At 40.5% G+C, this 57671-nt stretch carries 59 protein-coding genes and 1 tRNA gene (2 of these 60 cut by a window edge); 33 read left to right on the top strand and 27 right to left on the bottom strand.

The genetic code is table 11. From position 1 onward, the window contains the following. From ACTJKN_RS05255 to ACTJKN_RS05170, 18 genes are all read left to right on the top strand, one after another. Window positions 1-186, top strand: partial view of a hypothetical protein gene (locus tag ACTJKN_RS05255; protein WP_440823288.1) — the final stretch only. It extends 267 nt beyond the left edge of the window; 186 of the gene's 453 nt are visible here — the last part of the coding sequence; its start codon lies beyond the left edge, outside the window; the stop codon is at window positions 184-186. Between the two features lie 55 nt (window positions 187-241). Continuing rightward, on the top strand, window positions 242-1651 hold the full coding sequence (locus ACTJKN_RS05250) for a S49 family peptidase (protein WP_440823286.1): 1410 nt from the start codon (window positions 242-244) through the stop codon (window positions 1649-1651). Window positions 1652-1658: 7 nt separating this feature from the next. After that, entirely contained in the window at window positions 1659-2738 is a 1080-nt protein-coding gene (locus ACTJKN_RS05245; protein WP_440823284.1) for a hypothetical protein, read from the top strand. An 82-nt stretch (window positions 2739-2820) separates the two neighbouring features. Further along, on the top strand, window positions 2821-3183 hold the full coding sequence (locus tag ACTJKN_RS05240) for a hypothetical protein (protein ID WP_440823282.1): 363 nt from the start codon (window positions 2821-2823) through the stop codon (window positions 3181-3183). An 18-nt stretch (window positions 3184-3201) separates the two neighbouring features. Beyond that, complete coding sequence (locus tag ACTJKN_RS05235; RefSeq protein WP_440823280.1) at window positions 3202-3747, top strand: hypothetical protein; 546 nt, start codon at window positions 3202-3204, stop codon at window positions 3745-3747. An 11-nt stretch (window positions 3748-3758) separates the two neighbouring features. Next, window positions 3759-3959: a hypothetical protein gene (locus tag ACTJKN_RS05230; protein WP_440823278.1), complete on the top strand. Its 201-nt coding sequence runs from the start codon at window positions 3759-3761 to the stop codon at window positions 3957-3959. A gap of 73 nt (window positions 3960-4032) precedes the next feature. Continuing rightward, entirely contained in the window at window positions 4033-4272 is a 240-nt protein-coding gene (locus ACTJKN_RS05225) for a hypothetical protein (RefSeq protein ID WP_440823276.1), read from the top strand. A gap of 57 nt (window positions 4273-4329) precedes the next feature. Beyond that, window positions 4330-4773 (top strand): hypothetical protein, encoded by a 444-nt coding sequence (locus ACTJKN_RS05220; RefSeq protein ID WP_440823274.1) that lies wholly within the window; start codon window positions 4330-4332, stop codon window positions 4771-4773. A gap of 112 nt (window positions 4774-4885) precedes the next feature. Beyond that, window positions 4886-6697 (top strand): hypothetical protein, encoded by a 1812-nt coding sequence (locus tag ACTJKN_RS05215; protein ID WP_440823272.1) that lies wholly within the window; start codon window positions 4886-4888, stop codon window positions 6695-6697. Window positions 6698-6709: 12 nt separating this feature from the next. Then, complete coding sequence (locus ACTJKN_RS05210; RefSeq protein ID WP_440823270.1) at window positions 6710-7555, top strand: hypothetical protein; 846 nt, start codon at window positions 6710-6712, stop codon at window positions 7553-7555. A 64-nt stretch (window positions 7556-7619) separates the two neighbouring features. Then, window positions 7620-8414, top strand: coding sequence for a DNA adenine methylase (locus ACTJKN_RS05205; protein WP_440823268.1), 795 nt, complete (start codon window positions 7620-7622; stop codon window positions 8412-8414). Window positions 8415-8632: 218 nt separating this feature from the next. Next, window positions 8633-9325 (top strand): hypothetical protein, encoded by a 693-nt coding sequence (locus tag ACTJKN_RS05200; RefSeq protein ID WP_440823266.1) that lies wholly within the window; start codon window positions 8633-8635, stop codon window positions 9323-9325. Continuing rightward, a complete protein-coding gene (locus tag ACTJKN_RS05195) occupies window positions 9312-9953 on the top strand; it encodes a hypothetical protein (RefSeq protein ID WP_440823264.1) in 642 nt (213 codons plus the stop codon). The genes ACTJKN_RS05200 and ACTJKN_RS05195 overlap by 14 nt, the downstream gene beginning before the upstream one ends. Before the next feature lie 67 nt (window positions 9954-10020). Beyond that, window positions 10021-11610, top strand: a complete 1590-nt coding sequence (locus ACTJKN_RS05190; RefSeq protein ID WP_440823262.1) for a hypothetical protein — start codon at window positions 10021-10023, stop codon at window positions 11608-11610. 291 nt (window positions 11611-11901) lie between these two features. Continuing rightward, a complete protein-coding gene (locus ACTJKN_RS05185) occupies window positions 11902-12189 on the top strand; it encodes a hypothetical protein (protein WP_440823260.1) in 288 nt (95 codons plus the stop codon). Beyond that, window positions 12190-13554, top strand: a complete 1365-nt coding sequence (locus tag ACTJKN_RS05180) for a hypothetical protein (RefSeq protein ID WP_440823258.1) — start codon at window positions 12190-12192, stop codon at window positions 13552-13554. After that, window positions 13544-14524, top strand: coding sequence for a DUF6712 family protein (locus tag ACTJKN_RS05175; RefSeq protein WP_440823256.1), 981 nt, complete (start codon window positions 13544-13546; stop codon window positions 14522-14524). Before ACTJKN_RS05180 ends, ACTJKN_RS05175 begins: the two co-directional genes overlap by 11 nt. Before the next feature lie 18 nt (window positions 14525-14542). Next, the gene (locus tag ACTJKN_RS05170; protein WP_440823254.1) at window positions 14543-14800 is read left to right on the top strand and encodes a hypothetical protein; all 258 of its coding nucleotides are present in this window, start codon (window positions 14543-14545) and stop codon (window positions 14798-14800) included. On the opposite strand, the gene ACTJKN_RS05165 is transcribed toward ACTJKN_RS05170, so the two are convergent. Beyond that, entirely contained in the window at window positions 14787-15098 is a 312-nt protein-coding gene (locus ACTJKN_RS05165; RefSeq protein ID WP_440823252.1) for a hypothetical protein, read from the bottom strand. The genes ACTJKN_RS05170 and ACTJKN_RS05165 overlap by 14 nt on opposite strands. Window positions 15099-15127: 29 nt before the next feature. Here ACTJKN_RS05165 and ACTJKN_RS05160 point away from each other — a divergent pair, with 29 nt between their 5' ends. The 9 genes from ACTJKN_RS05160 to ACTJKN_RS05120 all read left to right on the top strand — a co-directional run bounded on the left by ACTJKN_RS05160 (window position 15128) and on the right by ACTJKN_RS05120 (window position 26437). After that, entirely contained in the window at window positions 15128-15658 is a 531-nt protein-coding gene (locus ACTJKN_RS05160) for a CHAP domain-containing protein (RefSeq protein ID WP_440823250.1), read from the top strand. Next, complete coding sequence (locus ACTJKN_RS05155; RefSeq protein ID WP_440823248.1) at window positions 15633-16166, top strand: hypothetical protein; 534 nt, start codon at window positions 15633-15635, stop codon at window positions 16164-16166. The genes ACTJKN_RS05160 and ACTJKN_RS05155 overlap by 26 nt, the downstream gene beginning before the upstream one ends. Next, window positions 16148-16936, top strand: coding sequence for a hypothetical protein (locus tag ACTJKN_RS05150; protein WP_440823246.1), 789 nt, complete (start codon window positions 16148-16150; stop codon window positions 16934-16936). Before ACTJKN_RS05155 ends, ACTJKN_RS05150 begins: the two co-directional genes overlap by 19 nt. Next, the gene (locus ACTJKN_RS05145) at window positions 16933-17460 is read left to right on the top strand and encodes a hypothetical protein (RefSeq protein ID WP_440823244.1); all 528 of its coding nucleotides are present in this window, start codon (window positions 16933-16935) and stop codon (window positions 17458-17460) included. Before ACTJKN_RS05150 ends, ACTJKN_RS05145 begins: the two co-directional genes overlap by 4 nt. Window positions 17461-17463: 3 nt before the next feature. Beyond that, window positions 17464-19692, top strand: a complete 2229-nt coding sequence (locus tag ACTJKN_RS05140; RefSeq protein ID WP_440823242.1) for a hypothetical protein — start codon at window positions 17464-17466, stop codon at window positions 19690-19692. Between the two features lies 1 nt (window position 19693). Beyond that, a complete protein-coding gene (locus ACTJKN_RS05135) occupies window positions 19694-21916 on the top strand; it encodes a hypothetical protein (RefSeq protein WP_440823241.1) in 2223 nt (740 codons plus the stop codon). Then, the gene (locus ACTJKN_RS05130) at window positions 21913-22368 is read left to right on the top strand and encodes a hypothetical protein (RefSeq protein WP_440823239.1); all 456 of its coding nucleotides are present in this window, start codon (window positions 21913-21915) and stop codon (window positions 22366-22368) included. Before ACTJKN_RS05135 ends, ACTJKN_RS05130 begins: the two co-directional genes overlap by 4 nt. 45 nt (window positions 22369-22413) lie before the next feature. Next, the gene (locus ACTJKN_RS05125; protein WP_440823238.1) at window positions 22414-25725 is read left to right on the top strand and encodes a hypothetical protein; all 3312 of its coding nucleotides are present in this window, start codon (window positions 22414-22416) and stop codon (window positions 25723-25725) included. 199 nt (window positions 25726-25924) lie between these two features. Continuing rightward, a complete protein-coding gene (locus ACTJKN_RS05120) occupies window positions 25925-26437 on the top strand; it encodes a DUF4468 domain-containing protein (protein WP_440823236.1) in 513 nt (170 codons plus the stop codon). Between the two features lie 37 nt (window positions 26438-26474). Here the strand turns inward: ACTJKN_RS05120 and ACTJKN_RS05115 are convergent, their stop codons facing one another. The 26 genes from ACTJKN_RS05115 to ACTJKN_RS04990 form a co-directional block, all read right to left on the bottom strand. Continuing rightward, a complete protein-coding gene (locus ACTJKN_RS05115) occupies window positions 26475-27686 on the bottom strand; it encodes a tyrosine-type recombinase/integrase (RefSeq protein WP_440823235.1) in 1212 nt (403 codons plus the stop codon). A gap of 294 nt (window positions 27687-27980) precedes the next feature. Next, window positions 27981-28060, bottom strand: a tRNA-Leu gene (locus ACTJKN_RS05110). Window positions 28061-28128: 68 nt separating this feature from the next. Further along, entirely contained in the window at window positions 28129-29328 is a 1200-nt protein-coding gene (locus tag ACTJKN_RS05105) for an aminotransferase class V-fold PLP-dependent enzyme (RefSeq protein ID WP_440823234.1), read from the bottom strand. Window positions 29329-29373: 45 nt separating this feature from the next. Next, entirely contained in the window at window positions 29374-29670 is a 297-nt protein-coding gene (locus ACTJKN_RS05100) for a DUF3817 domain-containing protein (protein ID WP_440823232.1), read from the bottom strand. 276 nt (window positions 29671-29946) lie between these two features. Further along, window positions 29947-30483 (bottom strand): Fe-S protein assembly co-chaperone HscB, encoded by a 537-nt coding sequence (gene hscB / locus ACTJKN_RS05095; protein WP_440823230.1) that lies wholly within the window; start codon window positions 30481-30483, stop codon window positions 29947-29949. Between the two features lie 82 nt (window positions 30484-30565). Continuing rightward, window positions 30566-31954, bottom strand: a complete 1389-nt coding sequence (gene rseP / locus ACTJKN_RS05090) for an RIP metalloprotease RseP (protein ID WP_440823228.1) — start codon at window positions 31952-31954, stop codon at window positions 30566-30568. Between the two features lie 28 nt (window positions 31955-31982). Continuing rightward, window positions 31983-33143: a 1-deoxy-D-xylulose-5-phosphate reductoisomerase gene (locus tag ACTJKN_RS05085; protein WP_440823226.1), complete on the bottom strand. Its 1161-nt coding sequence runs from the start codon at window positions 33141-33143 to the stop codon at window positions 31983-31985. Between the two features lie 412 nt (window positions 33144-33555). Beyond that, a complete protein-coding gene (locus ACTJKN_RS05080) occupies window positions 33556-35055 on the bottom strand; it encodes a GH3 auxin-responsive promoter family protein (RefSeq protein WP_440823225.1) in 1500 nt (499 codons plus the stop codon). 47 nt (window positions 35056-35102) lie between these two features. After that, window positions 35103-35891: a hypothetical protein gene (locus ACTJKN_RS05075; protein ID WP_215125730.1), complete on the bottom strand. Its 789-nt coding sequence runs from the start codon at window positions 35889-35891 to the stop codon at window positions 35103-35105. Then, window positions 35888-36856 (bottom strand): glycosyltransferase, encoded by a 969-nt coding sequence (locus ACTJKN_RS05070; RefSeq protein WP_086545300.1) that lies wholly within the window; start codon window positions 36854-36856, stop codon window positions 35888-35890. Before ACTJKN_RS05070 ends, ACTJKN_RS05075 begins: the two co-directional genes overlap by 4 nt. A 76-nt stretch (window positions 36857-36932) precedes the next feature. Beyond that, window positions 36933-37880, bottom strand: coding sequence for a glycosyltransferase family 2 protein (locus tag ACTJKN_RS05065; RefSeq protein WP_440823223.1), 948 nt, complete (start codon window positions 37878-37880; stop codon window positions 36933-36935). Between the two features lie 127 nt (window positions 37881-38007). Beyond that, complete coding sequence (locus ACTJKN_RS05060; RefSeq protein WP_440823221.1) at window positions 38008-38577, bottom strand: DUF4199 domain-containing protein; 570 nt, start codon at window positions 38575-38577, stop codon at window positions 38008-38010. A gap of 16 nt (window positions 38578-38593) precedes the next feature. After that, entirely contained in the window at window positions 38594-39262 is a 669-nt protein-coding gene (locus ACTJKN_RS05055; RefSeq protein WP_440823219.1) for a hypothetical protein, read from the bottom strand. Between the two features lie 169 nt (window positions 39263-39431). Next, a complete protein-coding gene (locus tag ACTJKN_RS05050) occupies window positions 39432-40688 on the bottom strand; it encodes a dihydroorotase (RefSeq protein WP_440823218.1) in 1257 nt (418 codons plus the stop codon). Beyond that, a complete protein-coding gene (locus ACTJKN_RS05045) occupies window positions 40685-42724 on the bottom strand; it encodes a BatA domain-containing protein (protein WP_440823216.1) in 2040 nt (679 codons plus the stop codon). The genes ACTJKN_RS05050 and ACTJKN_RS05045 overlap by 4 nt, the downstream gene beginning before the upstream one ends. A gap of 60 nt (window positions 42725-42784) precedes the next feature. After that, the gene (locus ACTJKN_RS05040) at window positions 42785-43201 is read right to left on the bottom strand and encodes a hypothetical protein (RefSeq protein ID WP_440823214.1); all 417 of its coding nucleotides are present in this window, start codon (window positions 43199-43201) and stop codon (window positions 42785-42787) included. Window positions 43202-43249: 48 nt separating this feature from the next. Beyond that, window positions 43250-44707: a nicotinate phosphoribosyltransferase gene (locus ACTJKN_RS05035; RefSeq protein WP_440823213.1), complete on the bottom strand. Its 1458-nt coding sequence runs from the start codon at window positions 44705-44707 to the stop codon at window positions 43250-43252. Between the two features lie 17 nt (window positions 44708-44724). After that, window positions 44725-45459, bottom strand: a complete 735-nt coding sequence (locus ACTJKN_RS05030) for a metallophosphoesterase family protein (RefSeq protein ID WP_440823212.1) — start codon at window positions 45457-45459, stop codon at window positions 44725-44727. A 1-nt stretch (window position 45460) separates the two neighbouring features. Then, the gene (locus ACTJKN_RS05025; protein WP_440823211.1) at window positions 45461-46003 is read right to left on the bottom strand and encodes an RNA 2'-phosphotransferase; all 543 of its coding nucleotides are present in this window, start codon (window positions 46001-46003) and stop codon (window positions 45461-45463) included. After that, window positions 45993-46649: a DUF4291 domain-containing protein gene (locus tag ACTJKN_RS05020; RefSeq protein WP_440823210.1), complete on the bottom strand. Its 657-nt coding sequence runs from the start codon at window positions 46647-46649 to the stop codon at window positions 45993-45995. The genes ACTJKN_RS05025 and ACTJKN_RS05020 overlap by 11 nt, the downstream gene beginning before the upstream one ends. 24 nt (window positions 46650-46673) lie before the next feature. Further along, on the bottom strand, window positions 46674-47189 hold the full coding sequence (locus ACTJKN_RS05015; RefSeq protein ID WP_440823209.1) for an O-acetyl-ADP-ribose deacetylase: 516 nt from the start codon (window positions 47187-47189) through the stop codon (window positions 46674-46676). Window positions 47190-47225: 36 nt separating this feature from the next. Continuing rightward, window positions 47226-47774, bottom strand: coding sequence for an NADAR family protein (locus ACTJKN_RS05010; protein WP_440823207.1), 549 nt, complete (start codon window positions 47772-47774; stop codon window positions 47226-47228). Between the two features lie 19 nt (window positions 47775-47793). After that, window positions 47794-48285: a nucleoside 2-deoxyribosyltransferase domain-containing protein gene (locus ACTJKN_RS05005; RefSeq protein WP_440823206.1), complete on the bottom strand. Its 492-nt coding sequence runs from the start codon at window positions 48283-48285 to the stop codon at window positions 47794-47796. A gap of 7 nt (window positions 48286-48292) precedes the next feature. Further along, window positions 48293-49126 (bottom strand): ribose-phosphate diphosphokinase, encoded by an 834-nt coding sequence (gene prs / locus ACTJKN_RS05000; protein ID WP_440823204.1) that lies wholly within the window; start codon window positions 49124-49126, stop codon window positions 48293-48295. Window positions 49127-49194: 68 nt separating this feature from the next. Then, window positions 49195-49887: an NUDIX hydrolase gene (locus ACTJKN_RS04995; RefSeq protein ID WP_440823203.1), complete on the bottom strand. Its 693-nt coding sequence runs from the start codon at window positions 49885-49887 to the stop codon at window positions 49195-49197. 71 nt (window positions 49888-49958) lie between these two features. Next, the gene (locus ACTJKN_RS04990; protein WP_440823201.1) at window positions 49959-51521 is read right to left on the bottom strand and encodes a L,D-transpeptidase family protein; all 1563 of its coding nucleotides are present in this window, start codon (window positions 51519-51521) and stop codon (window positions 49959-49961) included. A 275-nt stretch (window positions 51522-51796) separates the two neighbouring features. Here ACTJKN_RS04990 and hisG point away from each other — a divergent pair, with 275 nt between their 5' ends. From hisG to hisA, 6 genes are all read left to right on the top strand, one after another. Further along, window positions 51797-52648, top strand: a complete 852-nt coding sequence (gene hisG, locus ACTJKN_RS04985; protein ID WP_029278663.1) for an ATP phosphoribosyltransferase — start codon at window positions 51797-51799, stop codon at window positions 52646-52648. Between the two features lie 49 nt (window positions 52649-52697). After that, window positions 52698-54017, top strand: coding sequence for a histidinol dehydrogenase (gene hisD / locus ACTJKN_RS04980; protein ID WP_440823199.1), 1320 nt, complete (start codon window positions 52698-52700; stop codon window positions 54015-54017). Window positions 54018-54143: 126 nt separating this feature from the next. Further along, on the top strand, window positions 54144-55184 hold the full coding sequence (hisC, locus tag ACTJKN_RS04975; RefSeq protein WP_440824063.1) for a histidinol-phosphate transaminase: 1041 nt from the start codon (window positions 54144-54146) through the stop codon (window positions 55182-55184). A gap of 1 nt (window position 55185) precedes the next feature. Further along, on the top strand, window positions 55186-56319 hold the full coding sequence (gene hisB / locus ACTJKN_RS04970) for a bifunctional histidinol-phosphatase/imidazoleglycerol-phosphate dehydratase HisB (RefSeq protein WP_440823197.1): 1134 nt from the start codon (window positions 55186-55188) through the stop codon (window positions 56317-56319). Between the two features lie 190 nt (window positions 56320-56509). Beyond that, entirely contained in the window at window positions 56510-57142 is a 633-nt protein-coding gene (hisH, locus tag ACTJKN_RS04965; protein ID WP_440823195.1) for an imidazole glycerol phosphate synthase subunit HisH, read from the top strand. Window position 57143: 1 nt separating this feature from the next. Then, window positions 57144-57671, top strand: partial view of a 1-(5-phosphoribosyl)-5-[(5-phosphoribosylamino)methylideneamino]imidazole-4-carboxamide isomerase gene (gene hisA, locus ACTJKN_RS04960; protein ID WP_167293480.1) — the 5' portion only. The gene runs 222 nt beyond the window's last position; 528 of the gene's 750 nt are visible here — the first part of the coding sequence; its start codon is at window positions 57144-57146; the stop codon falls past the right edge of the window.

Here is a 57671-nt window from a genome sequence, read left to right as displayed (position 1 = left end):
ACCGGTCTTCCATGCGTCGTAAACCTTCATGATCAGAACAGCCGGGAGCGCCTGGCCGGTCACCATGCCGGTGAGCTGGTCCTTATGCATTCATCTACATCTGGGAAAGTTACTGCAGATGAGAATGGATATCAGATAAGCTTCAAAGGAAAACAGCAATATAAGGCTGATTTCATCACTCTTTAAGCCTATCCCTGTCCTTTAGAGGCTATCCAACTGCGTGTAAACTTGCTTCTGTTATATGAAAATAAACAGATTAGCATCGGTTATTATGCGTGGTACCCTTCTTATGGATCCACGCTTTGCTGTTGGCATGATGCCAATGGCAGCTCGTTTTCTTAATGGCGAAAAAGTTTCATTTTTCGATGACGACGTATCCGACGAAGCAAAGGATCCCATAGCAAATACATATTGCCTCAGTCCTGAGGGAAACCTGGTCGCTTCTAGAAAAAGTGAATCGGGCAATCTTTACCAGGATGCTCCAGTAGGATCTATCATGATCATCAATATTGAAGGTACAATCTTCAAGGATGATTATTGCGGTTCACCAGGCACTGATACAATGTCTCAATGGGTGAAGGAAGCTGTTTATTCTGATAACATTGCAGCTGTCATCCTAAAAATAAACTCTGGCGGTGGATCTGTGGAAGGTACTGGAGAGTTTGCTCAAACAGTAAAATGGGCCGACGCTATCAAACCGATGATCGCTTTTACCGATGGACTATGTGCATCAGCTGCTTATTGGATCGCTTCGGCCTGCCGGATGATCTTCGCTTCCTATCTAACCGTAGAAGTCGGAAGTATCGGCACAGCAATAAAATTTATCGACAACAGGGAAGCGATGAAGATGTATGGGTATAAAGAGATATACATCAACGCGGATCCTTCTGTAGACAAAAACCAGGACTACTACAAAGCCCTCGATGGAGACTATGGACCGATCAAGCTCCAGATACTAAATCCTACCAACGATGTATTCCTATTGGTAGTTAGGGAAAACCGCGAAGGTCGTTTGGTAGAAACATCGGTGAAGGAAGGTGACATCACCCGGATCGAACCACTTTCAGGTAAAGTTTACCTGGCTAAAAAAGCAATTGAAATAGGTCTGATAGACGAAATATCAGATTTCGACAGTGTATGCCAATACACTATGGACCTTGTTCAAGCCCCCTCAACAAGTAAATCACAAAAAACTATTAATATGATAAATGTTTTCGGAAAATTCTCAAAACTAAGTGCTTTAGCCGGTAAGGCAGCAGGTTCAATTACCTCTGCAGACGTGGAAGGCATCAATGAGCAGATCGCGGCAGCAAATGTGCCCGATGTTACGCTCGTTCTGGATTCAGAACTGCAGGCTTTACAAGATAAAGCTGCTAAGTCTGATGGATCCGTATCTGCAGCTGATCACAAGATCGCAACAGAAAAAATCACGCAATTGGAAGCAGATCTTAAAGCGGCAAAGACTGCAAAAGAAGCCGCTGAGAAAAAAGCTGCTGATTTAGCTGAAGAACCTGCAGATGTTCCTACAGGTGGCAAAAAGAACGGAACAGATGTAATCGAAGGTACAACTTCCGAAGCTGACGATTTCTATTCTGAAGCCGACGCTGAGTTTGAACAGATTTTAGCTAACCAAATACAACTCCCTAAATAATACTCTCATGGCAGAAACTGCAAAACCAACAAACGACGTTACCGCACTTGGTAACTACGCTGGCAAATACAGCAAGGCTTTAATCGGCCAGTTATTGAACACCCTGGATATCGCTTTAGATATCTTTGTAATGCGCAATATAGACGGACCAACCAAGCTTACAAAGCTTACCGTACAATCAGGTATCCGTCCACTTGATACCTCTATCGATGATGTAGATGATACAGGCCGCGTTTGGTCAGGACGTACCATCGACGTTTACGGAGGTATGAAGCTTTTCAAAGTTATCCCTGAAGAGCTGAGAAAAACCTGGATGAGCGATCAGATGGGACCGAATGCAAAAAAAGAACCATTTGCCCAGTTCACCTGGACAAAAGAATTCGAAAAAATTGCTGAGGAAATCAACGAATCGGTTTTCTATGCTGATTATAAAGCAGATGCTCCGTTATTTGATGCTACTGCAATTTATACTGCAGGCGTAAGTTTCGTGAAGTTCGAAAAGAACTATTACGCATGTATCACAACTACTACTGCTGGCCAGTCACCAACAACTCATGCATCGAAATGGGAAAAAATTAACGCTTCTGCGATCACTACCGGTTTAGGTACGATCATCAAGAATGAAATTATTGCAGGGAACCTGGTTCCTATTCCAACAGCAGTATTTACCGAAACCAATACTGTTGCTGAACTTCAGAAAGTATGGGAAGGTACCTCTAAAGCTTTCCGTAAGAAAAAATCGATCATGCACATCAGTGGTGATGTCATGACCAAGTATCTGAAGGACTACGATACCCGTTATGGAAAAGGTAATGGCATTGCCGACACCACTGAAGATGATCCTATTGTTTATTTAAAAGGATCAAGGAAAAAAGTCCTTTTAAAAGAGTGTACCTGGATGAACGATAGCCAAAGAGTGTTCTTGACATTGGATGGCAATGCTGTAATGGCAATCAACCAGGACAGCGATCTTAACTCTATCGGTAAAATGATCGAAACTTTACACGGTTACAAAGCGATCATCAAGTATTTGATGGGATTCCAATTCCAGGATCTGGAAATCCTTTACGTAAACGATAAACTTTAACAGAACCAGAAATAAATAACCAACCAAGGAACGCACCGGTAAACAGCCGGTGCGTATTTATTCAGTTTAGAAAATTACCATCATGGGAAAAGAAAATTTAACAGCAGCTGCACTTTCAGAGCAGCTTAAAACTATAACCGGCGAAGATTCATTGAAAACTTTTGCCGGAAAGGTCATTGCAGCATTAGCAGATGCAGAAAAACAGCTTGATTCGGCCGCAACAATGATTGTGCAGCATGAAGAAAAAGCAGCTGCAGAGCGAAAAACAAATCCGAATTACCGTCCTGAAGCTGTGATCGGTAAAAAGATTTATCGCATCAACCACAAGGTAAGGTCGTCAACAGGTCAGGTCCTTGAACTTGATGAGATTGCTGCAGATGTGAAGCTCATCCAGGAGCTGGTTAAGAACCAGTCAAGCGCCGTGACCGAAATAATTAAAGACTAACCTTTAAATCAATTTAAAATGGCAGATATATTAGAAGATGTTCAGTTCCCCGATGGAGCTAAGAACATGGCAGGAATCTCGAAAAACGCATACATTGCTTTTGAGTCTTCCTTTACAACTTTAGGCGAGCCGGTGGCAGAGCCTGGTACTTTGGATGCTGTAGTTGAAATTACAACCGCGCACGTTTTAAAACCTGGAGGAAAGGTGCATAAGCTTACTGTGATGTACGATAAGAGTACAATCGAATCGACAATGGTTGGTGCTACCCGTAAATCTCACAGCTGGAAACCAAAAGCCAAATTATTTTATGCAGGTACCGAAGCCAAAGTATTAGGTTTTGCGGCAATAATCCAGAACGCGGATCTGATTACCTTTCTTGAGCCATTAAATGGTGAAGGAATGATCCAGATCGGTTCGTCAAAACTTCCTGCTTATGTAGTGAGTGGATCGGTAAAATTAGGTGAAGGTCCTGAAGGAGAGAAAGGTGTTACTTTCGAAATCGAAGCTCCGTGTGATGCTCCTTATTTCTTATACACCGGCATCCTTCCAAAATTAGGCGCCTAATTTTAAATTGCATGGCCACTAAAAGTATTTTACCGGAACCGGTAAGCGCTCAGTTCAAACTGAAGAAAGATGCTCCGCTTAAGATCTATGATCCCAAAGTCGGAGACATCGACTTCAGGGTGATCACCATTGACCAGGCTGAAGCTTTGGTCAACGCAGGGAATCCATATATCGAAAAAACTAAAAATACAATCCCAGAACCTACTGTATAGGTTCTCTCCGCTTTTTCGTAAGTTGCATTTTTCCCCCGGACCGAAAGGCCGGGGTTTTTTATTATTTTTGATTATGGCAGAAATAATTTTTAAAGCCGCTTTCGGCAATGAAGAAAAAATAGTGGAACTCAGCACGCCAAATGGAGCAGGTGGAGTCTATTATTTTATCATTGATAATTTCTACCAAGGCAAAGTTCATGAAATGATGCACGGTTACCGCGTATCCCTACAGAACCCGGATCCAGATTATACACAAGCCGATTTCGATATTCTGATCGATATTGTTCTCGAGCATGAGCAGGGTGTCCTTTAATGGGCTGCTCCCTTTTTGATATTTGGGTTACATAAACAAATCACTAAATATCAAAAAATGAAAAGTTCTAAAATCCTGATTTTCGTCACTGCAATCGCAATGGTGTCTGTGACGGCAAGCAAAAGCTTTGGTTCTCCAGGAGAGCACAAGGAACCGGTTGCGACCGAGGTTACTGTAAAAAGTGGCCATCTAAATTTTAACCTGGTGACTCCAGAAGTATTTAATCCATTAATTTCAGTTGAAATGATTAAAATTTTTTCTGAGCGTAGCCTGGTAGCGCTAGATAAACTGGACCAGGAATCTAGTGATCGCTTAATTGCCAGGTTAACATCGAAAACCACCAATTTCGAAAAAGAAGTTCTCTGCAGTCCACATTTGGGTGATGCAATGGATGCGCTAATGATCAAAAAAGGAAACGAAGAGAAATTAAGAAAGCCGAGCTTATCAAGCAATCCCAGTCAGGCAAAAGCATTTCGAAAGTTGCGACAGAATATTTTTTGAGATAAATAGATAATTTGAATGGTCCGGTTAACGCCGGACCATTTTTGTTTATGTCCTTTAACGGATTGCCGCCTGCAGCTTTATTTGGGTATAAATTCAGAAAACCCAAATCATGTCTTCAACAGAAATAGCCAAAGGCTTTAAAAAACTTAACCCTGGTCCACTAGATGAATGGTATGGGCCTTACGCGAATACTGCAGCTGCATGTGCTGCAATTCCAAATACTGAAATCAGCGGCAGTAAATTTAGGCTGGGGAAAGTAGTTGGGGTGATTACTGATAGTATTATTGTCGACTATGCTTGGAAAGGAGGAGTTTTGGATGCAGATCTTCAGCCGGTTTTTAAAGGTTTGATAGATGAGGAGACTTTGGCGCCAATAGAAAAGAACATAAATACACTGAAGCAAACCGTAACCCAGGCTTCAGACAGTCCTTTTGAATGGTCTGACGAACTTGGCAATATAGTTTTACAGATATTGGCTGATGGTGGTGTTGAGGCATTAAAGCTATTGTCAAAATCTATTGAGATTGGCGGAAAAACGCTTATTAAAACAGAAAATGAGGATTATCTACTGTCGTACGAGGATACGTCCGGAAACATTGCATTTGGTGTCACCAAAGACAAAACACTGGTAGGTGTACGGCTTCCTGATGTTTCTGCTCTTGGCATAAACTCAACAATTTACCATATCATAGTCGGTGGCCAAAGTTTAAGCATCGGAGCGTATGGTTCGCCGCCGATAACCGTTAATCAAAAGTATAACAACATAATGTTTAAGGGAGGTGTTGTAACCTGGTTTTATGGATCGTCCCAAGAAAGCCTGTCTGCCTTTGTTGATCATACCGAAAGTCCTGCTTACAGAGATCCTGATGATGATACGGCAGACGGGTTTAGAAGAAGGGAAACTGTTGCATCTGGGATTGGTGAAATGTTTATCCAGTCGCTAAGCGAGGAAGAAAATCTTGAATTTGAAGATGATTTTCGCCTGATGTTTACATGCACCGGCGAAAGTAACCAGGATATCGATAAGTTATCAAAATACCCTTCGGATCCTGCTTATGCGTTCAACTACGAGAAAAACATTACAGCTATATCGAAAGCTTTTGAATTGTCCAAGGGGTTAGGATTGAGCTATAACGTTCCTGCAATTGTATTCATACACGGCGAAGCTGATCTCCAAAACAATGGTGACTATTATATTTCAAAACTTAAAAATTTAAAAAGGGATTTTTGTGCCGATGTTAGGGCAATTACAGGTCAGGATAACGATCCAATAATGATAATTAGCCAGGTAGCCTCACATAGGGTCCCGGATTTATATCCAAATATTGCGCTGGCGCAACTTAAAGCTTCATTAGGATCAGACGGCATCTATTTTGGTACCACATCCTACGACACCGCTTACTATGCGGATAATATACACAAAGTAAACACTGCGTATAAACAGATGGGAGCCAGTATCGGTTACGCACTAAAAAGGATAGTTGTGAACGGCGATAAATGGGAGGCTCTGCACGGAATAGCGTTTAGGGTTCAAAAAGATCTTGTTGAAATTGATTATAATGTCATCAAAGGAAAGTTGGAATTCGATACAACACTGGTTACAGAAGCCGCAGACAAAGGATTCGCTGTTTACAATCTTTTCGGTGGCAAAGTCCCGATTGAAAGCGTGACAATCAAACGCCTTAAAACTATATCAATTAGATTATCTGGAGGCGTATCATTCGAAAAGGGATGGAAAATTACATATGGAATGACGCTTGAAAGCAGCACTTCAGGCCCGATCGACGGTGCAAGAGGTAATTTACGAGACAACCTTTCTGAAGCCATGAATGTGATTTATAAAGGATCTACTGCGACGGGTACAGATAATTTTGTTTACCCTCTTTATCGATGGGCAGCAATACAGGAACATACAATTTAACTTATAACTATAATGAGATTTATATCTAAAACAGCTGATTTCAGCGCCGATAATATTGGCAATGCCAATCGGGCCGAGGCCTTTATACAGGTGGCAAATATTACAAGCATAGTTCAAAAAGCAGCAATAAGAAATATTGAAAATGCTCTCAGGGAAGCTGATCTTTGGAATGATTTCGATGTTATCCGGATTATGGGTTTTCAACAGTCGCTCGCCGACAGCCTAAATCTAAAGAATCCGCTCAACCTGGACTCTGCCAACCGGGCAACAATAAAAAACGATAATTCTGGCGCACATGTGATAGGTGGTTTTACAGGTGGAATAAACCATGTTCCTCCAGGGGTAAATGAACGTTTTTTGATATCAAACTATATTCTTCCAGAAGACCTAACAAACTTCCATGTGCATGCATACAATAATACACCAGAGGGGTTGACTGGAGAATCGAGAGGTTTTTTCGGAAACAAAGGTGAAAATGCCCTTGGAATAGGCAACTACGACTTGATTTTGGGCAGAAACTTCAATGGACAGACAGTTTTCGGGCTAGGAACCGCAGATAATGCATCGCCAATCTACCAAAACGGATACGACCGGACAAAAACAGGTCTTCTGAGCGGGGCAAAATTCTCTGGAGGACTGCACCTTTATGATGGCGGTGTACAGATCGCCACAGGAGATGCGCCCGCAGGAGTCACTGGGGCCGGGTCTAAATCACTTACAGAAGCATGTTACGGAAACTATTATTCATCTGAGTGCACTTTTCAATGTTTTATGTACGGGAAAACAGCCTGGAATAATGAAAAAGAAATTCAACTACTAAGCATTATTGAAAAATTTAAAACAGATCTAAACTCTTAGTAATTGCTAGGTAGCGGGTAGATATTCAATTGAGGGAACAATGCCAATAACCTTTAAATGAATCATGTCTAAAATTAAATTAAGAACGCCGATATCATACTACGGCGGTAAACAAAAGTTATGCAAAAGGATTATCGAACTGATCCCTGAACATGTTATGTACTGTGAGCCTTTCGTCGGAGGGGCCGCGGTATTTTTCGGAAAAGACCGGTCACCGGTGGAAGTGATCAACGACACCAACAGCGAACTAATCAACTTTTATAAAGTTGCACAGAACAACTTTTCGCTCCTGGAGAAAGAGGTTAAGGAAACCTTGCACAGCCGGGATTTGCACAAGGATGCCTCGGTTGTCTATAATTTCCCGCATCTTTTTTCCGAGGTAAAACGCGCCTGGTCAATTTGGGTGCTAAGTACTCAAAGTTTTGCGGCCCAATTGGACTCATCCTGGGGTTTTGATAAGATCAGCAATACCACAACTCAAAAGATATCGAACAAGAGGGCAGAATTTACCGGTGAGATCAAACAGCGCCTTCACAATGTTCAGATTGAATGTGCAGATGCGGTTTACATCATCCAGAGCCGGGACACCAACGGAACTTTCTTTTATTGCGATCCGCCTTACTTTAATTCCGACTGTGGGCACTATGACGGTTATTCGGAAAAGGATTTTGAAGAGCTGCTGATCACCTTATCGAAAATTAAAGGTAAATTTCTGTTGTCATCTTATCCATCCGATATCCTGAAGAAATACTCTACTGAGTTTGGATGGTCTACCAGGTCGATTGAACAGAATGTTTCGGTAAATGCCAAAAGTGGATATCAGAAAAGAAAAGTTGAAGTGTTTACTACCAATTATTGATAATAAAGCCCGGACGGCAAACGATTGTGGACCAACACTACCATTAGTACCAGGTGCAAAAAAAAGCACCCATGTCCGGGCTTATTCTATTGAGTGGAACAAGGCCCTTTTTTGGGTGGTACTGTGGGTAATGTTGGTCGGGTGCAAAGATATATAAATCATTGAAATTTACTAACGCTGTCCTTTATTAGTTTAAGGGCTGCCCCCTTTTTTGTAGCATGTCAAAAGATATCGCTACATGGCTCGAAAACGGATCAAATTATTCAGAAGGTGTCAGCCTGTATGAAAAATACGGATCCGACGATTTTTTAATACGAATTTTAAAAAAAGGTGAAAACGCCTTCAATAAGCAAAAGCTTGCGGAAGCTCTAGGAGGAGTCCTGATCGATGGGAAACCCGAACCACCAGCTCCAGAACCGCTACCGGTAGAACCACCAGCAGCTTCTGCTCCTGCCGAGCCTCGCATCTCTCCCCCTCCACCCGGAGAACTTCCAGAACTCTTAAAGGTCACAAATCAGATCGCGGCAAATTTCGCCGAACTCCGTGGGTTACACCCTTATTTATCGATTACGCCGGAAGGTGAACAGTTGCGCCAGGTAGCATTGCGGATCCAGCGTTTGGGAGTTAGAAATTCCGAACTGATGATGATGAAAAACAACATTATCGAAAACGGATACGAAACTCCGGAGCCTGAAGAAATCAAAGCACCGGTGATGATCGACTATAACCTGATCAGGGAAAAAGAAAGTATCCGGAAATCATTAAATAAAGCCGAAAACCGGTTAAAAAAACAGTCAAATCCTAAAGACTACACTTTGGCCTTGATTGCTCAGCGCAAAAAAGACCTCGCCGATATCAACGCCCGGATTGCTGAAGCTAAATTGAAAGGAGCAGCTGATGGCAAGGAATAACAGACCAGGGATCCGCTCATCTTTTGTGCAGCCTGAAGATCTTCTCGATCGGATTTATAAAGCCTGGCTTGCACACGCAATCGATAAACTTCCTGAAGTTGAACAGAAGGTGCTGGAGCGCATGGAATATGCGGACCGGAAACTGACTAAGGGTGGTGTTGGCTCGATGTATTTCAACCTGCTTGATGATATGGAGCAATATTTCAAGGAACACGGTGTATCGCGCCGGACACTGGAAAATGATATTTCCAGGGCGAAAAAGTTCTTTTTATCAGCCAGGCCTCGAGAGGATAAAGAGTATGCCCGGGGCAAATCAATTCAATGGCTGGAGCGCCTGATCTGGAAAGCTGAAGAAGAATGTGATTTTCGTGCTGCAGCTTTATTGATGAAGGAACTCGACGAGATCCAGGGCTTTAAACGTGAAGATCCAAATCTTCCGGATTACGAAAAATTCGAGATTCAACCGATTCTGGTTATAAGCGATCCAACACAATTGGGTGTGCCGCAAATTGAAAACCTGGAGGAGGAACTTGCAAAACTTCGTGGATCCAGGGCTCAGTTCCTTAGCCAGCTGGACATGGAAGACGCGCAATTAGAGGAGGAGGAGGATTCCGATGGTTCTATTTAGGAATACCTACTATAACGATCCCCAACAGCGGATCCTTACTACCAACCCAAATACCGGCACTTATGTTATGGGCCGGGCGACCGGCAAGTCAGAAGGTGTCGGGGCGCCGGCGCTGATCGATAAGATCCTGCACATGCCGCGCTCGGCAATCGGCGTCGTTTGCCGGACATTCATGCAGGCTGCTGACCGTACCCTGCCCCCTCTTTATGTTGGTTGGGAGCGTATGGGCTATATCCGTAATGTACATTATTGGGTTGGGATCTGCCCGCCCAGGGAGCTCAATATCCCCAGGCCATTATACGGTCCGGATAAAGAAGCGTCTAAACATTGCATCTTTTGGTTTAATGGTGCCTATATGTCCATCATCTCGCAGGATAGGCCAGGTTCCGCCAATGGTAAAACCCTGGATTTCCTTTATGGTGATGAGGCCAGGTTTATCAATAAAGCAAAATTCGACAATGAGATATCCAAGGCAAGTCGTGGTAACGTAAAAGAATTCTCACATTATGCCGGGCATGGTGGTCAGCTGTTCCTGACTGATATGCCGACTACTCCTGAAGCTAAATGGATATTGGCCAATCAATCGCACAATGACCTGAAGATAAAGAAAAACGGGAAGGTGTATAAGATGAGCGACCTGATGAAGTTGATCAGCTGTTACCAGATTGAAGTGAATAAAGCCAAATATCAGCTTTATACAGAGCAGAATTTAACCAGGAGAAACAACCTGATCAGGCTGATCAATTCTGATGAGAAGATCCTTAACTATTTGCGACAGGAAACCGCGATGTATATGGAGGCCTCCAGTCTGGAGAATGCACACTTCATTGGGCTTAAGACCCTGAAAAAGTGGAAGCGTGACGACCTTGATGTAATCTTTCGCACCCAGGTACTGAATGAGCGCCTTTATATTGCCGAACACGGATTCTATCCCGACCTGGACCTCAACATCCATGCATACGATAAGTATGACTATTCTGCTATTGAGGGTTTATGGTTGCCTAATGGTGTCGCACATGGCTCATTGAATGATGGTGATGTTGACCGCAAGCGACCTCTTGATGTAGCATTCGATGGTGGATCCACGTTGAACTGTATGGCCGTTGGCCAGGAGCATAGCGATGAATATCGGATCGTTAAGAGTTTATATGTTAAGGGTAATAAGCGTCTACCTGAGCTGGTGGATGACTTCTGTAAGTACTATGATAAACATGAGAAGAAAGAAGCAACCTTTTACTATGATCATACCTTCGTCGGTACGGATGCCACCACTATATTTTCAAATGCCGATACGATTAAGATGAGGTTTAATCACCACCATTGGAAGGTCAACATGGTATATATCGGACAGCAGCCCGGTCATAAGACCAGGTTCGAGCTGGCGGGAACTTTACTGAAGGAAGACGACCAGCTTGAGCGTATCAAGCCTTTACGTTTCAACCGGACCAATGCCGCCTCGCTCCTGGTATCCCTTCAGTGTGCCGGCGCCCTTCAGGGCAATGACGGGGTGAAGAAAGATAAACGTCCTGAGAAACGTAGTGATGTTCTCCAGGAGGAAGCCACCCACCTTACCGATGCCTTCGATACACTGATCATTGGTCATCACCAGTTCAAGGTCGGCTATCAACAGCCAACAACTACCGCGATCTTCTCTTAACCCCCCCCATATTTGCATTTAAATGCACTATTAATGTTAAAACCCCCTCTGGATTACTTCTGAGGGGGTTTTTCATATATCAGCGAAATACCCCCGGGGGCAGCCCCCTTTTTGGATAGTGCGTGTCCTGCATTACATTCTGAAAGTGCACATCTCATTTTTTTAAAAATGGGCTAAATAGTTTTTTGTCAATGATTTAGCGAATTTTTCATTTCGGTAGATTTTTTCCCTGGTAGCCTGGTATCTCCGCCTGTCCTTTTTGGGCTATCGGTCTGGATCCATCTTCGAATTATGGAAGGAATGATCAAGTTTACCGATATGCTCAGGGTAATGGCCACTGGTGATCCCTTTAGTTTCGAGGCGGTATCCCTGAACCTGAAGGAAGAAACCGGAGGCTTTCGCATCAGATATGAAAATGCAGTACTTCTGGCTGCAGGGAATTCGAGTAAGAGCTCCAGAAAGAACCCCCGAAATTTCATGAACGTGACCAGGACAATTAAGGTACCCACTAAAAGCAGGCCGATCACTGTTCACGCCCTTCTCATCACACAATTCAATGATGAAAAAACCTATATCTAAATGGACGAAATTTTAATCTCAACGGGTAACACCAAAATTGGGCTTTTAAAAAAACACCAGGTCGGTGTTTATATGCAGGCCGATGCTCCACCGGCAGACAAAGCGACAACCGGAACGACCGGTACTGTCAGCACCAAAGATAGTGCGCTGACCCCTGCATTCTGGGGAGATGACAATGATTTTCCCGGCGGGATCAAGAAGATCCTAGACGGTGATGCCGAGCTGAAGGAACTGATCAATACCCTTGTACTTTATTCAATGGGAAAAGGTGTTATCCCTTTTCAAGAAATCGGTATCGATGATGATGGCAATCCAATATTAAAAGCGATCCAGGATCCTGAGGTCCGGAAGTTTTATAAATCGCGGATGGTCCGCAAATACCTGCTCGAAGGATATCAGGATCTGTACACTTTTTTTAATGTGTTTCCAGAAATGATCCCGACAAAAGATCGGAGCAGGATCCACGGAATTTACATCAATGAAGCTTCGCATTGTCGCTGGGAACAGATGGATGATTCAGGAATATTAAAGCGGGTGATCCACAATAAGAACTGGCCAAATGCAAAGCTTAACGATCCGATTGAGACAACTGTAATTCCTGCTATTGATGTCTATGATCCGGATATCCTTAAAACCCTGAAGGAAGATAAGGCAAAAAAGAAATGGATCTTTCCCTGCAGCTATCCAACCATTGGCCAGACCTACTATCAGCTTGCCCATTGGGACGGTCTCCGTGTTTCCGGTTGGCTGGAAATTGCCGCCAAGATCCCGGCCTTTAAGAAAGCCCTGCTTTCAAACCAGATGACGATCAAATATTTGATTCAGATCCCGAACACTTACTGGCCATCAGCATATAAAGATTGGGAAGATTATGATGACAAGATGCGGAACCAAAAGAAAAAGGAAAAGCTGGAGGAAATCAACAAAGCCCTGACCGATGTTGAGAACACCGGTAAATCTATTCTGAACGAGGTCGGTATAGATCCGGTTAGCAAAGAAAAGCTGCCTGGTTGGAATATCATCGTAATTGATGACAAAACCAAAGCGGGTGCATTCCTTGAAGACAGCGAGGAGGCTTCAGCGCATAAAATGCGGGCGCTCGGCCTGGACAACGCGATTGTCGGAAACCTGATGACCGGCGGAATGGGAGCAGGATCCGGATCCGATAAGCGAATCGCTTGGAACCTGTTCATGGCCAAAATCGGACCGTACCGCGATATCATGATGGATCCGCTGATGTTCGCCGCTGAGTTCAATGGATGGACGGAAAAATATCCCGGCTTCACTCTCGCCTACCGCGATACGGTAATGGAAACTTTAGATAAATCACATCAGACTGCAAAGGAGGTAACAAATGCTGCTTAAAACAACCGCTGAAATAAAAAAATACTTTTCGAGTATCGATACCGATTATAATTTCAAATCGATCCAGTCCTTTATCCTAGACGCGGAAACCGACCTCGTGATCCCCGAGATCAGCCAGGAGCTTTACGATAGTTTGCGTATCAAATACACAAATAATGAGCTGGCAGGCAAAACGCTCCAGCTGTTCGAATACCTGCAGAAGGCGATTGTTCACCTGGCTTTGTACAACATGTCAGATTCAGGATCCTTCAGGATCAGCGATTCTGGTTTTTATGTAAGCGTAACTGGCGATACCAGACCGGTATCTGATAAAAAGATGGTGGCTTTCCGCAACGGCAGGTACGAAGCCGGCTATAAAGCTTTAGACCAAGCATTGGCCTACCTGGAGAAAAACATCAATGAGCCGGACTTCCTTGCATACAAGGACAGCGATGTAAAAGAGAGCGCTGCGCACTACTTCATAACCAATTCGAAAGACTTTACAAAATGGTTCAGTCCGCTGGCCAACTCATCAACAACCTACAGGGCGGCTTTAAGTTCTATTGGCATGGCCGAATCGAATTACATCCTTCCGGTACTTGGTGAAGGGTTTTTTGAGGATCTTAAAACGAAAACCCAGGAAGGAACGCTGTCTGCAGATGAAAAAAATTTGGTAACTAAAATCCAAAAGCCACTGGCTTCATTGTCCATCGCTGAGGCAATCCCGATCCTTAATTTCAATTACGACGGCAAAACCCTTTCGGTAAACTACCGGGCAGCAAACAATGACAACATCGAGGCGAGCATGAGCATGAGCGATGAGCGCCTGAGCATGCTGATGAACCAATGCCTGATAAACGGCGAGCTTGAGGTCAAGCGTCTAAAAAAATGGCTAAACACTAACGCCGGCAAGTTTAGCCTTTATACTGCCGACACCGCTTCAGATGATACGGATATCAATTCTGCAGGCAGTCACATCTATTTCGTTTAATATCAAATTTTATAAATAATGTTCTCAACACTTACACATAAGCCGGTTATCGGCATTTTATCTGGATTGGGATCCGGGGTAATCTTATCAGTTCAAAACTTCTTCACAGATGAAACAACCCTCAAGCTCGTGGGCGCTTTCGGTGTATGGGCCGGGGCAATCGTAGCCATCCTAACAGTTTGGCTGAAAGTGATCGAATACTTTGATAAACGGGCAATCAAAAAAGAACGCAAAAAACTTAGACAAATTAAATATGAAAATCTCAAACAAGATTAACGCAATTAAGGATTTCCTGTATTTCCTGGTGACCGGAATTTATTACTTTGTTTCCGTATGCTTCAGCTTTATTAAAATGAAAGCGCTGAAAGAATATGGTGCGCTCCTGGTCATGGTTACCCTTTTCTTTTGCTCCAGCTATGTGCTCAGGTGGATCGATCCGACTGCAGGTATTTTCGATGCCGGTATTCTCCAGATTATAAATCTTTCCCTGGTACAGTTCGCTGTGATCACCACCGTGATCTGGACCTGGTTCAAATTTATCTGGCCAGACCTCGGACACTTCATGAAATTTCATTTTAAGGACAATTTTAAATTATTAACGCCATGGCAAAAAGCCTCTTTATCAGTATCAGTGTTCTGTTTCTTTTTTTTAATGTTGGTTTTGCTCAACAGAAGCCTTTAGTCCGTGAAAAGGTCCGGAATACATATCAGTCACAGATCGGCGTTCGTGAGCTTACTGGCCGAAACGATGGCCTTGCGGTTACACAGTATCTCGCCTATGTGTGGCTTAATCCTGGTAATCCCTGGTGTGCGGCATTCGTTTCCTGGACGCTTGGACAGAATGGAATTACCAAAGCTAGATCCGGAGGTTGCGTTCAGCTCATGGAGCAGGGACGGATTATATACAAGTCAAGCCGGACTACACAGGTTCCTCAACAGGGAGATGTCTTCTTTATTTACTTCCCCGAAAAAAAACGTGTCGCTCATACCGGCTTTGTGGATCGATGGGAAGAAACTACGGTCATCACCGTTGAGGGCAATACCAATGAAGCAGGCAGTCGCGAAGGCGATGGAGTTTATCGTAAACGCAGATTAAAAAAACAGATTTATGCGGTCACTACTTACATTAATTAAAATCATTGCCCTGGTAATGATCATCCAGGCCTGCAGCAAACGGGTTGTTGACCTGGAGAAATCCTCTGCAGCTTTCAACTTGCGTTTAACTACAGACAGCAGCTCTAGAGTTCAGCTGAAGACGGTGTTTTACCAAACATCGAAATCCTTCAGGTTTACTACTGATGAGTATGAATTTGAAATCATTCCGGACGGGGAATTCACTTTCGGTCCGGAACAGGGATTTAAGGGTAAAGCAAAATCGGTAAAAGGTAAAGGCAAAAAAACTGTTCAGGAAGATAACCAGGTTGATACCTCATTAAAGAAAGATTCCACCGCTTCCGTAAAATCCGGCAAAATTCTGGACCAAAGCTCAAAAAGTTCCGGTTATTCCAAAAGTTCCGCCAAAATTCCGGCAAAAATTCCGTCTATCGGTTTGATCATTTTGATGGTGGTTAGCCTGGCTGCAATACCGGCATTCATATTTCTTAAACCATATATCGTTAAATTATGGAAGAGATTGTTCTAACAGTAACCAAGGGAGGCAATTCCGTTGAATCCGTTTATTCTGGTCCTGCAAACTGGAAGCAGATGCAGAAAGAACACTTAATGATGTGGGCCTCCGCAATGTGCTCGAACCTGGTAACGCAAAAGGCAAAGATTATCCTGGCTGCGCTGCTGTTTAAAATGCCAAGGCATGTCCTTATCAATGTGCTGCCCAGGCATGAGCGGATCCGTTTATCTTTCAAGATCAATTTTCTTTTCAAAAAGAATGAGCTCTCGGCCTGGCTAATCCCCTCCTTTTGGTTTGGGTTTAGAAAATACTACGGTCCGAAAAACAAACTTTCAAATATTACTGCGGAGGAATTTGGACTCTGTGAACTTTGTTGGGAGAACTTTCAACTGACCAAAGACCAGGGCTTTCTTGATGTCCTGGTCGCAATCCTTTACCGGCCACGCAGATATTTTGCGATCGATGACGATATCAGGCAGCCATTAAGAAATTATTCAAGGGAAATCCGGACCAGGAGATTTAAGAAGCTTAGCGAAAAAATGCGCTGGTCCGTTTACCTGAATTACGAAGGGTGCAGGAACTATATCACGGGGACATATAAGCAGGTTTTTAAAAGCGCGGAGCCTGGTGAGCAGGCGAAGCCGGCCTCCTGGACAAAGGTGGTGCAGAGCGCTGCCGGCGGAATCTTCGGAAACCTTAAGGAAACCGAAAAATCAAATGTACACAAGTTCCTTAGCGAGCTGAACGACCGTCTGATCCAGATGGAAAAAGATAAAAAGCCATGATAACACATTATAGAACTTATTTCGAGCGCCTGGCCAAAAACCATCCGGACATTCTTCACGAAGATGATAACAGGGCATTTTTTTACATTAAGGATAAGTACAACATCAAAGCTTTTGATGATGCAATAAAATCTGCAGGGAAAACACCGGCATTATTACTCGAACGCTATACCTCTGATGCCAGCGCAAACAAAAACAATAACCGGTTCCGGCATTTCAACGGTCGGTTTTCACTCCTATGTTCTACCGAAGCCGGTGACGAATCGACCATTGAAGCTGCAGAGATCAAAGCTGAAAACATTATCCTTTCCATCCTGGTCAAAATGCTGGAGGATTTCGGAAATGGCGGTGGCTTGATCGATATCGATGGCGATATCAGGCAGGTGTTCTACGATTTTGAAGAGCTGCCCATCGATCCGATCGGGCCAGTACTGGTTAAGTATTATGGAGCTACCGTTGGATTTAAGTGGAGATGTCCTTTAACGGCCTCGGACACGGCGGTAGATTGGCAGAATAATGTTTAAACCATGGCGATCACTATTCTTTCAAAACCTGCAGTATTTTCATTTGCCGCAAACCCGATAACCTTTTCTCTCCAGAGCGATAACAACATCCTGTCCAACGGGACTGCTTTTGTTGGCTACATAGAAAGAAGTGGCGCATGGGACGCCGGCACATCGTTCCTGATCAGGTTCTCTGATCAGAGCGTAACCATGACTGCGGCAGCTTCCCCGGATCTGAGCGGCAACCAGTTTACAGCCGGAGCTGGACCATTGGATGTCATTGCCTCCGATTTTAGAAAAAATTATGTCCTCAGTACCAATTACGATATCACCGTGATCGGTGAACGGATCTATTTTACCGCAAAGAATAAGGGGACTGATCCAAACTGGATATCACCTATCGCTCCCTTAACGGTTGTAACTTCTGGAACCCAGAGGACAGAAAGATCCGGGTTCAAATTTCTATTTGAAGTTATATTGTTGTCTGTAGACGGTAATTCAGAAACCAAAATCTATTCAGAGAAACTTTCTTCGGACCTGCCATTTTCAGGCACCCTAAATATTGACCTGCACAATATTTTAACAGCAGCCCTGGACGAAGATGTACCCAACCCCAACTCCTACCAGCCAATGTCCTGCCCAAAAAGCATGCGTTCTTATTATTGCCAGTTCGCCGAGGTTTATGATAACTCGGTTAAGGCAGTCACCAGGTCGGAGTCCTTTCATGTTGCAACCGGCGGTTTTTCATACACGGCGCACAAATTCCTTTCACCGATAAAATTCCTAAGGCCGAGTATTCCAGATCCAAAAAAAGATATTTTCCTTAAGCAGGGAGAAAAAACTTCGATCAGGATCCGGACCGATCAGCCGGAGTTTTTATATTTTATCAACTTACGGAGTTCAAAACAGGTTTATCTAAAAACCGATATCAGGTTTATGGATAATTCGGTCAGTGTGCAGAAGATTGTTTCAATCAACCTGGTGCAATACAAAAAATACGCCTTCGCAACGGGCTATAACCAGCAGCAGCTGGCAGAACTGGATCCGGACAATACCATTGATCACTACAGCTGCTACCTGGTCGATATCGATGATAACCAGGTTTCTGAAAAAATTACCTACAGGGTTGACTATTCTTACAAGGAAGTTACCAGGTACTTTTTATACTCAGGGAGCCTTGGATCATTTGATACTTTCCTGGCCAACGGCAAAGGATCGGAAGATATCGCGCTGACCCAGGAGCAGGCAGAAAGCATATTGCCCCCTACCTATCTACTCACAGATGGAACCATGCAGGCATACAACCTCAGGATCCAGAAAAATTTTGTAATAAATACCGGCTGGCTGAACAAGCGCCGGTTTGATCTGCTTCAGGACTTTTTTATTGCTGAATACAAATTTCTTGCTCAATCAGGGAAACTTTTTCCGGTTCTGGCCACAGCGAAGAAAACAGGTGAATATAAGGATGGCAACTCGCTCATCAAACAGGATATCGCGGTATCCCTCAGCTTCGAGGACTATAAATTTACCGAAGGAGATCTGGATATCCCGGTCACGCTGGATCCACTGCCTTCAGGAACCGTTCACTACGGCTTGTGCAACACCATTCCGGTTACCGCTGATGAAGTCACCGCGCTGCCAAATAATCAACCGGATTCGGATCTTGAGTTTATATTACCTACCGGAACCGGAAAGACTTTCTGCATCGCACTCCCGGCCTGGAAAAAACTTAATACCGTTTTTGACCTGACCTCCGAAGAGGATATTACTTCAGAGTACCTTGCCCACCAGTCGACAGTAATGGTCTCCGGGGTTCCTTACAAACTTTATACTATGATGATGGCAGTAGGCTACTCGGCCAACCATGAGCACCAGGCCGTCATTATCGAAAACATGGACTATGTACCGGTGGAGCCGCCCGAGGATATGGCCGATTTTATTTTCTTTGGTAGTACCTCATTCAAGCCGACTACTGCAGCACATATTAATGCCCTGGCAAACAACCAATCAGGAGAAGTTCTGAATGTCAGTCTGTCGACCGGAACAAACCGGTATTTCTCCGTTGCAATTCCTGAAGAACTTGATCTTTTGGAAGTGTACGACGAAGCGTCCGAAGAAGATATCACATCAGAATACTTAGATAACTACCTGCGGATTAATGTCAACAGTCAATGGTACAGTGTTTATACCATGCAGGTTGCAATAGCCTATTCTGTAAGCCATACCCATCTGATAACCCTAGCTCACCTTTAAGATGATCGAACTCAAAACCCTTGATGGAGAAAAAATAACGCTGAACAAGACGGATGTTACCATTGAACTAAACAGCAGCCTTTTTAATGATGGCGGTAAATTTAATGGCAGTTTCAGTTATCCTTTGAGCGTGGCCTTCACTGGACCGAACAAACTTCTGCTCGGGTTTGCAGATGCAATCGAGACCAGTGTAAAAAGCAGGGAGATCCAGGTGCTGGCCAGTATCAACGGAAAGGACTTTAAACAGTGTACGCTCAGGGTGTCGGTTTCGGACAACAGCTTTGAATGTAACCTTGATATCGATCTCGGCATTATAAACAATTTTTTAAGCACGACCTATTTAACCGATATTCCTTTCGAGACCTATAATATAGGTAAGACGTTGGCCGAGATCCAGGCCTCAATGATGGATGCCGCTACGAATCTTGACTGGAGAGTAATTCCATATACTTTTTTCCCGGTCCGCAATTATGAATATTCCGGAGGTGCTAGTTCTGGCCCGGCTGATCCCATTCTGGGTACCGAAGACAATCCTGTAGGAACTCCGAATCCACGGGCAGAAAATACTACAATAATAAATGCAGTTTATCCAGATGGTGATATAACGAGGTTTACTGTACAGCTGCCGGATAACATTCCGGCCAAACACCATACCGTTCCTTTTTTTTATCTGCCTTATGTTTTAAGCAAGATCTGCGAGGCCTTGAACATGACCATCACCGGTGATTTTATTCAGCATCCGGACATTGCTAAAACTGTAATTTATAACGTTAACGGAACATTTATCAGCAGGGCCTCTGAACCAGGTTTGCCAACCGAAGAAAAGCAGGGTATGTTTTTTAAAGCAAATGACCATTTGCCAAAGGTTTTGATCAGTGATCTGTTCAAAGCATTAAGCGCGATGTGTATCCGGATTACGCCTGATATCGCAAAAGGGGAAATCAATTTCTCCTGGAAGAAAAATGTTTTTGAAAAACCCACCTATGCGGATTGGACTGAAAAGCCAATCACAGTTAAAAAAATGGATTTTGAGATCTCAGAAGGTTATACCGTTACTGCAGAGATCGACAAAATGGAGACCGATAAGGAGCAACCGGTTGATAGTGTAACAGTCGGTGCCGGTAAAGAAAAAATAGATATCAAATCCGGGACACTTAGAAGTCTTGAAGAACCTATACCAGGCAGCAATCTGCTTTGGACTATTCCCTGGGATAGCCATTCCGGAAACATTGTAGATCCGATATTTTCGGACGTCGGTAATTTCCGGTCTGCAGATAACTTCGTTGATTTTCCCTTGCGTTTCGTGGTAAGCCGAGGCGTTGGTTATTGGAAAGGAAGCACCATATCTTATCCCATGGGATCACACGACGGGGAATTTCTTTCTTTAAAGGTAAGCGGCACCTATACAACAACAGTCACGCCGGGCGAACCGGATGTTTCTATACTTCAGCTCCAGGGCATGGATAAATATGCGATCCGGCCATGGTATGACCGGACATTTGCTGCAAAAAAAGCAACAGTTAATGTTTTACTGGATCCACTCGATATCTGCAATTTAAAAGACAGCGATATCATTTTGCTGAAAGGCGAAAATGGTGTGACTGTCGAAGCCCTATTTGAAAAAATATCCTTTACCTCAGGAAGAAGTGACCAGGTAATGGCCGAAGCAGATCTGATCATCCTGGACAGCGCCTACATAGCATCACTGGATAACAATGGTGTGTTCGTGAAGATCTCCGAAAGCAATCCGCAAAATGGATCCGCACATGATGGCCGTGATGTGATGCAGTTGCCTTATGGTGCCTACCGTATCGATCTTAATAACACCTATGTAGATCTATCGGTTTCGATCTGGTCCGACCGGGCATGCACCATTCCCTTGCTAAACTCTGGCATTTCAGTATTTGTAAAAACAGTTACCAGTGAAAACCGGAGGGAGTTCACAGAGAACAGGAACCCGACGGTCGGTGAGCCGGGTACCTGGTCTGAGCAGCAGCAGGAATATTTTTCTGTTAGGAGGATTTTGTTCGGTGCAAACAATACGATCACCCTGCCGGGAGCCACCAAAAGAGGTTATGAATATTGGTGGTTATCCGCTTGGGACGGCGACTATGACGGCGATATCGGAAATGAAGACGAAAGAATGATGTGCTCCGAGGTCTGGATCTACAGGAACTCAATATTTTCAATACAGGCAAATCCTAAATACACCATAATAAAATGACAGAAGAGGAAGGTCAGTCTCCGAAAATGCTGCAGCTTGTCGACGCCTGGTTAGATATCCTCATCGACAAGTTTCACGATGCCCTTGATTTTTACGAAATTGGCAAACTTGATGGAGAGCTCTGGAAAAGCATAGTCGGCCACGTTATACAGTCCAACGGTGATGTTAATTCCGTGATTGTAAAATTTATGCAGTATGGCCGGTTTGTGGACATGGGGGTTGGAAGAGGAATGACGAAAGGCTATAAATCCGAACTTGGAGCATCAAATTTTGCCAGGAATAGAAATGACCAGGGCCAGCTCCACAAATTCAATAGAAAGGCTAAACCGTGGTACTCGAAAACAAAATACAGAGAAATCGCCCGGTTACGCGAAATCATGGCAGGAACAATGTCAAATCAGGCTCTGGCAGAAATCGAAAATGCTCTGAATAACTATACGATAATTCAGTAGGCTGTCCTTTATCAGTTATCAGGTGGCTTAGATCTTTATGCTGCTATGAGTTCACAGACAGAAAATGTACAAATAAACCTCAAACTTAATGGTATTGAGCAGTTCAGGTCCTTCAGGGATTTAAACCAGGAATTAGTTGCGCAACGAAACCGTGTAGCCAGGATGGATAAAACTGATCTTGGCTATGGCCCTGCAGTTCAAAGGCTAAATCAAATGGTCATCCTCCAGAGAGAATGGCGAAACGAGCTATATAAAACATCAGATGCAGCAAAAAAGCAAGCCAAGGATGTTAAGAGCGGCTGGGATGAGATTAAGGGGGTTTTCGGCGGGGTAACTTTAGGAAGTTTGGCTGCAGACGGAATCAAGGCAGGAATTAGTGCTATCGGTAACTTTATTTCAGGATCCCAGCAGGCCTACGCCGAAGCTGAACAAGGGCAGGCACAACTTGAAGCCGTTGTAAAATCAACAGGAGGTACTGCCAATAAAACCATCGAACAGTTAAATGCCCTTTCAGGTTCTTTAATGAACCTCACTGGTGTAGATGACGATGTAATTACCAAAGGAGAAAGCCTGCTTCTGACGTTCACGAATATTAGTGGAGGCGTTTATGACCGGGCAATGCCTGCCATTGTAGACATGACAGCGGCGCTTAACCAGGGTAATGTTAGCATGGAGACAATTTCGGGAACTTCAATGATGATTGGCAAAGCATTGAACGATCCGATCCGCGGTTTAACTGCTTTGAGAAAAGTAGGGGTTTCCTTCTCTGAAGACCAGGCAAAAACCATTAAAAAGATGGTTGAAATGAACCAGGTTGCAGAAGCTCAGGGTATAATTTTAAATGAGCTGAACAAAGAGTTTGGTGGAATGGGTGAAGCGCTAGCCTCAACAGAAACCGGTGCACTACAAAAATTTCAGACCAGGATCGGTAATATTCAGGAAAGTATTGGCGCCTGGATCACTAGTATGAAGGCTGTTACTGTGAGCGGTTTCGGTCCACTGCTTGATGTGGTTGAAAAATGGGTAAACATTCCGACGGCAGAAAAGCTACAGGATGAGCAGGCCGAACTGAATACTTTGGTGGTTTCGATTTCCCATGCAAACGACAGCCAGTTGGTCCGAAACAATCTGATAGCAGAGCTCCAACAAAAATATCCGGATTTTCTAGGGAAACTGGACAAAGAGCAGATAACTACGGAGCTGCTTGAGCGCAGGTTAAAAGGGGTAAACAATCAATACCGCGATAAAATTGCATTGGCAGCGAATCAGGATAAAATCTCGGATCTGGAGAAAAAGAGAGGTGAGCTTACAAGTACCCTCTCATCCTACCGAAAAACCTTAACTGAGGCCATCATCAAAACCAGTGATAAAACAGCCTCAGATCTAATAAGCCTTTCGGATTCGGATTTCGATAAATATGCGGACCAGTTAAAGAAAAAGATGAAAAAAACTCCTGTAGAAATCCGGGAGATCCTCGGAAGCTCCCTTTATACAGATGTTAGCCGAACGTTCAAAGGTCAGACCAATTTATATGACATTTTCACTCCTGGAAGTGGCAGAGAACTCTTTTTAAAGCGATCAAAAGAGCTGGAGGACACTAACAAAGAACTGGCTCAATATTCTGCTGCTCAGGTAAAATCGGAATCGGATGCAAGGTTAGAAAACATCAAAAGAATTGATCAGGAAATTCTGGCCCTTAAAAACAGGAAAGGTACTGAAGATGAAATCTCCAGACTGAAAATAGAGCGTTCAAAGCTTGACGGTACCTATAAGGCCCAAATTGTTAAGGGCAGTGATCCAAATGGAGACGCCAAAGCGAAGGCCGCTGAAGCTTTACGAAAACAGGCAATTGCAAAAGCCTTGGCAGAAGATAAAAAACTAAATGAGGATTATAAAAAATTAGGCATTGAACAATTAAATGACCTATTAAGTAAAAACACTAAAGAGGTTGCTCTGGTAAGTGAAAAATATCAAAAGCTCATCGACGAGCAGCAGGCATTTCTAAATATGTCGGGCGCTAACGAAGAGCAGAAAAAAAATCGAGAGGACCAGATTGAAGATTTAAAAATTTTAAAACAAAAGGCTATTGCAGATACCCGGATCAAGATCCATGAAGAAATGAATTCTGCCATCAATAATCTCCGAACCTCGCTTGCAAACAAACATGAAACCGAGCTCAAAAAAGAAAAGGATCTAATAAACAAGTTTTACGACGACCAGATAACAGACAATACCGGAAATGAAAAGCTGATTGCAGAATTAACTAAAAAACGGACAAAGGAATTAACGGATGCTGAACTCCGCGAAAAGCAACGGTTAATTGACGAAAAAGAAAAGTTGGAAGTTGTTACCGATGCAGCAATAGCAAACACTCATGCCGGGCGATTGGCAGCGATCAAAAAACAATACGATGCTGAAATTGAGGCGCTAAAAGAAAAATATACCCAGGAAGGGATTATTTCTCAAGAAGGCCAGGATCTGATCAATAAGATTAACGGGAACCGTGCGACTGCTAACGCCAATGAAAACAAGAACAAGCATCAGGAAGACCGTGACCTGGCGATTCAAGGGGCCGAGATGGTTGCCAATACTATTGCAACCATTGGCAACAACAACAGGAAGCGTGAAGCCGATATGAGGATGAAAAGCCTCGAAGATCAGAGGAACAAAGAACTTTCCAACAAAAACCTGACTGAAGACCAGAAAAAGGTGATCAATGATAAATTTGACGCCAAGGTTAAGCAGGAAAAATTAAGGGCCTGGAAAGCAGATCAGAATGCTGCAGCAAAACAGGCAATCATTGCCGGCTTACTTGGCGCTGCCAAAGCGCTGCCGAATTTTGTGGCCGCAGGTATTGCCCTGGGCGCGGGTATTGCAAATGCAATAGCAATCAAATCTGAAAAACCTCCCATATACCGCAAGGGAGCAATGGTGCCAACCGGACCTAGCCATGAGCAGGGAGGCATTGATTTAATTAATAACGCCACCGGTGACCGTATTGGCGAAATGGAAGGCGGCGAGCCGTTATTGGTGCTCAGTAAGGATACATATTCAAACAACCGGCAGCTGATCAACGATCTGTTATATAACAGCCAGCACCGGAATGGTGCTCCAGTGTCGGTAAACACGGAACTGGCCAGTAAAGCAATGAGGTATGCATCCGGGGGAATGATTGAACAGGCAAATCAATCTGCGAACAGCACTGCTCCTGTCATTCCTGTTAATGACAATAGCGGCGTTGAAGGGAAATTAGAGGAGCTCCTGGACAAGTGGAACGATGGTATTCCGTTCAATTATTTAAATTTGGTCGAACACAAGGATAAGATTGATAAAATTCGAAATCGTGTAAATGCATAAAACCTAGGGGGCTTTACGGGAAACCGTAAGATGTTAGAAAGCAATCTTTATATACTTACAATTGATTTGTTCCTAATGCATCCTCTCCGTTCAATTACAAAAAATTGTGCTGTCAGCACTTTCGAATCCGATAGGAACATTAGGAGCATATTTTTAGTAAAATTCACTCTTAATAATTATCTTTCAAAAAAACACTAACATGAAAAAAATCTTATTAATCGCGATCTTAATCCTTACTGGTAAAATAGTGATGGCTCAGGACCTAAATTTTCCAGTTGATTCATTAACCCAAAAAGCAACCTACTCAGAGGTAATTCAGGCAAAAGGGAGCAAAAACGACCTATACAATAAAGCCATGGAGTGGTTAGCAATAAATTTTAAATCCAGCAAAAATGTTGTACAGCTTGATGACAAAGACGGTGGCAAAATAATTGCGAAATTTGTGGCATTTGATTCCAACCAGGGGCCGGTTACAGCGACCTTGACGATCATGATAAAGGATGAGAGGTATAAATATATTTTAAACGATATATATTTTAACGGAAACAGGAGTTTTCCTGGCTGGGGATTGGAAGAAAATCCTAGCGCATTCAAGGCCAATATGTTCAAATATGCCATTAACAGCATCAAAAAGAATTCTAAACAAAACATAGAAGGGTTAATTACCTCTCTGAAAAAGACAATGGAAACCTCAGCCTCTACGGATTTTTAGGTTATTCGTTAGGGGCACGTTATGCGTGCCCCTAAGCTTAATTAGCTATTTTGAGGACTAAATCGGCAAATCCTTTTTCAATAGCTTTTGCTGTATCGTATTTATACTCGTCGTCAATGTGCGCATACCTCAGTGTTGTTTCAAGTTTTTTATGACCGAGCAACTCCTTTAAGCCGTAAATATCTCCAACAGCTTTCATATACAAGTATCCAAACGTATGCCGGCCAATATGCGCATGAAGGTTTTTCTTTATGGACGCTGCTGCCGCCAGATCCTTCAAATTAATGTTAAATTGTCCCTGGCTTGGCAGGTCAAAGAACTTAATATCATCTTTTTGGATGAATGATCTAGCTATAGGCAGAAGTGGAATTCTCAAAATACGCCCCTTGTGCCTGTTCTTATGTGGAATGAACTGGAGCATATTTTCCTGCATTTCCCAATCTCCGTTTGCTTGGTATAAATCAGAGATGCGCAAACCAGTAAAACAACAAAATAAAAAGCCTTTCAAAACCCTCATTTCCTGGTCACCAATATCGCAGAATTGAAGGTCCATAAGCCGCCTTATTTCCAGTTTAGTCAAATAAACTGTTTCCGGCTCTGGTGGTGGGTTGTTCAAACCGAAAACTGATGGATCCACAGAAATCATCGGTTCCTCGCTAGCAAGACGTAAATATGTTAAGGTCACTTTTAGTCTGTCCCAAATATTCCCGGGTTTGTATTTCTTATCCTCTTTTCCATAAGTAGCGTTGCTCAGGTAGGTCTTGAATCCCTTAAGCCATTTAATATTGATATTTTTAAAAAGGCTTAAATTATCATAATTCATTATCTGGACCAATACCGCCATGGCATTTTGATATGTTTTTTTGGCAATTTCCTTCTTATCGTAGCGCCTTTTTGCTTCTTTTCGCATGTAAGAAATGAAGCACTCCTTAGTATCGATGGTCCGAAGTTCTAGAGCGAATTGCTTGATTGTAAGGTTTGCTTTCCTCAGACGGTAGGTCAAAAGTATCTCGGTATACTTAGCCTGCTCACACTTGATCAACAGATTATAATCAGAAACCTCAACATCTTTCTGATGCCTTGGAAGCAGTTTAAACCCAGAAGTATCTATTTTATGCGCCGGCCACCGAAGTTTGAGATCAAACTCATCATGCTGGCGATCTATAGTTATCTGTATGTACACCGTGGCCATTCCATCGGCACTAACGCGCCTTTTATTGAACCATAATTTTGCAGAAAAAGAGAACATGTAAAACCCTTAAAATTGTGTTATAACAATTGTCGGAACGAGTTAGGATTCTATCGGCCTGAACGGCCTCGCTCACTTTGCTCTTACGAGCTTAAAACCGTATTAAATGTGCAGCGATTAAACTGCACATTTTAAGTGATTACGGTATGTACCCGGAGCCGTTATCCCTTTCAAATCGCAAATAACTAGCGTTTAGATATTTGCAGACCGTAATTTTAAATTACGGTTAAGATGTCGGAACATTTCGGCATAACAGGCCTGCCTTTTAAGGCAAATCTGTTAGCTTTCCGTTTGTACCCAGCGCCGGAGTCGAACCGGCACGGTTTCCCACAGGTGTTTGAGACCAGCGCGTCTACCAATTCCGCCAGCTGGGCATTGCTTATTCAGCGGGATGCAAATGTATAAATTAAGCACTTAATTCGCAAATTTTATTTACTTCTTTTTATGTCTGATCTGATTTACTAAAACCTCCATCATTTAACAGATTATCTAACAACAACTGATTCAATTGTTTAACTTCTTTTTTGCTCATTTCCATATCCATTGGCAGATAAACTAAATTTTGAAGTATTAGCTCATTTGAGGTTTTTGGCGACAAACTCGTTAAACCTATCTTAACTAAACTGGAGGCTTTTGAAGTAGCATCGAATCCTTTTTCTCTTAATTTATCGATTAACAGTGATGGATTAGCCGCTACTATCGGAATTACCCAATGTGTATGCCTTAAGTTTGCAGCACCAATAACATTTCGCGAATCAACATCCAATAATAACTGGTTCGCCAGTATCTTTCTCCTATGAATCCGAGATTGATCAAAATCATTCACATTATGCTGCAACATGCACAAATTGGCATAACACGGCCTGTATTTGATTTTCTCCATTACATCTTCACCGGGAAAACCTCTTGTAAAACCAGTAATAAGCGTATCAAAGTCTTTACCGAATTGCTTGCAAAGCCAATAAGCTATGGTAAATGGCCATCTTGCGGTAAGCGTGTTAATCAGGGTAGCCTTAATTATTTTTTTGAAGTATCGATCGCCTTTTTGCACCGGCAACCTATTGTTCAATATTTTTACAGCAGTAAATAGTTGCTCGTTTCTAATATGAAGTATCGCACCGCTTAAGGCTGTATTTGTCTTAATTAGTCCAAAACTGAACAATACCACGTCCGATTTTAAATTACCTTCATAAACTCCATCATAAGCTTGGGCACAATCTTCTATTACGATCAGATTATGCAATTTGGCAATGTTAAGTAATGCTTCGGTATCCATTATGCCACCAAATAAATGGGTAATGAGCAATAGCTTTGTTTTGGGCGTAATAGTGGCCTCTATCTGCCCGGCGGATATACCTAGTGTATATTTATCTATAGTTATGGGTACAACTTTTAAATGATAGGCAGCGATGATTGCAAACATATCCGGGATGTTAATATCTGCAACCAGTATTTCGTCACCAGGTTCAAGATTTAGTGCTTCTAATACGAGATGTAAACCTGTACGAACAGAAAGACAGGGCAACTGCCCTTCCGGAAACCGGGGCTGTTCTTTTTTAAAACCGCAAGCACTACTAATACAGTATAATGCACCCTTAAAAAGTTCTGTAAAACGGATATCTAACCTACCTCTGGCGATCATTTGTTAAGCGCATAATACTAAGGTAAGTAATTTGTGTAATGGCAATTAGCTTAGCGCCCTTTCATCTTTCAATTTGCGATCTACTACAAAGGGCATAAAGGGCAAAAGTGATGCTAGAAAGATGAGAACAGCTTTACCAAACTTCCATTTTTGTTCTTGCCAAGTCATTACTAACAAGGCCGCATAGGCAATAAATAGTACGCCATGTGCCCATCCGGCATATTTAACAGCCAAATCTAAATGTAAAAAATGTCTTAACGGCATGGCCACAAATAATAAAAGCAGATAGGAGATGCCTTCTGCCACGGCCACTTTGCGAAAAATTGAAAGAGAACTATTCATTGATCTGATTGTTTGCTCCGAAATTAAAACAAAGCTTTTGCCTATCAAAAACTAAAAAATGATTTGACAATTAGGTGTCTTACAAAGGTAGAAGGCTTAGGGTTTAAGGTTATTACTCCATCGTTCAGAGTTTCTTTCACAATCTTTTTTTACCCCTTAATCATTTTTTAACCACGGAACGCACAAAAAAACCGTAAAGAACATAGGGCTAGCCAACCTATTTCCTTTACGCGACTATCTTCGGACCTCCGACTCCCGACTTCAAACTCCTTCCATCTACTTCGGCAAACGTTCCCTAATCCGATCAACGTATTTCTGTCGGTAAAAATTATCCTTTATTGAAGGTAATAATGAATCAGACGCTGTAGGATTGCTGTCGAACTGATTAATCAGATCATTTAATTCGTTGGCTAAGTCTTTTTCTATGGCATCAACATCTCGTTTTACCTGCGCTAGCTTTTCGGTATCTGGCTCAAATTCCAAATCCATTAAAGCCTCATTTACATCCATCATTTCCATTAAAAAAGATTGCGGCAGTTGATAACCCTCATCTGTTTCTACAATCCCTTTTAATTCGAGTACGTATTTTAAGCGTTTTTTAGCGTTACTCAGTGTCTGATAAGCCTTATTGTTCAAAGTTGACAGATCGAGTGCTTCTTGCTGCTTCTCTTCGCCTTCGTTGGCATAAAAATCGGGGTGAAACTGCTTACTAAATGCATAAAACTTTGTTTTAACTGCATTTTGATCTGGATTAAACCGGATCGGTAACCCGTAAAAATCGAAATAATTGGTCGCTGGTTTCAATTCGCTCATGATGTATAAAAATTAAAAAGCCGCAGATGTTCAGATTGATTCGTCAAATCTGCGCATCTGCGGCAATTATATAAATTTGGTTTTACTTACCGAAAGATTTTAGAATATCATTACCAAAAGCAAATACCATTAAACAGATCAAGATCACAAAACCCACAATTTGCGCCTTCTCCAGCACTTTTTCGCTTACAGGCTTACGTTGTACCATTTCGATTAAAAGAAACACTACATGGCCTCCATCTAAGCCAGGAATAGGCAATAAATTCATAAATGCCAATGCCATCGAAATTAATCCTGTTAAAGTCCAGAATTTAACCCAGTCGAAAGTACTGCCGTACACCTTGGCAATCCCAATCGGGCTGCTGATATTACGCGCACTTAACTTTCCGGTTATCATCTTACCAATGCCTTTTGCATTATCTACAAAAGTGCTCCATGCCATGGTTGCACCAACTGGTAACGATTCTATAAAGCCAAAATCTACATGTGCAGTTTCAGGCATTTTTAAATTAGGAATAATTCCAATCGTTCCATCTTTGCTTACTTTAAGATCGAACTTTACTTCTTTGCCTTTGCGTAGCGCACTAATGGTAATTGGTTTTAATTTGTTTTTAGAAACCTCTTCTTTAAACTGATCGAAGAAAGTAATCTGTTTTCCATTAACCGACAAAATACTATCGCCCGGTTTAATCCCTGCAGCATAAGCCGGATATACAGGTTTCTCGAACTTTCTGCCAAACAGCTTATCAAAAAAAGATGGTTTATCTGCTTTTTCATCAGGTGCACTTACCTTTTCTACGCTTTCCATCGTATATCTGGGCGAGATAAAATTCTCTTTATCGTTTTTCGATATTTTATTTAAAATGGTATCCGGAACAGAAATGTAAAGTGTTTTATTTTCCCTTAAAATGGTCAACTGGGCTCCATCAAACAATACTTTGCTCGATATAGCATCTTCAAAACGGATTAACTTGTTGCCGTTGATGGCTAAGATCTTATCTCCGTTTTTTAAACCGATTTCTTTCCCAATAGCGCCTACAGAAATACCATCGTTCAGTTTACTATTAACGGTATAATTTTGCCCGACGTTGAAGGTTAACATCCAGAAGATAAAAATACCTACAATTACGTTTACGATAATACCACCCAGCATCACGATTAAACGTTGCCAGGCTGGTTTAGAACGGAATTCCCATGGCTGTGCAGGTTGAGCCATTTGCTCTGTATCCATGCTCTCATCAATCATTCCGGCAATTTTCACATAACCGCCAAGTGGCAACCACCCCACTCCATATTCAACATCACCTCTTTTGAAACTAAAAAGCTTGAAACCCCAGGCATCAAAAAATAAATAAAACTTTTCTACTTTAATACCAAATGCCCTGGCTGCCAAGAAATGCCCTAATTCGTGTAATATTACCAATAAAGACAATCCGAGCAGCAGCTGCCCCGCCATAATCAATCCATTCATATTTTCTTATAAAATTTTATGTTAGATGTTAAACTATACTTTTTGTTACTAATTCGCCGGCTAAGATACGGCTATGTTTGTCAGTTTCTAAATAATCGCTCAATTGCGGTTTTTCAACAAAACTAATTTCTTCCATACACTGTTCAATAACCTCGCTCATCTGCAGAAAACCAATTTTATCTTTCAAAAATGCTTCAACAACAATTTCATTCGCAGCATTTAAAATACAAGGCATATTTCCGCCCTTTCGTAAAGAAGTAAATGCCAGGTCTAAATTCCTGAATGTTTCCATGTCGGCTTTTTGAAAGCTAAAGTTTGGATAATCTAGGAAGTTAAAACGTTTAAAATTGTTTTTTAGCCTATCAGGATAATTTAAAGCGTACTGAATAGGTAGTTTCATATCCGGAACACCCATTTGTGCCTTCATAGATCCATCGGTAAACTGAACAATTGAATGAATGATAGATTGAGGGTGAACAATTACATCAATCTGATCTACATCAAGGTTAAACAGCCATTTTGCTTCAATTACCTCCAGGCCTTTATTCATTAGGGATGCAGAATCGATCGTGATTTTTGCGCCCATCACCCAGTTGGGATGTTTTAAAGCCTGCTCTTTCTTTACTGTAGATAAAAAATCTTTTGTTTTGCCTAAGAATGGTCCGCCCGAAGCTGTTAAATAAATCTTTTCGATTGAATGCTGCTCCTCGCCCACCAAACATTGAAATATGGCAGAATGCTCTGAATCGACCGGTAAGATTTTAACTTGGTGTTCCGTTGCCAGTTGCGTAATCAGTTCACCGGCTACCACCAAGGTTTCTTTATTGGCTAAAGCAATATTTTTCCCAGCCTTTATGGCAGCAATAGTAGGCTTTAACCCTACGGAGCCCATTAATGCGGTTAATACCACGTCACTATCCTCAAAAGCCGCAACTTCTGATAAAGCAGCTTCACCCGCTAAAACTTTAATATCTAACGCAGATAAAGCATTTTTAACTTCGCCGTACTTGCTTTCATCACAGATTACAACAATGGCTGGCTTAAATTCCTTCGCCTGTTGAATAAGTAATGCTGAATTCTTTAAGGCAGATAATACAACAACTTTAAATGTTTCGGGATGATCCCTTACCACTTCCAGTGCTTGTGTACCTATACTTCCTGTAGAACCTAATATGGTTATTCTTTTCAAATCGTTTTTAATATCGTAACGCTTAAGGTTAAATTAAGCATTTTATCTAATTATTTTGTTGTCCACCCATTTGTCACCCTTACAGCATCTGTTGAGATGATCGTCATCTCGACTGGAGCGCAGTGGAATGGAGAGATCTATCTAGAAAGATTTCTCGACTGCGTTACACTTCGCTCCAATGCTGTGGTTCGTGTCTCCACGAACTACTTTTCATCATTTCGTTTCGTGAGGACACGAACCGAGGAAGATTAGTTAAACAATATACCTCTCCAACCCATCCGCCAATTTCCGATCATTACTCAAACGTGGCACTTTATTCTGTCCGCCTAACTTTCCCAATGCCGTGGTTCGTGTCTCCACGAACTACTTTTCCTCATTTCGTTTCGTGAGGACACGAACCGAGGAAGATTAGTTAAACAATATACCTCTCCAATCCATCCGCCAATTTCCGATCATTACTCAAGCGTGGCACCTTATTCTGTCCGCCTAACTTTCCTTCACTTTTCATGTAGTTAACAAAAGCATCTTTTTGCAAAGTACGTATAATCAATGGTTGAAGGATGTTCCCTTCAATCAGGTCAAAGTAATAAATATTTTTCTTTTGCAAAGCCTCGTCAACCTTTTTGCTAAAAGCTACTATATCTTTTGGCGCAGACGAAAACTCTATAAACCACTCGTGGTAAGGTAATTGACCAGTTTCAGGGTTAACCTGGGGCGCAACTGTAAATTCTGTAATTTCTACCTGTTCTTCATTGGCCACACTCAAAATTGCCTGTTCTACCTCTTCTCCTATTACATGTTCACCAAAGGCCGATATAAAGTGTTTAATCCGTCCGGTTACCACAATTTTATAAGGATTTTTAGAAACAAACTTCACCGTATCGCCAATGCTATAACCCCACAAACCTGCATTGGTATTTAAAATTAACGCATAGTTGGTATCTAATTCAACCTCACCAAGCGATAACCGTGTTGGATTATCATTGTAATATTCATCAGCTGGAACAAATTCGTAAAAAATTCCCGCATCGGCCAATAATAGTAAACCTTTATCTTTTTGCGAATCCTGGTAGGCAATAAATCCTTCCGAAGCCGGGTAAGTTTCTATAGCATCAATTTTCTTCCCGATGCTTTGTTCAATTTTTGCCCGATAAGGTTCAAAATTTACACCGCCATAAATAAACAGGCTAAAATTCTTGAATATTTCGGCAATTTTCTTCCCTCCCGATTTCTCTGAAAGTTTATCGAAATACATTTGTACCCAAGGTGGAATACCCGAAATCAAGGTCATATTTTCATTAATGGTTTCCTCAACAATGGCATCGACCTTTTGTTCCCAATCTTCGATAATATTGGTTTCATAAGAAGGCAATCGGTTCTTTTGAAGGTATGCAGGCACATGGTGCGCCACAATACCCGATAAACGCCCAACATTAATTCCATGTTTTACACTTAAAACCGGACTCCCTTGCAGAAAGATCATCTTTCCGTTTACAAATTCCGCCCTGCCTGTTTCATTAATATAAGTTAAAATGGCATTACGGGCAGCTTTTATATGCTCAGGCATCGATTCTTTCGATAGCGGAATATATTTTACACCCGAAGTGGTGCCTGATGTTTTGGCAAAATAAAGTGGTTTACCTTTCCAGAGTACATCGGCTTCACCCGCTACTACACGATCTACATAGGGTTTTAATCCTTCGTAATCTTGAACGGGAACATGTTTTTTAAAATCAGCATAGGTTTTAATCTCAGCGAAACGATGATCTTTTCCAAATGCAGTATTTTTAGCCTCATCAATCAGCTTCTTCAGGATATTATGCTGAGCATTTACGGCATTATTTTTCCATTTGTTAATCTGCCAAACTGCAAATGCCGCAAAGGGTTTACTTAATGCTGCTTTTAGTCCCATACTAAACTGAATTTTGAATGATTGAGTGATTGAATATAAATTCTACCCTATACGATATTATGCAAAATATCTGGATGTTCATCCCCTTTATATTCGCTCGAAATTTTACGGTATGCAACAGTTAGTGCTACACTAGAAAGTGGAACGATGATAAATGAACTTAAAATATTTACTATAAAAGCCACCAATGGCCATTGCAGGTAGTTTAACAGCAGATAAATTAAATATCCTCCACCTAAAACCACCAATAGTAATAAAATCTTCGTAAAATTTCCTTTAGTGGTAGCCAAACTCAATTTAATCGAATCGAAAGGCGTTGCACCTTTATCAATAATAAAAAACGGGAAAAATGAAATTCTTAACCAGGTGATAAATATGGCAATAATGCCTACTGAAATGGCTACGTTTTTAACAATTGCTACATTAATCCCGGTATAAATAAAAGGAAAGGCAACCAAAATTACGACCAGATAAACACCGAGGATACAACCTACAAAATAAAGGGTAGCCACCAGGAACCGGATAATTTGTTGCCTGGTTGGAAGCGTATCTACAATTTTCACATCGTTTTCTTCATCGTCCATTAAATGGAAAATGTATTTGAAAAGCGAAAGATTGATGGTAAAATAAAGCAATACAAAAATAATCACCATGATTACACTCAAGGCCTTGCTTACATCCTTAATAAAAAAGGCCATTAAGCTCGAAGCGCTTGCAGTGATAAACATCAGAAAACATAGTGTAGCAATCGAGAAATAGTGTTTCTTGGTAATGCTCCACGCCTTTTGAATTACATCATTAACGGCGAACGTACTTTCTTTTAGGTAATTTATCATTGTTGTTTGAATACCACTCGTTTAAATAAATCCTGTATAAATCCTAAACCATAAGCGGTTAATTGGATAAATGAAGATATAATGCTCAAAAATGCAACTTTTAACGATTTATTTACAGACCATGAATGAAAAAATATCAACATAAAGTAAATCAATAAGAAGAAGTTACAAACATATGCCAATGGAGGATATATAAAGTTACACAAAATGGTGAAACCAAAACCCAATGTAAACAACGCTGGAAAAAAATGTACAAGCTTTAATTCTTTTGGGAAATGTTTGTAAATATTGATTCTTGCTCTCCCGAAAAAGTGTAACTGCTTGTAAAACTGACTAAAGCTTGTCCGGCGTTTATGGTAGACCTTTGCATCTGGAATCAACCCGATTTTAAAACCGTTTTCGTGGATACGGATACTGTATTCGATATCTTCGCCCAATCGGGTCAGGATAAAACCACCTACTTTCTCCCAGGCCTGACGGGAAACCCCCATGTTAAAACTGCGTGGGTGAAATTGGCCTACGTGCTGTTTGTTTCCGCGGATTCCACCAGTGGTGAAAGGCGAAGTCATGGCATAACTAATTGCTTTTTGCACAGGCGTGAAGCTATCATGTGCGGCATCCGGACCGCCATAGGCATCTAAGTGATGCTCATATAAATAGTTTTTAACCGTTTCGAGGTAATTTGCAGGAATTAAACAATCTGAATCGAAAATAACAAAGTAATCGCCCGTTGCCCTTTCGAAACCAAAATTACGGGCAAACCCCTGTCCGGCATTTTCTTTAAAGTAATATTTAATGTCCAGTTTATCTGCATAAGAAGCTACAATGGCCTTTGCATCGTTTTTCGAACCATCTTCTATGACCAAAACTTCAAACTGTAGATAGGTTTGTTTGGTTAAGGTGTTTAATAGTTCGTCAATTTCTTGAGGACGATTATAAAGTGGAATGATGATGGAGAAAAACATGTTTATAGAGGTAAAAGGTGGAAGGTAAAAGGTTGAGGGTTTTGGCGCATAAACCTTACGCCTTAAACCTTTTACCTTATACCCTCTTCTCGATTAAATATTGGTTTCTTTCTGGTGCGTTACGCGATAAAAGCTCGGCAATAAAACCTGCCAAGAACATCTGCGAACCAACAACAATGGCGACCAGCGATAAATAAAACAATGGCTGATCGGTTACATCGCGGTAAGCTAAGCCCTGCCATATCAGATATTTCTTTTCGAATAATATGTAGAGCGCCATGATTATACCGATAAAAAAGCTTAAAACACCTAACGAACCAAAAAAGTGCATTGGCCGTTTGCCGAATTTACCCACAAAGAAAATAGACAGTAAATCTAAAAAGCCGTTTATAAACCTGCTGAAACCAAATTTAGTTGTACCATATTTACGGGCACGATGTTCTACCACCTGCTCAGCTATTTTACTAAATCCGGCCCATTTGGCTATTACCGGGATATAACGGTGCATTTCGCCATAAACTTCGATGGTTTTGATCACATCACTACGGTAAGCTTTTAAGCCACAGTTAAAATCGTTCAGCTCTATACCGCTCATTTTGCGGGTAGCGGCGTTGAATAATTTAGTTGGAATCGTTTTCGTAATCGGATCGTAACGTTTCTTTTTCCAGCCCGAAATAATATCGAGCTTTTCTTCTTTTATGCGGCGGTGTAATTCAGGGATTTCATCCGGACTATCCTGCAGATCGGCATCCATGGTAATGACCACATCGCCCTGAGTAGCTTCGAAACCAACATTTAAGGCTGCAGATTTACCGTAGTTCCTTCTAAACTTAATGCCTTTAATGGCAGGGTTTTGAAATCTTAATTCTTCAATCACCTCCCACGATCTATCGGTACTACCATCATCAACCAAAATAATTTCATAGCTGAAATTATTGTCGATCATCACTTTATCAATCCATGCCGTTAATTCTGGCAAAGATTCATCTTCATTAAATAAGGGCACTACAACTGATATATCCATTTAGTGATTTGAGATTTGAGATCTGAGATTTGAGACTTTCCCAACCAAATCCAGTTCAAAATTAAAACGTGCAAATTTCATCAAATTAAATGATAAAACCTGCACGTTCAAAATTTTATAAAAGAAATTAACCTTCCTTTGGAAACGAATCGAATGTAACTGGTTGTTTTTTCTTTAAGATAGCTGAAAGGATTAAAGAAAGTACCCCATACAGTGCAAGTGAAACTCCAAAGCTTGTAAAGATGTTTTTAAAAGTAGGTTCAAGCTTCTCTTGCATATTGCCACCTTTAGCTATCGCCTCATCAATTTGCTCGCTAGCCATTCCGAATTTTTCCATCATAGCTCGCTGTGCCTCCTCGATAGCAGCAGCAGCTCTTTGTGGAAGATCTGGATCAACAAATTTCATTAGTATCACATTATAAAGCGTTGCGGTTAAGGCTAGAATAAGGGAGATGATTAAATAAGCTTTAAAGGCCTCTCCAAATGTCCAAAACCCACCTATTTCTTTACGGATGTTTATTCCCACCACTACTAACAGTACGATGAATAAAACAAATATACCTATCTGGGCCGCAAAACTAGTGTAAATTAATACAGGGTCTATGAAATGCAAGGTTAACGATACAATTATCGAAACCGCAGCGAGCATTAATCCATTTTTAATTGCTAATTTGGAAATAAGAGCACTTTTGTCCATAATTTTAAGTTTTAGTTTAATTATTAATTGTTGTAATTAATATATAAGTAGCAGAATCGAACGATTTGTTACTGCTATACTGAATTATTTCTTTAGTTGTTTCTGCACTTCCCTCAACATCGAGGAAAAATGCCATAAAAGGTACAAATAATTCTTGCATTTCTTCACTGATATTTAAATTTGCAGCTGTTTTACAAATCTCTTCTACACTGGTTTCTGCTAATTGTTGATTACTGATCAGTTCTTCGTAAATCTCAAATTCATCCTGAAACTCATCGTCTTCTACCAATAAAAATTCTTTCAGGAAATCGCCCAATTCAGGATCTAAATCCTCATCCTTACACTCTTTAATGTAAAGCAAAAGATTTAACAATTCTGTTCCTCTATCTATGGTTTCTTCTTCTATATTCGCCCACTCATCACTTTCTAAATAGTCGTCTTCCAGTTTCTGTACATCACTGCTAAAGAAATTCACCATCAATAAATCGAAAAACACTTCGCGTAATTCTTCAAATTTAGGGTGAGAATCGAAAACGGCATCAAAAGCAGTTGCTTTATCTAAAAAGTTAACATCAAGCTCAAAAGCAGCTAATAATTCTGTTTCAAAACCGTCTACATTAGTAGCTGAAACCTCAGCATACTTGTTAATGGCTGCACTTAGTGCTTTTTTTACTCTATTATCCATGATTAAGATTTTTAGGATTTTAAGATGATAAGATTGTATGACCTGAACAACAATTGTAATTTCTTGCTTTAGTTTTTAAGTTCTTATAACCTGTTAATTTATCAATATTTTTTTGAACTAATATCTTTTGAGAAATGGTTAAGAACCTTATGCCTTCAAAACTTCAAGCCTAATTCTCCTGGTACTGACTATTATTATAAACCAAAGTTACCTTCCCGGTAAGTTCGGTACCCAATAATGGACTGTTTGCCGATTTTGAATGGTTATTTGCGGCATTGTATAACCATTTTTCTTTCGGGTTAAAAATGGTAAAGTTGGCTTCAATACCTTCTTCGATTACCGGAACAGTTAAATTTAATAATTTACGTGGATTAATGGCCAATTTCTCTGCAATTAAAGCGATATCCAATCCAGCCTTTAATAATAGTGGCAATACGGTTTGTAAAGCGATGATGCCGTAGTGCGCAATTTCGAACTCTACATTTTTAAATTCGATTTCTTCCGGACGGTGCTGGGAAGTAATGGCATCAATGGTCCCATCTTTTAAACCGGCAATTAGTGCCTTTACATCTGCTTTTCCGCGCAGTGGCGGCTTAACCTTGTAGTTGCTGTCAAAATCGCTTAAAAGTTCTTCTGTAAACACCAGGTGATGTGCGGTTACATCGCACGAAACCTGAACGCCATCTTTTTTTGCTTTACGAATCAAAGCCACAGCTCCGGCAGTTGAAATATTGCTAATATGGATTTTGGTTTCATTATAAGATGCCAGAAAAATATCGCGGGCAATATGCATTTCTTCAGCCAATGCAGGTAAACCTTTCATGCCCAAAAGCACAGAGTTTTTACTCTCATTAATCTGCGATTTGCCAGCTATGGATTTATTTTCGGGATAAACCATTAATAGCGCATTGAAACCTTTTGCATATTGTAATGCTCGGCTCATAAAACCATCGTCTTGTAAGGCCTTATCGCCATCTGAAAAAGCTACCGCACCTGCCTGTTGCATATCGAACAGTTCGGCAAGCTCTTTTGCCTCACGGTTCTGACTTATGGCACCAACAGGCAAAACATCAACCAGATTGTTTTTGGCCTTATTGATAATGTATTCTACCTGAGATTTTGACTGCACAACCGGACTGGTTTGCGGCAATAAAGCTAAGCCTGTAAAACCTCCGGCTTTTGCGGTTGCAGTCAACGTTTGAATATCTTCTTTGGTTTCGAAACCCGGATCGCCAGCTACGCAGTTTAGATCGAAAAAACCTGGCGTTAAGAAAGCACCCTGAGCATCAAAAACAGTTTCATTTTTATCGGCAGTTAATTTACCTATGTTTTTAATTTTGCCATTTTCTACCCGAACATCGCATTGTTGATTATTGAATTTACTTTGCGGATCGGCAATGGCTACATTTTTAACCAGGAGATTCATATTGTTTTTTTTGTGTTGTTAAAAAATCGAATGAGCAAAATTTCTGCTGCAATAAAAATCAGCGACAAAATTAGACAAAGTTTCCATAAAGTCTGCCCGATTTTATTAGTGCCGGCAATTAATTTAACGGCATCTTTATCGGTATCGAATATTTTAAGGTTGCCTTTGTCAGCCAACTGATTGAGTGCTGTTTTGTCTAAATAATGCATATCAGATTCTGTTCTGCCATTGTTGAAACTATAAACAGCAAGTAGCGAATCTGCAAGTTTCAGGTTATAAAACCCTGCATTTTTTATCTGATCGGCAATGTAAATCAGCGTTTTCCCATCTGCCTGACGGATTTCAGGAATCGCTTCAAAACTATCCGCAGTAATTTTTAAGCTTTGGTTTTTACCCAGCGTAATCTTTTTACCCGCCAACGCATTATCATTACCAAGAGTGTAATACAAGGGCGTTTCATTTCCCCCACTCAATGCCAAACGATAAATCAGCGGTACAAAAACCGGATGACGAGCTAAATTTCCGTCACTTGTGTTAAGCCCTGAAGCAGATAAGTACACCTGCCCGTTACCTACGCCATATTTGGAGAAAAATGGTTTTCTGCCAGGCAATAACATGATATCTTCTTTATTGGTGGTATTTTTCTCTACAAAAGAATAATAACGGGAAACTGTTGGAAGATCCAGATTTTTGGGAATTTCCTCAAAAACAGTCTTAAAAATGGGGTTTTGCAGATCAATCTGATCAACTTTAGTAGCGGTAGTATTTAAAGTTTGAATATTAGGAAGCGATAACCCGCTTAAAAATGAGTTATAAGTTTGAATATTGGCGTCTAAATCAGGAAAAAGTACCACCGTACCGCCTGCATTCAGATAGGTTTTTAATTGCTGAGCCAATCCCGTTGACGGATTTTTCAAACCGTTCAATACAATCAGGCCGTAACTGGCAAAATTGCTATAATTCACATTGCTTTCGGCATTCTCAGTAAGTTTATAATAACGATCGGCGGCAAACAGTGCTTTAATGTAACTGCCAGCATTGGCTCCGTTGATACTTAGCACTGGAAAACTCTCATCTACCTTAAAACTGAAGGCAAGTGTATCATCAAAGGTTACCGGAAAATCTTTAATGCTGATTAAACCTTTTTGCCATCCTGCGTTCAGTCCAGAGAAATTCAGGGTATCTTTAACCGTTTTACCTGCAGGAATGGTTACGGCACCCAATCCCTTTTGTTGGTTGTTGATGCTAAGTTTTAGAAGAATGTTCTTTGCTTCCTCCTCTGAGTAATTTTTCAACTGTACAACCAAACGCTCATTTGCTCCCGGCTGATGATTTGGCGAAAGTGCCCAAACGCTATCTATTGCAACATTTGGAAGCGTATTGGCATTCAGTTTCAAAAATGAATATTGAATATCTGCTTTTGTATCGAGTTTATTGGTGGTGGAGATATTTTTTTGAAAATCGGAAATCAGAAAGCTATACTTATTTGCAGAACCCGTTAAAACATTCCCCTGTCGGTTTAGTATCTGTTGGAGATTACGGTTTACTGCCGAGATTTTAACATCATCCAATGCCTTTAAAAACGCTTCCTCGTTTAACAATCGTTGGTGTTTTCCTTCGAAATTATTGGTCAACAGTTGAAAACGATCGTTCATTCCAAAACCTTTAACCAGTTCTTTTGCCCTACGCTTGGCTTCATCGAGCAGGTTGCCATCTTTATTAATTGCTTCCATGCTGTATGAATTGTCGATATAAATGCTCACAACATTGTTTGAAGCAGTTGTTTTTTGATTGTTCGCCGGAATATAAGGCTGGGCAAATGCCAGCACCAAAAAGATGACTGCCAAAATCCGCGACAAAAGAATAAGCAGGTTTTTAAGTTTTTCTTTGGAAGAATTTTGTTGTTCTACTTCTTTTAAAAGCTGAACATTAGAGAAATAAACCTTTTTAAACTTCCTGAAATTGAATAAATGAATGATAACCGGGATGGCAACCGATATTAGTGCAAAAAGAAAGCCCGGATAAAGGAAATTCATTAAAAACCAAAGATAGAAAAATTATGGAAAGTGGCGAATTACTATTGTAATAAAGTCGTTTTAATAACTAAAGCCCGGAAATTCGATATTTACAATTTTCCAGCCGCCGTTATGCCATGCGAAATACAGCTTAAAAGGTCCGCTTACAATTTTTGATTGTTTTTGAACAACATCTCTATAACCCGCAACGCCTTCAACAAAGCCCATACCTTTATCATCGTTCAAAAGTTCGAAATTAACATCAATAATATCGTATCTGCCACCAACATATTCATCAGACCGACCGAAAATACCTCTTAACCGACCAATAATAACATCCTTACCAATAACTTTATTACCTGGGAGAATGAAAAAATCATTCAGTTCGTTTGTAATGGCCTTCGATTGTTTAAACCATGCGTTTATAAATCTAATGGCACTATTTACGATATCAGCCTGATGGTTAAATGTGGGGTTGTTCTGCATTGTTTCTTTCAAAAAAATTAATCGACCGGCCATAACCAGTCGATTAAAAACTTGGCGAAGTTAACTATTCTTTAGCCTTTCTCTAATTTCAGCAAGAGAATAATCGATCAATAACTTTCCATCTCTGAAAACTTCTTTCAATTCGCCCTGTGCTTCTTCCTCCCAGCTGCATTGATCTTTCAGTTCGTATTCGCCTTCTGCATTTTTAAAAATCTGCAGTAAACCCTTTGCTGATTTCTTGGTTCCATCATCAGTAATTGGATCTTTAAATATCTCGCGACCAATGCCGTCTACTTCTCCATAAGTGGCTTTCATCGCAAAACCAAAAGTATCGCGTGTATTATATTGATAGGTGAATGAACCGATGCCAAAAACAACGTTGGTAGAGGCAAAACCTTTAGCTTTTAGCCGTTCGCAAATCTGTGTAGCTCTTTCGGTAGTAATGCTATCTCCATAAATAGCACCAATCTGCGGTACTAGTTCCTTAAATCCCTTGTCGTTGGTTTTTCCACCGAAAACATCCCAAAGCAGCTCGATTACACCCTTTTTCTCATTTTCGTTTTTGCCATTTGGATTTCCGCAGATAATATCAACCGGATCTCCAGAATCTGGCCTAATTACCACTTTACCTGGACGGGTGATAATATCATCTTTTAAAACAGGCAGATACTCGGTCAGCACTTTCCATAAATCCCAGGTATCAGAAACGATAGATACAATTCCTTTCGGGTAAACTTCCAAAATCAAACGTTTAAAGGTTTCGAGCTCTCCAGTATTGGTTCCCATACACATTACGGAGTGTTCTGTAGCAGCTACTGACCCACCGATTAACTCTTTATCTGAATCTGCATTGTAATATTCTTCTAAGAAATCGATGACTGGAATGGTATCTGTTCCTGTAAAACTCAATAAATGTCCGGCTGCCGAAGTTACCGCAGCTTCTATTCCACCCATGCCCCGCATAGAGAAATCGTGTCCCTGCCAATCTACAAATTCTGGAACTGAAGAGGTTTCGGCAGCATACTGATCCAAAATGATGCGGTATTGTTTAGCTATGGTAGCAGAATTGCATGGCAACCACACCACGGCTGATAATAAGGTTTCGAAATAATTGGTCAACCAGAAAAATTCAGACTTTGTATTATACATGGTAAACATGGGTACACGCAAAGGCACTTCAGCACCTTCTGGTAATGATTTAAAAACCATTGGAATATAACCCAGATCGTGTAAATCAGCTATATGCTGTATACCTACCAAATTTTCTCCCAGATAATTATTGATCCTGCGTGCATATTTCTTTAAAATTTCCTCTTTTGGCTGTTTAAAGAAATTCTCGTTAAAATCTTCAATGATGTATTTTTTGATAAAATACTGCAAGCCAAAAAGCACCACATGATTTACGTTTTCTAGCCTGCTTTTTCTTGGCGTCCAGTTAGAATAAACCAATGTGGTATTTTCTGGGTATTGCCTGCGGTGATCTACTTTGTATCCGTCGGTTAATAGTAATGGGTTCATCGTTTTTATATTTATAGTTAAATGTTATTTCTTCCTTTTTCGTTTGGATACAGGCTTTGCAAAGTATCACTTTGCCAAAATTCTTTTGTTTCGATATCCAAACAGGTTAATTTTCCGGTAAATGCAGCACCGGTATCAATATTCCAAACATTACAACCCTGCATGGGCACGTTCATATTATAATAGAGCGTTGGGGTATGACCGATGTAGATTTCATGATAGAGCAATAAACGTTTAGGATAAAGCAGCGAATCTTTTTTGATCCTTTGATCCATAGTCAGCGCCATTTCCCAAAGCGTTCTATCCCACGAATAATTGGAAGAATAATGTTCTTTTTCAGGACCATGCATGGAAGAAAAACCGGCGTGAATAAAGAGGTTGTTATGCTCATCCACGTAGTAATCTTTCATTCGCCCAAAGAAATTTAGATGTTTTTGCCTCACTGGATCAGGCATGCTTTTATAACTTTCGATGGTTAATTTACCACCGTGAACAAACCAAACATCATCTACAATACCTTTTTCTAACCAATCGATACACCAGGCGTCGTGATTTCCTTTGATAAAAATGCACTGATGGCTTTCTTCCAATTGCATCAGGTAATTGATTACCTGTGCCGATTCACTCCATCCATCTACATAATCGCCCAGGAAAATCAGTTTGTCATCTTTTGTTACTTCTGCACGCTCGAATAGCTGAACTAAACCTTTTAATCCCCCATGTATATCACCTATTACTAATGTTCTGCCCATATTAAAACGTTATATATTTAGCAGGCACAACATCTGTAAGCCACACATTGTTAGCTGATAAATAAAATTTATAGCCTGCCCTGTGCATCTCACCGCTATTAATGGTGAGGATAACTGGTTTCCCCCTCCTCCCGCCTACTTTATTGGCCGTTTCTCTATCAGCACTTAAATGTACATGCTGCCTGCTCATTTTTTGTAGCCCCTGTGATTTAATATCCGACAGGAACTTTTCAACCGTACCATGATAGAGGTACTCTAGTGGTTCTGCTTCATCAAGGTTTAGCTCTATTGAAATAGAATGTCCCTGGCTTGCCCGGATCTTGGTTTTACCTTCGTTGAAAGCAAATCTCTTTTTGTCGTTATTTTCAACAATGTAGTCAAGCTGTTCAAAATCTATTCTTCTGTCGTAAAGGTCAAACTTGGCAATTAATTCATTTACATCTGCCCATCCGTTTTCGTCAAGTTCTAAGCCTATGGTTTCTGGCGAATGCCTCAAAATGTAGCTTAAAAGCTTACTAATCCCTTTTGTTATTTTATTGTCCATGAGCGTGTTTATGTATGAGTTTCAATTTTTTGTTCAATGTTTCATCGTTAAAAAGGAAAGGTTTTTCAGCGGGTATGATTAAATTTTCCAATTGATGATTTTGAACAAACTCATGTTGTTCCTTCACAAATGCACTAATATCTTCAATCAGCAAAATATCATCTTTGGCAAAAGATCTGATAAAATTATCTCTTAATCCGATCTGGATTGCCCTTCTTTCTTGTTTTGTACCATAAGGATCATGATCCGGGTCCCATTGTAACCTGATATTGGAATTTTCTAGCTCATCTCTCCATTCGTCATTAGAAATACCCTCGGTTTGATCGAATGAAGTATAAACCGCATTTTCAAGGTAATTACGGAATGCGGGTATTTTAAGGTGTATGGCTAAAGTGATTTCCTGTCCTTCTTTTGTTCCCCAACCGCTTCTGTACATCATCCATAAAAAATTAGGCTTAATCCATGTCATTCTGTTTAAGCTGAATTTGCCTCCAAAAAACTGATTCTCGACTGCAAATTCCCCGATTTCTTTTCGGTAAGCTTGATAAACAATTATTTTTTCATCATCAAATTGGGCCATAATATGGCATCCTGACTTTGGCCATTCTATTACTTGTTCTTTATATTTTTTTACTGTTATTTTCATTTTTTAATTTATTATTGACTCATCTCATTGTAGATTGAGCCTCTCTTTATAGAGTTGATAATTTTCATCGTCGAAACAAACGAAGATTATCTTTTCTATCTTTTCTTTTTCAGCAAAATTATTTACCGTGGCAATGGCAATATCTGCTGCTTTATCTTTAGGGAAATGATAAATCCCTGTGCTGATGTTTGGAAAAGCAATAATCTTAACATCATTTTCAACTGCTAATGTTAAACTGTTACGGTAGCAATCTGCAAGCAAAGCATTTTTTTCTTCGCTATCACCATTACATACAGGTCCAACCGTATGGATCACATATTTTGCCGGTAAATTGCCTGCCGTGGTAATTACCGCATTTCCGGTTTTGCAATTCCCTTGTTTATTCCTGATAGCTACGCAAGCTTCTAAGATGGCTTTACCACCTTTTCTATGAATGGCACCATCTACCCCTCCGCCACCAAGCAAGGAACTGTTTGCCGCATTAACGATTGCATCGGCTTTAATTTCTGTTATATCGGCTTTGATTAGTTCTAAAATCATTTTATCTAATTCTTTACTTAATGATTAGTCTCAACATCAAAAATTGGGTATCTCATCCCTAACTTCCATCAGTGCAAACCCTAATAGGTTTAAACCTTTCCAATTTCCGGGAATGAAAGCATTTGAATTATCTTCGGCCAAACCGATCCCCCAAATTGCATCAACCGGACTGGCTTCTACCAGGGTTTTACTTTTGGTTTGTAGAAGGAAAGATTTCAGATCTTCATTTTGAGAAAACTTAAGCAGATTCCCTTGTTTTACAATTTCATATTTATGAGCATCCCATTTTGCAGCATCAAAGTTTCTGATCTGTCGCCCAAGGTCTTTTACATCTTTGGGAGATTTTTTTGTTAAAATTTTTTCAAAAATCTGTTGATCATTAAACAATAAAGCCTTTTTTGCCATCATATAATGTTCGGCTGTTTGATAGGTGATGTCATTTTCAACAAATGGAGATGGCCACCATTGGCTTAAACAGGTTTTAATGATTGAACCATCTCTGCTGCTGTGATGCCCCCAAAACATCAAAAAATCAACCTCTCCTTCACTTAATGTTTTCATCAACCAATTTATATCATATTTCATAATCAACTACCTTTAAAATTTAGTTCTCATTACTCTCCACCAATTCTTTAAGCTTAGTCATTACTGCAGTTACAAGTTCATCAAATGTTTTATACTGGTCTATCCCTTTCCTTTTACAAATTATATCGATATTACCTTTTCTCCAAAATCCCTCTTCACAACAAACCATTAATTTGCCAGAATCGGCAAATAAGCCCAGCTCCATCATTGAAATGGGCGATTTAGAATTCGCTTCAAGGAACAACAAAATCACATCAGCACTTTCCATCGCATCTAACTCCCAATTCACCTGCTCGCTAAACTGTTTATTTTCGATACGCTGTGTCCATGTGTGATCCCAGAATTTTCTTCTTGGATTGAAAACGACTACATCATCCAAAGTTTCTTCTTTATTGGCCTTATCGATAAATTTTTGTTGCCAATCTATCGAATGGCCCATATCGATGGTCCCGGCCAGAAATACAGAAATGTCAGAAGAAGAAATAACTTTTGGTGGAAGTATCGTTTTCATTATATTTTTATAAAATATCTACCAATTTTAGCTGTGTTACCCCTTCATGATCAACTTCATTGATCGAATCGGTAGTGAAAATTTGCTCGAAATATTTGCCCAACTCGTCAAAACCTTTGCTAAATATGCCATGACTAATCGCTAAATAAAGTTTCCTGGCATTTTTAGCCTTTAGCGCTTCTGCCAAGCCAATAAATGTACCGCCACCATCACAGATATCATCCACGATTAAACAATCGGCACCAGCTAAATCTTCTGCATATACTTTAAATCCTGAAAGTTTTCCTGTTTTTACATCCCGGCTTTTTGAACACTCTACCACTTCTGCACCACCTAAAAATTCAGATACTTTATAAATTTTCTTTAAAGCACCACCATCAGGAGAAATGAGTTTTACATCAGTTCCAATGTCTGCAATTACCTGTTTTATAAATTCGTGATTGGAAACTGCAACACAATTATTGAGCAAGGCTGGAGTTACTTCGCTATGCGGATCAAAAACAGTAACATTTGCCAAAGCCATGGCATTGATGATGTCGGCATAAACTTTCACCGATAAAGGCTCACCAGGAATCATTACCCGATCTTGCCTTGCAGCCGGAAAGTATGGTATAAAAAGTTCGATTTCTTTTACACCCATTCTTCTCAAGGCATCAACCGTAATACAGATCATACCTAAATCATTGAAGGAATTTATTCTTTGCGTAATGGTAACCGGAGCAGCAACATCAAAATTGTTCGAAATTTTAATGTGTGGTTCGCCACCCGCAAATAAGAAAGATTTGTATTCGATTAAGTTATTTTCGCCTAGCGGAGTAAAACTTGGATTAAGATTCAACATATATTTGCGTATTATTTACACAAATATAAAAATCATTTTTAGAATGCAAAGAATAATTTGTGTTTATTTTACGCAAACCTAATATCGAATTGAAAATTTTCCTTCAAAAGCTGTTTATATTTTGCCTTATTGAAAGTAAAAAGTTTGCCTGGCCTGCCACTGGCACCAATTTTAACCACCTTTTCGGTTTCTGTAACAATTCCAAAACTTAGAATTTTTTTTCTGAAATTTCGTCGGTCTATATCTCTTTCTAAAATGGAGCAGTATAAATTTTCAAGATCGGAAAAGAGAAATTCCTGATCCAACAGATCAAAACCGATCGGTTGGTAAGTGAGTTTGCTTTTTAAACGCTGATGCGCGAGATTAACCATTTCATTGTGATCATACCCCAATTGTGGAATTCCGGTTACGGGAAACCATTTCGCATCTTTGGCATCGGTATCGGCTTTTAATACAAAATTTTTAGGATTAACCAGGGCAAAATAAGCCACAGAAATTACCCTGAAGCGTTCGTCGCGATTAACATCATCACCAAATGTACCAAGTTGTTCGAGGTAATTTACGGTTATACCGGCCTCTTCTTTAAGTTCACGCTCAACTGCTGTAAGCAAAGGCTCGTCGTTTAAAATAAATCCACCTGGTAAAACCCATCTATCGGCCAGTTTACCAAATCGCTGCTGAACAGCCAACACATAAAGTGTTCCTTTTTCGTAGCCAAAAACAATGGCATCAACAGCAATTTTAATATTTTGATCGATCATCCTTTAATTTGTGTTAAAACAACACAAAGTTAATCGTTTTAACCAAGAAGATCGAAACTGTTGATTAAATTCTACCTGAACTTCTTCATTGCGGTCCAGAGTTTTTCGTCCATGCCGTAAACATCAGGTCTGTATTCAATCTTATCGTTTTGCGACCAGGCCGTAATGTAGGTAATGATTAGCGGAACATTTTTCTTTGGTGCAAACCATGCAGGTTTTAGTTGAAACGCCTTAAGTGTATCGGCCTTTTGTGCCATGCGTTTTTTATACCATTTTACGTGTGTACTATCTATTGGTGGCAAATCTACTTCTGCCCTAAGCTTATCATAAGTGTAAGAATCCTTCACCAAGAGTTCGGCAAATTCTAATGGTTTTTCGATGCGTACGCAGCCGTGACTAATCGCTCTATTAGTTAGGTTAAATCCATTCTTGTTATTGGTATCGTGCAGGTAAATACTCGAGCTATTATCAAAGATAAACTTGAACTTTCCTAAGGCGTTTCCACCGCCAGATCCTTGTTTAAATTTAAAGGGTAATTTATCACGCGAATACTTATTCCAATTGATGGTATCAGGCTCACCAATTAGTTTGTCTTTATAGTAAACTTTAATGTTGCTGTTCGATAAATAATATGGATCTTTTCTGGCCATCCAGTAGATCTCACTTTGCGCAATACTTACCGGAATATTCCAGATCGGATTGGCCTGAATGGAATTGATTTTACTGAACAATAAAGGTGTCTCATGGTTCTTCGGTTTATCATCCAGATTGCCCGATTTCGCAAAGGCTTTTAACTTCTCTTCGTAACCGTTTTCGCGCCTTCCACCAACGCAAACTTTCATTGTAATTATGGTATCTTGTTTATCCAGCCAGGTTAACCTAAAATCAGGGATATTTACCTGCACATAATTATCACCAGTCACTGGCATTTTCCAACGGAAGCGCTCCATATTTAGCAGTAAAATCCGTTTCTCATCGTAAGCATCTGTATTTAAATACGCAGCTTGCAAAGCTTTATATTGAGCTGATTTGGGCTGAACAGACCTGAGTGTATCCAACAGGCTCGTACTATTCAAAAGATTGATCATCCCAGCGCTATCCGGACGTTTAACTTTAATGTAATAGCGCGAAAATATATTGCGGGGATTTACCAGCCCAAACTTTAAATAGTTTGTATAATTTAAATAAGCGTTAGCCGATAGTAATTCTAGTTTTGCAATAACCGGATAACTTTCTTCTACCTTTTTAAACTTGTTTGCCGTTAATTCATCTAATAAGCTTTTAATCTCATCTCCTTTAAAAATCTTCGGATTGAAGCCATGAACCTTGCTTTCGTTTAAATAGCTTACCAGCGAATCTAAACTCCCATTGGTATAAAATCTGGTAACGAGCACAGGCTGACGATTATTATTGGCATAATAGCCCTTAATTGTTTTCGGATTTACAAATTTGTCTGAAAGACTATCCAAAGTCTTTACAAAAATGCTATCATAAGCTACAGTATCGAAATCTTTATAAATTTTATTCTTAAAATGTTCAGATAACACCTTACCTATCTCAGGTGGGCTCTTAAACCATCCACAGGCAGAAATGAATAAAATAAAGGGCAGAATTAGAAAGCGAAACTTTTTCAAAAGAGTAAAATTTTAATACAAAATAAGGGTTATTGGCAATAAAAACAGCATAATGGCAAATTAAGTGCCATTATTTTTTGTTTTACCATTTCAAACGCTATATTTGCCAGCGCTTATCAGCTAACGTATTGATACTGGCAGAAATAATTTATGAATTTAACTTTGAACCATCACTTACATTTACACCATCGCCGATAGGCGATATGATATGTTTGTTTTGTACTTCAAAACTTTTTTCCGTAAAATAATTTCTTGTTCACTCTATATTCAATACTTTGAAAACACTTAAAATCGCTATCCAGAAGTCGGGTAGGTTAAACGAAAAATCTGTAGAAATACTTAAAAACTGTGGTTTATCTTTCGAAAACTACAAAAGCTCACTCATCTCAACCGTTACCAATTTTCCTTTAGAAATTCTTTTCCTTCGAGATGATGATATTCCTGAATATGTACAGGATGGCATTGCAGATTTGGGTATAGTTGGAGAAAACGTAATTGTAGAAACCAAAGCTGAGGTAGACTATCTACAAAAACTAGGCTTTGGAAAATGCACCTTAAAAATCGCCGTTCAGGCCACCAGTAATATCCAAAAACTGGAAGAGTTAAATGGCAAAGCGATTGCTACTTCTTACCCGGTAATCCTCGAAAAATTCTTGCAGGAAAAAGGCATAAAATCTGATATCAGAACCATTTCTGGATCGGTAGAAATTGGTCCGGGTTTAGGTTTAAGCGATGCCATTTTTGATATCGTATCAACAGGTGGAACATTAAAGAGCAATGGCCTAAAACCTTTCGCTGATGTGATGCAATCGGAAGCTGTTTTAATTGGAAACAAATCGATAGCCGACAATCCTGAAGTTGCAGAATTGCTTCAACGCATCCGCTCGGTACTCAGTGCAAAATCTAACAAATACGTAGTACTAAATGTATCAAAAGATAATCTTCAAAAAGTAGTCGATTTACTTCCAGGGGTAAAAAGCCCAACGGTAGTTCCGCTCTTCGAACCGAACTGGGTAGCCGTTCATTCTGTAATTGCCGAGGAAGATTTCTGGGATAAAATAAACAGTTTAAAAGCAGCAGGTGCTGAAGGCATTTTGGTAATGCCAATCGAGAAAATAATTAAGTAAAATCGTTTAAATTCACATTAACTATTAGTTAATTTAAAATTATAAAACATTGAAAATCTACAATTATAAAGATTTATCTAAATCAAAAATTGAAGAACTTTGTTCGAGGCAGATTGAAGACGATAAGCTGGTTGAAGAACGGGTAACCGACATCATCAGCACGGTAAAAAAAGATGGCGACAAGGCACTTTTTAACTTTGCAAAAGCATTTGATAAAGTTGACTTAGAGAAACTGTTTTTAGATGCAGAAGAATTAAAAGCAATTGCATCTACCATTCCGGATGAAGCAAAAAAAGCGATTGATACGGCTTATCAAAATATCAAAACTTTTCACCAGTCGCAGTTAAAAACAGAAGATAAAATCGAAACAATGCCAGGCGTTGTATGCTGGCGCGAATCGAGGGCAATTGAAAAAGTTGGACTTTATATCCCGGGAGGAACCGCAGTTTTACCGAGCACTTTTTTAATGTTAGCTACTCCGGCAATCATTGCAGGCTGTAAAGAAATTGTGGTGTGTTCTCCCCCGCAAAGTGATGGCAAAACCAATTGTTATCTGGCCTACTGTGCGGTGCTGCTGGGTATCGAAAAAGTATTCCTGATTGGGGGCGCACAAGCTGTTGCGGCGATGGCTTTCGGAACAGAAACTGTACCTGGGGTACATAAGATCTTCGGCCCAGGTAACCGTTATGTAACCACGGCAAAAACAATGGTTCAAAATAAAGTGGCCATTGACATGCCCGCTGGACCTTCTGAAGTATTGGTTATCGCTGATGAGACTGCCAATCCGTCATTTATTGCTGCAGATCTACTTGCGCAGGCGGAACATGGAACTGATAGTCAGGCTATTTTAGTCGCTACTTCAAATCAGATCATTGCAGATACGTTAAAAGAAATTGAAAATCAGCTTAATATCCTCCCACGGAAGGACATTGCAGCAAAAGCAATAGGTAATTCTTATGCAGTTTTTGCTGAAAACCTAGATGAGGCAATGCAATTTTCAAATGAATATGCACCTGAGCACCTAATATTATCTACCGAACATTTCCAAAGCCTTATTCCATCGATTATCAATGCTGGATCAGTGTTTTTAGGCAACTTTACACCAGAAAGTGTTGGCGATTATGCCTCTGGAACCAACCATACTTTACCAACCAGTGGTTTTGCTAAGGCTTATTCAGGCGTATCTACTGATGCTTTTTTGAAAAAGATCACTTTTCAGCATTTATCGGCTGATGGATTAAATAACATTGGCAATACGGTTGAAATCCTTGCAGAAGCCGAGGGATTACATGCGCATAAGAATGCAGTAAGTATCAGATTGAACTTTGAGTCCGAGGTCAGAAGTCCGAAGATGAAACGGCATAAATAAAACTAAAGGGAAAACAATCAGTGTAATCACTTAATCTGTGCAATCAACCCGAAGGAAAAGAAATAAGAATCGGTGAAATTACATAATCTGTGTAATCAAACCGAAGGAAACCAACAAACCATTAAAATGGACATTAACGATTTAGTTAGAGAAAATATAAAAAACCTTCGCCCCTACTCTACCGCGAGGGACGAATTTAAAGGCCAGGCATCAGTTTTTTTAGATGCAAACGAGAACAGTTATGGTTCGCCACTTCCGGCAAATTACAACCGTTATCCTGATCCATTGCAGCTTGATCTGAAAGATGCAATCAGCGAAATAAAAGGTGTGCCGATTGAAAATACTTTTTTAGGAAACGGTAGTGATGAAGCGATAGATTTGTTGTTTCGTGCATTCTGTAATCCTGGAAAAGACAACGTAATTGTGCTGCCACCAACCTATGGAATGTATGAAGTTTCGGCTAACATAAACGATGTAGAAATACGCAAAGTTAGCCTGCTCCCGAACTTCCAGTTAGACATGGAAAAGATCGCAGAAACTATCGATAAAAACACGAAATTAATCTTCATCTGTTCGCCAAATAATCCGACTGGAAATTCGATAAACCGCGAAGATATTGAAACCATTTTAGCCAACTTTAATGGTATCGTTGTAGTGGATGAAGCCTACATTAATTATGCCCGTCAGAAGACCTTTATTCAGGAGTTAACCGAATACGGAAACCTGGTGGTTTTGCAAACTTTTTCGAAGGCATGGGGGCTTGCCGCTTTACGTTTAGGCATGGCATTTTCTTCGACAAAAGTGATCGATGTTTTGAACAAAATTAAACCACCTTACAACATCAATCAGGCTACTCAGGATTTAGCTTTCGAAGCCTTAAAAAATATCGCTCAGGTTAACGATTGGATTAAAGAATCTGTTGCAGAAAGAGATCGTTTAAGCAAGGCTTTAACTGCACTAAATATTGTTAAAAAAGTATATCCTTCTGATGCCAATTTTATCCTGACAGAAGTTACTGATGCCTTAAAAATTTACGACACATTAGTGGAGCAAGGCATCATTGTACGCGACCGTTCTAAAGTAACTTTGTGTGAAGGTTGTTTAAGGATTACCGTGGGCACAAAAGAAGAAAACGACAAACTATTAACTGTTCTAGAAAATTTTTAAAATGAAAAAAGTATTGTTTATAGACCGCGATGGAACGTTAAATATTGAACCTGATGACGAACAGGTAGATAGTTTTGCAAAGCTTAAATTTTATCCACGCTCATTATATTATTTATCTAAAATTGCTTCCGAACTGGATTACGAGTTGGTGATGGTTACCAATCAGGATGGCTTGGGAACGCTTTCAAATCCTGAAGAAAATTTCTGGCCGATCCACAATTTTATGTTGGATACTTTTGAAGGGGAAGGCGTTCATTTTAGCGAGATTGTAATTGATAGAACTTTTGCGAAAGACAATGCACCTACCCGCAAACCAGGCACTGCTTTATTAACCAAATATTTTAGCGAAGATTACGATCTGAAAAATTCTTTCGTGATCGGAGACCGATTAAATGATGTGGTTTTAGCCAAAAATTTGGGTGCTAAGGCTATTTTCCTTCGTCAAAATGATGCATTAGGCTCTACAGAAGCATTGGATAAACACGAAACTTTGTTGGATGTGATTATTCTGGAAACCAAGAAATGGGAAGATATCTACAACTTGCTTAAAGCAGGAAGCAGAAAAATTCACCACGAACGCAAAACGAACGAAACCGAAATTACCATTAACCTCGATCTGGATGGAACAGGGAAAGCCAAAATCGAAACAGGCTTAAACTTCTTCGATCATATGCTTGATCAGATTGCCAGACATGGAAGTGTAGATTTAGAAGTAATTGCGAAAGGCGATTTACATATTGATGAGCACCACACCATAGAAGATACCGGAATTGCGCTTGGAGAAGCCTTTGCTAAAGGATTAGGCAATAAACTCGGCATTGAAAGGTATGGTTTTTGCTTACCAATGGACGATTGCCTGGCACAGGTAGCCATTGATTTTGGAGGAAGAAACTGGATTGTTTGGGATGCTGAGTTTAAACGTGAAAAAGTTGGCGATATGCCTACAGAGATGTTTTATCACTTCTTTAAATCGTTCAGTGATGCTGCAAAATGCAATTTAAATGTAAAAGCAGAAGGCGATAACGAACACCATAAAATCGAGGCTATTTTCAAAGCATTCGCCAAAGCCATTAAGATGGCAATTAAACGTGATGCGGAGAAAATGGTTTTGCCAAGCACTAAGGGGCTATTGTAAGAAAGGTGGAAGGCTGAAAGGTTTAAGGCGGAGGGTTTTGACCATCCACTGTTAATAAACCTGATAGAGCGGAATAGCCCGCATCCCGATTCTTCATCGGGAGAGGACTATAAGCGATAGCGGGACTACAGCACCTTTGAAATGCTAACATTCATTTTCAAAACAAGAAAAAAAATATAATGCAAATTGTATGAACGATAATAATTCGAAGTCCCCTTCAGGGGATTTAGGGGTTGGAATAGTAAATTACGGCGCAGGCAACATCTTCTCCCTTACCGCAGCATTAGATCGCTTAAATGTGACTTACGGTATGGTAAACACCGAAAACGACCTTGAAAAATATAGCCGCATCATCATTCCTGGTGTTGGCCATGCCGGTGCCGCAATGGAAAAATTAAAGGGAACGGGCTTGGTTGAAGCCATTAAAAAACTAACAAAACCTGTGCTTGGCATCTGTGTGGGCATGCAGCTCATTACAGAACATTCGGAAGAGGGCGATGCACCGCTTTTAAATATCGTTCCCATTAAAACCAAAAAATTCGATAAGTCGCTGAATATCAAAATACCACACATGGGATGGAATGCGGTTAGTCCGAAAAACAATTCACTATTTGAAGGTGTTGAAGATAATACACAATTTTACTTCGTGCATTCGTACTTTATTGAATATAACCCTACTTTTGACATCGCATCTGCTGATTATGGTTTAAAGTTTTCGGCAGCGGTACAAAAAGATAATTTTTATGGCGTTCAATTTCACCCCGAAAAATCGGGCAAAGCCGGCGAACTAGTATTAAAAAATTTTTCAAACTTAAGCTTATAAAATGTACATAATACCTGCTATTGATATTTTGGATGGAAAAGTTGTCCGTCTCCGTGAAGGCGATTACAACCAAAAAACGGAATATGATGTCTCAATCCCCGAAATGATAGAAAAATACCGTTCAAATGGTACAGATTTCATCCATATTATTGATTTAAACGGAGCCAAAGGCGATTTTAGCAATCAAAAAGCACTTTTTGAGATCATCAAAAAAACCGAAATGAAAGTGCAGTACGGTGGTGGCATCAGAACCATTGAGCAGGTAACCAATTTGCTTGATGCCGGCATTCATCGCGTAATTGTAGGTACACAGGCCATTACCAATCCCGATTTCTTACCCCAATTAAGCGAAGCTTTTGCTAAAAAAGACGATTACGCCAACCGCATTGTAATTGCAATTGATGTTTTGGATGAGGTAATTAAATATTCGGGCTGGATGGAAAGCTCGCCGATTAAACTAATGGATTACGTTGACAAATGTCTTTCGTTAGGATTTTTCCGTTTCTTATGCACCGATATCAGTAAGGAT

It is taken from the genome of Pedobacter sp. 22163 (assembly GCF_052045595.1).
Lineage (GTDB): Bacteria > Bacteroidota > Bacteroidia > Sphingobacteriales > Sphingobacteriaceae > Pedobacter.
Note: the sequence above shows the minus strand (reverse complement) of the source record. Positions and strands in the feature narration are given on the sequence as shown.

What these genes read in the sequence shown, in the direction of transcription:
- ACTJKN_RS05250 (WP_440823286.1), top strand. Translation starts at nt 242, where the DNA reads ATGAAAATAAACAGATTAGCATCGGTTATTATGCGTGGTACCCTTCTT.
- ACTJKN_RS05245 (WP_440823284.1), top strand. Translation starts at nt 1,659, where the DNA reads ATGGCAGAAACTGCAAAACCAACAAACGACGTTACCGCACTTGGTAAC.
- ACTJKN_RS05240 (WP_440823282.1), top strand. Translation starts at nt 2,821, where the DNA reads ATGGGAAAAGAAAATTTAACAGCAGCTGCACTTTCAGAGCAGCTTAAA.
- ACTJKN_RS05235 (WP_440823280.1), top strand. Translation starts at nt 3,202, where the DNA reads ATGGCAGATATATTAGAAGATGTTCAGTTCCCCGATGGAGCTAAGAAC.
- ACTJKN_RS05230 (WP_440823278.1), top strand. Translation starts at nt 3,759, where the DNA reads ATGGCCACTAAAAGTATTTTACCGGAACCGGTAAGCGCTCAGTTCAAA.
- ACTJKN_RS05225 (WP_440823276.1), top strand. Translation starts at nt 4,033, where the DNA reads ATGGCAGAAATAATTTTTAAAGCCGCTTTCGGCAATGAAGAAAAAATA.
- ACTJKN_RS05220 (WP_440823274.1), top strand. Translation starts at nt 4,330, where the DNA reads ATGAAAAGTTCTAAAATCCTGATTTTCGTCACTGCAATCGCAATGGTG.
- ACTJKN_RS05215 (WP_440823272.1), top strand. Translation starts at nt 4,886, where the DNA reads ATGTCTTCAACAGAAATAGCCAAAGGCTTTAAAAAACTTAACCCTGGT.
- ACTJKN_RS05210 (WP_440823270.1), top strand. Translation starts at nt 6,710, where the DNA reads ATGAGATTTATATCTAAAACAGCTGATTTCAGCGCCGATAATATTGGC.
- ACTJKN_RS05205 (WP_440823268.1), top strand. Translation starts at nt 7,620, where the DNA reads ATGTCTAAAATTAAATTAAGAACGCCGATATCATACTACGGCGGTAAA.
- ACTJKN_RS05200 (WP_440823266.1), top strand. Translation starts at nt 8,633, where the DNA reads ATGTCAAAAGATATCGCTACATGGCTCGAAAACGGATCAAATTATTCA.
- ACTJKN_RS05195 (WP_440823264.1), top strand. Translation starts at nt 9,312, where the DNA reads ATGGCAAGGAATAACAGACCAGGGATCCGCTCATCTTTTGTGCAGCCT.
- ACTJKN_RS05190 (WP_440823262.1), top strand. Translation starts at nt 10,021, where the DNA reads ATGGGCCGGGCGACCGGCAAGTCAGAAGGTGTCGGGGCGCCGGCGCTG.
- ACTJKN_RS05185 (WP_440823260.1), top strand. Translation starts at nt 11,902, where the DNA reads ATGGAAGGAATGATCAAGTTTACCGATATGCTCAGGGTAATGGCCACT.
- ACTJKN_RS05180 (WP_440823258.1), top strand. Translation starts at nt 12,190, where the DNA reads ATGGACGAAATTTTAATCTCAACGGGTAACACCAAAATTGGGCTTTTA.
- ACTJKN_RS05175 (WP_440823256.1), top strand. Translation starts at nt 13,544, where the DNA reads ATGCTGCTTAAAACAACCGCTGAAATAAAAAAATACTTTTCGAGTATC.
- ACTJKN_RS05170 (WP_440823254.1), top strand. Translation starts at nt 14,543, where the DNA reads ATGTTCTCAACACTTACACATAAGCCGGTTATCGGCATTTTATCTGGA.
- ACTJKN_RS05165 (WP_440823252.1), bottom strand. Translation starts at nt 15,098, where the DNA reads ATGAAATTTCATGAAGTGTCCGAGGTCTGGCCAGATAAATTTGAACCA.
- ACTJKN_RS05160 (WP_440823250.1), top strand. Translation starts at nt 15,128, where the DNA reads ATGGCAAAAAGCCTCTTTATCAGTATCAGTGTTCTGTTTCTTTTTTTT.
- ACTJKN_RS05155 (WP_440823248.1), top strand. Translation starts at nt 15,633, where the DNA reads ATGCGGTCACTACTTACATTAATTAAAATCATTGCCCTGGTAATGATC.
- ACTJKN_RS05150 (WP_440823246.1), top strand. Translation starts at nt 16,148, where the DNA reads ATGGAAGAGATTGTTCTAACAGTAACCAAGGGAGGCAATTCCGTTGAA.
- ACTJKN_RS05145 (WP_440823244.1), top strand. Translation starts at nt 16,933, where the DNA reads ATGATAACACATTATAGAACTTATTTCGAGCGCCTGGCCAAAAACCAT.
- ACTJKN_RS05140 (WP_440823242.1), top strand. Translation starts at nt 17,464, where the DNA reads ATGGCGATCACTATTCTTTCAAAACCTGCAGTATTTTCATTTGCCGCA.
- ACTJKN_RS05135 (WP_440823241.1), top strand. Translation starts at nt 19,694, where the DNA reads ATGATCGAACTCAAAACCCTTGATGGAGAAAAAATAACGCTGAACAAG.
- ACTJKN_RS05130 (WP_440823239.1), top strand. Translation starts at nt 21,913, where the DNA reads ATGACAGAAGAGGAAGGTCAGTCTCCGAAAATGCTGCAGCTTGTCGAC.
- ACTJKN_RS05125 (WP_440823238.1), top strand. Translation starts at nt 22,414, where the DNA reads ATGAGTTCACAGACAGAAAATGTACAAATAAACCTCAAACTTAATGGT.
- ACTJKN_RS05120 (WP_440823236.1), top strand. Translation starts at nt 25,925, where the DNA reads ATGAAAAAAATCTTATTAATCGCGATCTTAATCCTTACTGGTAAAATA.
- ACTJKN_RS05115 (WP_440823235.1), bottom strand. Translation starts at nt 27,686, where the DNA reads ATGTTCTCTTTTTCTGCAAAATTATGGTTCAATAAAAGGCGCGTTAGT.
- ACTJKN_RS05105 (WP_440823234.1), bottom strand. Translation starts at nt 29,328, where the DNA reads ATGATCGCCAGAGGTAGGTTAGATATCCGTTTTACAGAACTTTTTAAG.
- ACTJKN_RS05100 (WP_440823232.1), bottom strand. Translation starts at nt 29,670, where the DNA reads ATGAATAGTTCTCTTTCAATTTTTCGCAAAGTGGCCGTGGCAGAAGGC.
- hscB (WP_440823230.1), bottom strand. Translation starts at nt 30,483, where the DNA reads ATGAGCGAATTGAAACCAGCGACCAATTATTTCGATTTTTACGGGTTA.
- rseP (WP_440823228.1), bottom strand. Translation starts at nt 31,954, where the DNA reads ATGAATGGATTGATTATGGCGGGGCAGCTGCTGCTCGGATTGTCTTTA.
- ACTJKN_RS05080 (WP_440823225.1), bottom strand. Translation starts at nt 35,055, where the DNA reads ATGGGACTAAAAGCAGCATTAAGTAAACCCTTTGCGGCATTTGCAGTT.
- ACTJKN_RS05075 (WP_215125730.1), bottom strand. Translation starts at nt 35,891, where the DNA reads ATGATAAATTACCTAAAAGAAAGTACGTTCGCCGTTAATGATGTAATT.
- ACTJKN_RS05070 (WP_086545300.1), bottom strand. Translation starts at nt 36,856, where the DNA reads ATGTTTTTCTCCATCATCATTCCACTTTATAATCGTCCTCAAGAAATT.
- ACTJKN_RS05065 (WP_440823223.1), bottom strand. Translation starts at nt 37,880, where the DNA reads ATGGATATATCAGTTGTAGTGCCCTTATTTAATGAAGATGAATCTTTG.
- ACTJKN_RS05060 (WP_440823221.1), bottom strand. Translation starts at nt 38,577, where the DNA reads ATGGACAAAAGTGCTCTTATTTCCAAATTAGCAATTAAAAATGGATTA.
- ACTJKN_RS05055 (WP_440823219.1), bottom strand. Translation starts at nt 39,262, where the DNA reads ATGGATAATAGAGTAAAAAAAGCACTAAGTGCAGCCATTAACAAGTAT.
- ACTJKN_RS05050 (WP_440823218.1), bottom strand. Translation starts at nt 40,688, where the DNA reads ATGAATCTCCTGGTTAAAAATGTAGCCATTGCCGATCCGCAAAGTAAA.
- ACTJKN_RS05045 (WP_440823216.1), bottom strand. Translation starts at nt 42,724, where the DNA reads ATGAATTTCCTTTATCCGGGCTTTCTTTTTGCACTAATATCGGTTGCC.
- ACTJKN_RS05035 (WP_440823213.1), bottom strand. Translation starts at nt 44,707, where the DNA reads ATGAACCCATTACTATTAACCGACGGATACAAAGTAGATCACCGCAGG.
- ACTJKN_RS05030 (WP_440823212.1), bottom strand. Translation starts at nt 45,459, where the DNA reads ATGGGCAGAACATTAGTAATAGGTGATATACATGGGGGATTAAAAGGT.
- ACTJKN_RS05025 (WP_440823211.1), bottom strand. Translation starts at nt 46,003, where the DNA reads ATGGACAATAAAATAACAAAAGGGATTAGTAAGCTTTTAAGCTACATT.
- ACTJKN_RS05020 (WP_440823210.1), bottom strand. Translation starts at nt 46,649, where the DNA reads ATGAAAATAACAGTAAAAAAATATAAAGAACAAGTAATAGAATGGCCA.
- ACTJKN_RS05015 (WP_440823209.1), bottom strand. Translation starts at nt 47,189, where the DNA reads ATGATTTTAGAACTAATCAAAGCCGATATAACAGAAATTAAAGCCGAT.
- ACTJKN_RS05010 (WP_440823207.1), bottom strand. Translation starts at nt 47,774, where the DNA reads ATGAAATATGATATAAATTGGTTGATGAAAACATTAAGTGAAGGAGAG.
- ACTJKN_RS05005 (WP_440823206.1), bottom strand. Translation starts at nt 48,285, where the DNA reads ATGAAAACGATACTTCCACCAAAAGTTATTTCTTCTTCTGACATTTCT.
- prs (WP_440823204.1), bottom strand. Translation starts at nt 49,126, where the DNA reads ATGTTGAATCTTAATCCAAGTTTTACTCCGCTAGGCGAAAATAACTTA.
- ACTJKN_RS04995 (WP_440823203.1), bottom strand. Translation starts at nt 49,887, where the DNA reads ATGATCGATCAAAATATTAAAATTGCTGTTGATGCCATTGTTTTTGGC.
- hisC (WP_440824063.1), top strand. Translation starts at nt 54,144, where the DNA reads ATGGACATTAACGATTTAGTTAGAGAAAATATAAAAAACCTTCGCCCC.
- hisB (WP_440823197.1), top strand. Translation starts at nt 55,186, where the DNA reads ATGAAAAAAGTATTGTTTATAGACCGCGATGGAACGTTAAATATTGAA.
- hisH (WP_440823195.1), top strand. Translation starts at nt 56,510, where the DNA reads ATGAACGATAATAATTCGAAGTCCCCTTCAGGGGATTTAGGGGTTGGA.